53 protein-coding genes and 1 pseudogene (2 of these 54 only partly in view) are annotated in these 56,677 nt (G+C 65.3%); 49 read left to right on the top strand and 5 right to left on the bottom strand.

Features of this window, described 5'->3' with window-relative positions:
* From ABRP17_RS08060 to ABRP17_RS07925, 28 genes and pseudogenes are all read left to right on the top strand, one after another.
* Positions 1-180, top strand: partial view of a FliI/YscN family ATPase gene (locus ABRP17_RS08060; RefSeq protein ID WP_349985381.1) — the final stretch only. Its footprint begins 1,113 nt before the window's first position; the window shows 180 of its 1,293 coding nt (coding positions 1,114-1,293); its start codon lies off the left edge, out of view; its stop codon occupies positions 178-180.
* The gene (locus ABRP17_RS08055) at positions 164-631 is read left to right on the top strand and encodes a hypothetical protein (protein ID WP_349985380.1); all 468 of its coding nucleotides are present in this window, start codon (positions 164-166) and stop codon (positions 629-631) included. Before ABRP17_RS08060 ends, ABRP17_RS08055 begins: the two co-directional genes overlap by 17 nt.
* Complete coding sequence (locus ABRP17_RS08050) at positions 607-1,746, top strand: hypothetical protein (protein WP_349985379.1); 1,140 nt, start codon at positions 607-609, stop codon at positions 1,744-1,746. The genes ABRP17_RS08055 and ABRP17_RS08050 overlap by 25 nt, the downstream gene beginning before the upstream one ends.
* Entirely contained in the window at positions 1,743-2,675 is a 933-nt protein-coding gene (locus ABRP17_RS08045) for a FliM/FliN family flagellar motor switch protein (protein ID WP_349985378.1), read from the top strand. Before ABRP17_RS08050 ends, ABRP17_RS08045 begins: the two co-directional genes overlap by 4 nt.
* Positions 2,672-3,346 carry an EscR/YscR/HrcR family type III secretion system export apparatus protein gene (locus tag ABRP17_RS08040; protein ID WP_349985377.1) on the top strand — a complete coding sequence of 225 codons (675 nt, stop codon included), beginning with the start codon at positions 2,672-2,674 and terminating at the stop codon, positions 3,344-3,346. Before ABRP17_RS08045 ends, ABRP17_RS08040 begins: the two co-directional genes overlap by 4 nt.
* Positions 3,347-3,389: 43 nt before the next feature.
* Complete coding sequence (gene sctS, locus ABRP17_RS08035) at positions 3,390-3,647, top strand: type III secretion system export apparatus subunit SctS (protein WP_349985376.1); 258 nt, start codon at positions 3,390-3,392, stop codon at positions 3,645-3,647.
* Positions 3,648-3,652: 5 nt separating this feature from the next.
* Complete coding sequence (sctT, locus tag ABRP17_RS08030) at positions 3,653-4,447, top strand: type III secretion system export apparatus subunit SctT (RefSeq protein ID WP_349985375.1); 795 nt, start codon at positions 3,653-3,655, stop codon at positions 4,445-4,447.
* Complete coding sequence (locus tag ABRP17_RS08025; RefSeq protein ID WP_349985374.1) at positions 4,444-5,526, top strand: EscU/YscU/HrcU family type III secretion system export apparatus switch protein; 1,083 nt, start codon at positions 4,444-4,446, stop codon at positions 5,524-5,526. Before sctT ends, ABRP17_RS08025 begins: the two co-directional genes overlap by 4 nt.
* A gap of 30 nt (positions 5,527-5,556) precedes the next feature.
* Positions 5,557-6,090 (top strand): SycD/LcrH family type III secretion system chaperone, encoded by a 534-nt coding sequence (locus ABRP17_RS08020; RefSeq protein ID WP_249405713.1) that lies wholly within the window; start codon positions 5,557-5,559, stop codon positions 6,088-6,090.
* A 190-nt stretch (positions 6,091-6,280) separates the two neighbouring features.
* A complete protein-coding gene (gene sctE / locus ABRP17_RS08015) occupies positions 6,281-7,936 on the top strand; it encodes a type III secretion system translocon subunit SctE (RefSeq protein WP_349985373.1) in 1,656 nt (551 codons plus the stop codon).
* A gap of 39 nt (positions 7,937-7,975) precedes the next feature.
* Entirely contained in the window at positions 7,976-9,226 is a 1,251-nt protein-coding gene (locus ABRP17_RS08010) for a hypothetical protein (protein ID WP_349985372.1), read from the top strand.
* Between the two features lie 67 nt (positions 9,227-9,293).
* A complete protein-coding gene (locus ABRP17_RS08005; protein ID WP_349985371.1) occupies positions 9,294-10,301 on the top strand; it encodes an IpaD/SipD/SspD family type III secretion system needle tip protein in 1,008 nt (335 codons plus the stop codon).
* A 13-nt stretch (positions 10,302-10,314) separates the two neighbouring features.
* A complete protein-coding gene (locus ABRP17_RS08000) occupies positions 10,315-12,060 on the top strand; it encodes a hypothetical protein (RefSeq protein ID WP_349985370.1) in 1,746 nt (581 codons plus the stop codon).
* A complete protein-coding gene (locus ABRP17_RS07995) occupies positions 12,047-12,304 on the top strand; it encodes an acyl carrier protein (protein ID WP_349985369.1) in 258 nt (85 codons plus the stop codon). The genes ABRP17_RS08000 and ABRP17_RS07995 overlap by 14 nt, the downstream gene beginning before the upstream one ends.
* 227 nt (positions 12,305-12,531) lie before the next feature.
* Positions 12,532-12,879: pseudogene (locus ABRP17_RS07990) on the top strand (lytic transglycosylase domain-containing protein); the annotation flags it as partial.
* 112 nt (positions 12,880-12,991) lie between these two features.
* Positions 12,992-14,179, top strand: a complete 1,188-nt coding sequence (locus ABRP17_RS07985; protein WP_349985368.1) for a PrgH/EprH family type III secretion apparatus protein — start codon at positions 12,992-12,994, stop codon at positions 14,177-14,179.
* A 28-nt stretch (positions 14,180-14,207) separates the two neighbouring features.
* Positions 14,208-14,522, top strand: a complete 315-nt coding sequence (locus tag ABRP17_RS07980; RefSeq protein ID WP_349985367.1) for an EscF/YscF/HrpA family type III secretion system needle major subunit — start codon at positions 14,208-14,210, stop codon at positions 14,520-14,522.
* A gap of 52 nt (positions 14,523-14,574) precedes the next feature.
* Complete coding sequence (locus ABRP17_RS07975) at positions 14,575-14,853, top strand: type III secretion system protein PrgJ (RefSeq protein ID WP_188325471.1); 279 nt, start codon at positions 14,575-14,577, stop codon at positions 14,851-14,853.
* 3 nt (positions 14,854-14,856) lie between these two features.
* Positions 14,857-15,645: a type III secretion system inner membrane ring lipoprotein SctJ gene (gene sctJ / locus ABRP17_RS07970; RefSeq protein WP_188325470.1), complete on the top strand. Its 789-nt coding sequence runs from the start codon at positions 14,857-14,859 to the stop codon at positions 15,643-15,645.
* On the top strand, positions 15,629-16,183 hold the full coding sequence (locus ABRP17_RS07965; RefSeq protein ID WP_349985366.1) for a hypothetical protein: 555 nt from the start codon (positions 15,629-15,631) through the stop codon (positions 16,181-16,183). The genes sctJ and ABRP17_RS07965 overlap by 17 nt, the downstream gene beginning before the upstream one ends.
* Complete coding sequence (locus tag ABRP17_RS07960) at positions 16,164-16,862, top strand: hypothetical protein (RefSeq protein ID WP_188325468.1); 699 nt, start codon at positions 16,164-16,166, stop codon at positions 16,860-16,862. Before ABRP17_RS07965 ends, ABRP17_RS07960 begins: the two co-directional genes overlap by 20 nt.
* A complete protein-coding gene (locus ABRP17_RS07955) occupies positions 16,859-17,149 on the top strand; it encodes a hypothetical protein (protein ID WP_349985365.1) in 291 nt (96 codons plus the stop codon). The genes ABRP17_RS07960 and ABRP17_RS07955 overlap by 4 nt, the downstream gene beginning before the upstream one ends.
* Positions 17,150-17,230: 81 nt before the next feature.
* Positions 17,231-19,015, top strand: a complete 1,785-nt coding sequence (locus tag ABRP17_RS07950; protein ID WP_188325466.1) for an autotransporter assembly complex family protein — start codon at positions 17,231-17,233, stop codon at positions 19,013-19,015.
* A complete protein-coding gene (locus tag ABRP17_RS07945) occupies positions 19,012-22,854 on the top strand; it encodes a translocation/assembly module TamB domain-containing protein (protein WP_349985364.1) in 3,843 nt (1,280 codons plus the stop codon). The genes ABRP17_RS07950 and ABRP17_RS07945 overlap by 4 nt, the downstream gene beginning before the upstream one ends.
* 585 nt (positions 22,855-23,439) lie before the next feature.
* Positions 23,440-23,862 carry a hypothetical protein gene (locus ABRP17_RS07940; protein ID WP_349985363.1) on the top strand — a complete coding sequence of 141 codons (423 nt, stop codon included), beginning with the start codon at positions 23,440-23,442 and terminating at the stop codon, positions 23,860-23,862.
* A 71-nt stretch (positions 23,863-23,933) separates the two neighbouring features.
* A complete protein-coding gene (locus ABRP17_RS07935; RefSeq protein WP_349985362.1) occupies positions 23,934-26,084 on the top strand; it encodes a S46 family peptidase in 2,151 nt (716 codons plus the stop codon).
* A 118-nt stretch (positions 26,085-26,202) separates the two neighbouring features.
* Positions 26,203-29,649: a PAS domain-containing hybrid sensor histidine kinase/response regulator gene (locus ABRP17_RS07930; protein WP_188327388.1), complete on the top strand. Its 3,447-nt coding sequence runs from the start codon at positions 26,203-26,205 to the stop codon at positions 29,647-29,649.
* A 94-nt stretch (positions 29,650-29,743) separates the two neighbouring features.
* Positions 29,744-30,607 carry a hypothetical protein gene (locus ABRP17_RS07925; RefSeq protein ID WP_349985361.1) on the top strand — a complete coding sequence of 288 codons (864 nt, stop codon included), beginning with the start codon at positions 29,744-29,746 and terminating at the stop codon, positions 30,605-30,607.
* A 24-nt stretch (positions 30,608-30,631) separates the two neighbouring features.
* On the opposite strand, the gene ABRP17_RS07920 is transcribed toward ABRP17_RS07925, so the two are convergent.
* The 3 genes from ABRP17_RS07920 to acs form a co-directional block, all read right to left on the bottom strand.
* Positions 30,632-31,207, bottom strand: a complete 576-nt coding sequence (locus ABRP17_RS07920) for a manganese efflux pump MntP family protein (protein WP_349985360.1) — start codon at positions 31,205-31,207, stop codon at positions 30,632-30,634.
* A gap of 354 nt (positions 31,208-31,561) precedes the next feature.
* Positions 31,562-32,227 (bottom strand): response regulator transcription factor, encoded by a 666-nt coding sequence (locus ABRP17_RS07915; protein ID WP_349985359.1) that lies wholly within the window; start codon positions 32,225-32,227, stop codon positions 31,562-31,564.
* An 82-nt stretch (positions 32,228-32,309) separates the two neighbouring features.
* Positions 32,310-34,253, bottom strand: a complete 1,944-nt coding sequence (gene acs / locus ABRP17_RS07910; RefSeq protein ID WP_349985358.1) for an acetate--CoA ligase — start codon at positions 34,251-34,253, stop codon at positions 32,310-32,312.
* A 282-nt stretch (positions 34,254-34,535) separates the two neighbouring features.
* Between acs and ABRP17_RS07905 the strand changes: the two genes are divergently transcribed.
* The 6 genes from ABRP17_RS07905 (at position 34,536) to ABRP17_RS07880 (ending at position 41,698) form a co-directional block, all read left to right on the top strand.
* Positions 34,536-35,957, top strand: coding sequence for a DcaP family trimeric outer membrane transporter (locus ABRP17_RS07905; protein WP_188325459.1), 1,422 nt, complete (start codon positions 34,536-34,538; stop codon positions 35,955-35,957).
* A gap of 58 nt (positions 35,958-36,015) precedes the next feature.
* The gene (locus ABRP17_RS07900) at positions 36,016-37,671 is read left to right on the top strand and encodes an MFS transporter (protein ID WP_188325458.1); all 1,656 of its coding nucleotides are present in this window, start codon (positions 36,016-36,018) and stop codon (positions 37,669-37,671) included.
* Positions 37,672-37,714: 43 nt separating this feature from the next.
* Positions 37,715-39,226, top strand: coding sequence for a hypothetical protein (locus tag ABRP17_RS07895; RefSeq protein ID WP_349985357.1), 1,512 nt, complete (start codon positions 37,715-37,717; stop codon positions 39,224-39,226).
* An 83-nt stretch (positions 39,227-39,309) separates the two neighbouring features.
* Positions 39,310-39,627, top strand: a complete 318-nt coding sequence (locus tag ABRP17_RS07890; RefSeq protein ID WP_188325456.1) for a DUF4156 domain-containing protein — start codon at positions 39,310-39,312, stop codon at positions 39,625-39,627.
* Positions 39,628-39,725: 98 nt separating this feature from the next.
* Positions 39,726-40,742, top strand: a complete 1,017-nt coding sequence (locus ABRP17_RS07885) for a 3-oxoacyl-ACP synthase III (RefSeq protein WP_188325455.1) — start codon at positions 39,726-39,728, stop codon at positions 40,740-40,742.
* Between the two features lie 62 nt (positions 40,743-40,804).
* Entirely contained in the window at positions 40,805-41,698 is an 894-nt protein-coding gene (locus ABRP17_RS07880; RefSeq protein ID WP_188325454.1) for an alpha/beta fold hydrolase, read from the top strand.
* Between the two features lie 63 nt (positions 41,699-41,761).
* Here the strand turns inward: ABRP17_RS07880 and ABRP17_RS07875 are convergent, their stop codons facing one another.
* On the bottom strand, positions 41,762-42,178 hold the full coding sequence (locus tag ABRP17_RS07875) for a YkgJ family cysteine cluster protein (RefSeq protein WP_188325453.1): 417 nt from the start codon (positions 42,176-42,178) through the stop codon (positions 41,762-41,764).
* A 104-nt stretch (positions 42,179-42,282) separates the two neighbouring features.
* Here ABRP17_RS07875 and oleC point away from each other — a divergent pair, with 104 nt between their 5' ends.
* The 8 genes from oleC to xth all read left to right on the top strand — a co-directional run bounded on the left by oleC (position 42,283) and on the right by xth (position 50,778).
* Positions 42,283-43,941 carry an olefin beta-lactone synthetase gene (gene oleC, locus ABRP17_RS07870; RefSeq protein ID WP_349985356.1) on the top strand — a complete coding sequence of 553 codons (1,659 nt, stop codon included), beginning with the start codon at positions 42,283-42,285 and terminating at the stop codon, positions 43,939-43,941.
* The gene (oleD, locus tag ABRP17_RS07865; protein WP_349985355.1) at positions 43,938-44,945 is read left to right on the top strand and encodes a 2-alkyl-3-oxoalkanoate reductase; all 1,008 of its coding nucleotides are present in this window, start codon (positions 43,938-43,940) and stop codon (positions 44,943-44,945) included. Before oleC ends, oleD begins: the two co-directional genes overlap by 4 nt.
* Before the next feature lie 66 nt (positions 44,946-45,011).
* Positions 45,012-45,167 (top strand): DUF1328 domain-containing protein, encoded by a 156-nt coding sequence (locus tag ABRP17_RS07860; protein ID WP_083491872.1) that lies wholly within the window; start codon positions 45,012-45,014, stop codon positions 45,165-45,167.
* Between the two features lie 196 nt (positions 45,168-45,363).
* Positions 45,364-45,999 (top strand): SCP2 domain-containing protein, encoded by a 636-nt coding sequence (locus ABRP17_RS07855; RefSeq protein ID WP_192082268.1) that lies wholly within the window; start codon positions 45,364-45,366, stop codon positions 45,997-45,999.
* Positions 45,996-47,651: a ubiquinone biosynthesis regulatory protein kinase UbiB gene (gene ubiB, locus ABRP17_RS07850; protein ID WP_349985354.1), complete on the top strand. Its 1,656-nt coding sequence runs from the start codon at positions 45,996-45,998 to the stop codon at positions 47,649-47,651. Before ABRP17_RS07855 ends, ubiB begins: the two co-directional genes overlap by 4 nt.
* Complete coding sequence (locus ABRP17_RS07845; protein WP_349985395.1) at positions 47,648-48,397, top strand: pseudouridine synthase; 750 nt, start codon at positions 47,648-47,650, stop codon at positions 48,395-48,397. The genes ubiB and ABRP17_RS07845 overlap by 4 nt, the downstream gene beginning before the upstream one ends.
* 157 nt (positions 48,398-48,554) lie before the next feature.
* Positions 48,555-49,967 (top strand): coniferyl aldehyde dehydrogenase, encoded by a 1,413-nt coding sequence (locus tag ABRP17_RS07840; protein ID WP_349985353.1) that lies wholly within the window; start codon positions 48,555-48,557, stop codon positions 49,965-49,967.
* A 43-nt stretch (positions 49,968-50,010) separates the two neighbouring features.
* A complete protein-coding gene (gene xth, locus ABRP17_RS07835; RefSeq protein WP_349985352.1) occupies positions 50,011-50,778 on the top strand; it encodes an exodeoxyribonuclease III in 768 nt (255 codons plus the stop codon).
* 73 nt (positions 50,779-50,851) lie between these two features.
* On the opposite strand, the gene ABRP17_RS07830 is transcribed toward xth, so the two are convergent.
* The gene (locus ABRP17_RS07830) at positions 50,852-51,103 is read right to left on the bottom strand and encodes a GlsB/YeaQ/YmgE family stress response membrane protein (RefSeq protein WP_188325447.1); all 252 of its coding nucleotides are present in this window, start codon (positions 51,101-51,103) and stop codon (positions 50,852-50,854) included.
* Between the two features lie 96 nt (positions 51,104-51,199).
* Between ABRP17_RS07830 and ABRP17_RS07825 the strand changes: the two genes are divergently transcribed.
* The 7 genes from ABRP17_RS07825 to ABRP17_RS07795 all read left to right on the top strand — a co-directional run.
* Complete coding sequence (locus tag ABRP17_RS07825; protein WP_223202935.1) at positions 51,200-51,787, top strand: 4'-phosphopantetheinyl transferase superfamily protein; 588 nt, start codon at positions 51,200-51,202, stop codon at positions 51,785-51,787.
* Positions 51,788-51,825: 38 nt separating this feature from the next.
* Positions 51,826-52,464, top strand: a complete 639-nt coding sequence (rsmG, locus tag ABRP17_RS07820; protein WP_349985351.1) for a 16S rRNA (guanine(527)-N(7))-methyltransferase RsmG — start codon at positions 51,826-51,828, stop codon at positions 52,462-52,464.
* Positions 52,465-52,575: 111 nt separating this feature from the next.
* Positions 52,576-53,373, top strand: coding sequence for a ParA family protein (locus ABRP17_RS07815; RefSeq protein WP_349985350.1), 798 nt, complete (start codon positions 52,576-52,578; stop codon positions 53,371-53,373).
* Entirely contained in the window at positions 53,373-54,296 is a 924-nt protein-coding gene (locus ABRP17_RS07810) for a ParB/RepB/Spo0J family partition protein (protein ID WP_188325443.1), read from the top strand. The genes ABRP17_RS07815 and ABRP17_RS07810 overlap by 1 nt, the downstream gene beginning before the upstream one ends.
* 35 nt (positions 54,297-54,331) lie before the next feature.
* Positions 54,332-55,060, top strand: a complete 729-nt coding sequence (locus ABRP17_RS07805; protein WP_349985349.1) for a suppressor of fused domain protein — start codon at positions 54,332-54,334, stop codon at positions 55,058-55,060.
* Positions 55,057-56,022, top strand: a complete 966-nt coding sequence (locus ABRP17_RS07800; RefSeq protein WP_349985348.1) for an NAD-dependent epimerase/dehydratase family protein — start codon at positions 55,057-55,059, stop codon at positions 56,020-56,022. Before ABRP17_RS07805 ends, ABRP17_RS07800 begins: the two co-directional genes overlap by 4 nt.
* 90 nt (positions 56,023-56,112) lie before the next feature.
* Positions 56,113-56,677, top strand: partial view of a glycosyltransferase family 2 protein gene (locus ABRP17_RS07795; RefSeq protein WP_349985347.1) — the 5' portion only. It continues 158 nt past the right edge of the window; 565 of the gene's 723 nt are visible here — the first part of the coding sequence; its start codon is at positions 56,113-56,115; its stop codon lies beyond the right edge, outside the window.

Genomic DNA, 56,677 nt, shown 5'->3' with positions numbered 1-56,677 from the left:
GGGACGCTGGACGACCTGCAGCTGATGCGCGACCTGGGCGAGTACACGCCGGGTGTCAGCGCTGTGTATGACAGGGCGGTCGCCAGCGAAGCCGCACTGCATGTTTTCCTGCGTCAGGGTCAGCATGAACGAAGCGCATTGCCACACACGCTGGGAGCCCTGCATGAACTCGCCCGTTGACGCGCGTGGCCTGCGGTTGACCAAGCTCAAGCAGGCCCAGCGCCAGCTCGCATTGTTGTCGGCGCAGGCGCAGCAGCGGGCGGCGGTACAACGTCGCGAAGAAGCCGCCGCGCTCCGTGCATCCGCCGAGCAGACCCTGCACCTGGCCACCCTGCAACCGGAAGACGGCCTGACCCGCAGCCTGTTGTTTGATCGCCTGCGGGTGCTCGCGGTGGCGAGGGCCCATGCACTGGAAACGGGCCACGCCGCCGGCGACATGGAGGCCGACGCCATGCGCTGCGACGCCGCAGAGCGCGTGCAGCGTGAACGGGCTGCGCTGCAGCACCGGAAGCAGAAAAAGCTGGAGTACTGGCATGCCCGGCAGCGCCGAGCGACCAACCGGCTCCGCGAGAGCCGTCTTCACACTCAGACACTGGATGAAATCGCATGTCGACGCCGCTCCCCGCGCTGAACGCTCCGCGCGCTCCTGATCACCTTGACCGCTCCGCACCGGATACCTCCGTCGTGCCGCTGCTGCGTCGTATCCGCGAGCAAGCCGTCGTCTCCGGGCCTGACGATGAGGAACGCACGGGTCGTGACGACGACGGCATGGAGCCGGTAGCCGAAGATACGCCCGCCGATTCCATCACAGCAGACGGCAATCTCTTCCTGGCCAGCGCGCAGGCAAGACGACTGTCCGATGGCTTGATTCCCCGACCCGCCCCCGGCGCTGTCGGAACGGTGGTGTCCACCATGCTCGAATCGATGCTCTCTTCCACGCCTCCTCAGCGGATGGAAAAACAGCGCGGTGAGCTTGCACTGCGCATGCCCAAGGGCACAGCGGCCGACCCGGTGCGCGACGACATGACGCGGGGCAGGCGTGCTGACACAGCCTTGCCGGTGGGTGTCGTTACCTCCGGCCTCCCTGATGCGCCGTCTCCATCCGCATCTCCCTCTCCGTCTCTGGTTGCCGACGCCCCGACGCAGCCGTCCGACGGATCGGCACGCACACCGCGCTTGCCAGATGCCAGGCCTGTCAGCGGGGAACCGTCCACGCAACGCATCGCCGCAGCACCCTTGCCGGCACCTGCAGCACTATCATCGGACGTGGCTGCAACGGGTGCGCCCCCAACGGTGGACCACCGCCTGCGCGAGCCGGCCGATGCACGCAGCCCGGCATTGCCGCTCGCGTCGTTGGTGGACACGTTGTCCACCGCGCGGGGATTCACCGCAGCAGCGCACGCAGAACCCCGCACGCGGACCCCCGGCACGGCGTTCAGATCGATAGCTGAGCTGAAGGAGCTGCCCACCCTGCACCGTCCGGTCAGCGTCACCGTGCCTTTCAGCAGCTGGGGGCCAGGTCACCAGGTCACCGCGACGTGGATGCAGGCCGTGTTGCCGGGCACCGCACCGGCCGCCATCACGCTGCGCAGCAGCAGTGACGCCGCCCAGCGCGCAGTAGACGGCGCACTGACTGCCCGCGATGGCGGCGTGCCAGGCACGGTAGAGATCCAACGCGCGGATGACGCCCACGATGATCGGGAAAAGCGTGGCAACGTGCCTCGCCTGCCGGAGGATGAGGAATGAGCCAGCGGTTTCCTTCGCTGGCCGTGGTCGATCCACAGGCGCTGCACGTCCAGACCCTGCTGCAGTCACTGCATCGCAGTGGCGTACGTAGCGTCGCCAGCCTGCCGCCGGCGACGGCCTGCCTGCGTTTCCAGCTGACCTCCGGTGCGCTGCGCATGACGTGCCGTGTCGAAGCGAACGCGTGGGCGGCCGTGCACTTTCCCGAACTCGGAGGGTTCGACTGGTCTGCCATGGCGCCGAAGGTTCTGGCCGGACTGACCGCGGTGGCCCGCCCGTTGGAGTTCGTCGATGCCGTTCTCGACTACGCCACCGCGCGTCCGCTGCCTCCGGACAACCCAGGGCCGGCACCGCGACCGTTGCCCGACGTGCTGGCTGCCGAAGGGGACGTCTGGATTGAATCACTGACCGGCCCGCTTCCTGCTGCCCGTCAGCCGTTACCCCTCCCGGTCGGTCTGAAGGTACCCATCCGCCTGCAGCTCGGCGAAGTCAGCATCACCCCGCACCGGCTGCGTCGATTGCGCTCCGGCGACATCGTGCTGATTCCCGCGCCGGTCCTTCGCGCATGGCGCGGCACCTGCCCACTGTTCGACTTCACCCTTGATACGGATGCTTTCACCGTGACCATCGTCCACTCTCCCTTCGACCCTGACCTCGACGTGCCCGATCCGGGCCTGCACGCTGACGATCCGCTGCTGGATACGAAGGGTCTGAATGACCTGCCGTTGGAGCTGCATGTCCAGCTATGCCGCCTGACCCTGCCCCTGGGTGAGCTGGCCGGCCTCTGCGAAGGGAGCGTGGTACCCCTGCCTGAGCAGGCAAGCCAGCAGGTCGCGCTGGTGCACAACGGGCACCGCATCGCCACCGGTACGCTGGTGCAGGTGGGTGATCAGCTGGGCGTACAGCTTGCGCAGGTTCCGAGACTGACATGAGCGTCATGCACATCAACAACGATGTGTCGTTGATCGCGATACTGGCCGCCGCCGCGGTACTGCCCTTCGTGGTCGCGGTGGGAACCTGCTACATCAAGTTCAGCGTGGTGTTCACCCTGATCCGCAACGCGCTGGGCCTGCAGCAGGTGCCTTCCAACATGGTGATCAACGCGTTGTCGTTGATCCTGGCGTTCTATGTCATGCACCCGATCGTCAGTTCGGTGCAGTCCGCGTATCAGGAGCTCGAGCAGCCCTTGAATACGGTGCAGGAGACCGCCGATTTCCTCGACAGCAGCCTGGGGGAGTACCGCGCCTACCTGGCACGCCACGCCGATCCTGAACTGCTGCGCTTCTTCGAGCGCGCCCAGGTCTCCGAAGGTGCAGACGTACCTGCCGCGGACACGGCAGCCGAGGACCGCTCGCTGTTCGCGCTGCTGCCTGCCTACGCACTGAGTGAGCTGAAGGATGCCTTCCTGATGGGCTTCTACCTGTATCTGCCCTTCATCGTGGTGGACCTGATCGTCTCCAGCATCCTGCTCGCATTGGGCATGATGATGATGAGCCCGGTGACCATCTCCACGCCGATCAAGCTCATCCTGTTCGTGGTGCTGGATGGCTGGAGCCTGCTGTCGCAGGGACTGGTACTGCAATATCTGGATGTGCCGGCATGACGTGCGCACTGTCGGTGAGCGCCCGCAGCAACGGAGCGCTGCGATGAACGAGCTGATCAACATCGGTAACAGAACGCTGATGCTGGTGCTGTTGCTGTCAGCCGGCCCGGTCATCGTGGCAACGCTGGTGGGCCTGCTCATCGGCTTGTTCCAGACGGTCACCCAGTTGCAGGAGCAGACGCTGCCATTCGGCGCGAAGATGCTGGCGGTGGTGCTGACCGTGCTGGTATTGATGGGCTGGATGTCGCGCACGCTGATCGATTTCGGCAGCCTGGTGTTCGGCCGCGCGCTGGGGGTGTAGCACTGATGGGCCTGACCCCGCTGGACACTGCGTTCATGCAGGCGATCGGCGACCACGCCGTGCCAGCCACGCTCGGTCTGGCACGGCTGTTGGCCTGCTTCGCCTGGCTGCCCTATCTATCCAGCGGGGCCATGCCCTCGCGCATGCTGCGTGTCGTCCTGGCACTGGCGGTACTGATCGGCCTGTGGCCGGTGACAGAGACCGTACAGCGGCCGCTGGACATGCCCTCCCTTGGACTGGCGGCGATGCGCGAAGCCCTGATCGGCACGGTGCTGGGGGTGATGCTGGCGCTGCCGTATCACGTCTTCCATGCCATCGGCTCGGTGATCGACACCCAGCGCGGTGCCGGCGTCGGCGCGATGCTCGACCCGCTTACCGGCGTGGAAGCGACGGAGATGGCGAACCTGCTGCAGATGATGAGTGCGGTCGTTTTCCTGGTGGCCGGTGGGCTGGTGCCCCTGCTTGAAGCGGTCCAAGGCAGCTATGTACTGGTGCCCATGGGCGGCGGCTTCCTGCCGGACCTGCCGAGCATCCATGGCTTCATGGATATCGTGCTGTCCGCAGCGATCCGCATGGCGGCCCCGGTGCTGCTGCTGTTGTTGCTGGTGGAGATACTGCTGGGCGTCATCTCGCGTTTCGCACAGCAGCTCAACGCGTTCTCGGTCTCGCTGACAGTGAAGTCGGTCATCGCGTTCGCCGCGATGCTGTTGTACCTGATGCTGACGATGACCGAGCAGGTGCCGGCCCTGTGGCGGCAGTATCCGGTACTGCGTGCTCTCGCTCCGGGCGATGTGCCGTGAGCTCCGGTGCCAGCGAGAAAACCGAGAAGCCGACGCTTCAGCGACTCAAGAAGGAATCGAAGAAGGGAAAGTCCTTCAACAGCCGTGACCTGGTGGCCGCCAGTGTGTTGTGGGCAGGGCTGCCGGCGATCGGACTGCTGAGCTCGTTGCTGCCATTGGCCACGCTGTACGTGGACATCGTGCGCGGTGGTTTCGCGATCACACCGACGTCTGCGGTCCTGGCGGCATTGCGGGCATTCCTGTTGGCGCTGGCGCCCACGCTGCTGGCCGCCGCGGTGGCGGTGGTGCTGTGCTCGCTGTGGATGAGCAAGGGGAGGATCGCCTCCGAGGCCATTCGTTTCGACCTCAACAAGCTCAATCCGGTCAACGGCTTCAAAAATCTGTTTTCCTTCCGCGTACTGAAGGATCTGCTGCGCAGCGTCCTCTACCTGGTGTGCTGCGGGTTGTTCGCCTGGCTGGCCTTGGCGCTGTGGGGTCCCGATGTCCTCAGCCAGATCCATGCCAGCGACACCCAGCTGTCCGCGCTGTGGCGACATGTCGCGATGATGTTCGGGCTGGGCCTGCTGCTCGCCCTGGCCCCCGTGTATCTGCTTGCCGGCTGGCTGGACCATTTCCTGTTCATCCGGGAAATGAAGATGGAGAAGCACGAGGTCAAGCGGGAGAACAAGGAAAACGACATCAAACCCGAGCTCAAACAGCGGCGGCAGGAAGTCAACGACGAACTGTCCGCACAGGTGCAGGCCGATACCCGCGGCTCCACGGTCGTGCTGGCCAACCCGACCCACATCGCCATCGGCATCTTCCTGATGGATGACGACATGCCGATGCCCTTTGTGGCCGTGCGCGAGCGAGGCGCCCGCGCGCGCAAGGTGATCGCGCTGGCCGAAGCCAACGGTGTACCGGTCGTGCGTGATGTGAGGCTGGCGCGCGCCATCTACTTCAGCACGCGACGCTACCGCTTCGTGCATGACCGCAGCATCGAGCCGGTGATGCAGATCGTGCGCTGGCTGCGCGACGTGGAGCGTGCCGGGCAACCCGACGCGGACGACGACCCGCCGCCGCCGCCTCTGTCCCACTGAGTATCCACCGCCCACCAACTGGAGCACTACATGACCATTGACCACGATCCCACCCGCGCCCCGACAGCGGCTGCCGACGAAAGCGAGATGACCCGGATGATCATGGAGGGCCTGCGCGAGGGAGCAACCGTGGCAGACCTCAAAGGAGTAACCCGTGACACCCTCGAAGGCGTGTATGCCATTGCCCACCGCTTCTACCAGAACGGACAGCTGGACGAGGCGGAAGCGTTCTTCCGGTTCCTGTGCCTGTATGACTTCTACAACGCCGACTACGCGCTGGGCATGGGTGCCGTGTTGCATCTCAAGCGCGAATACGAGAAAGCCATCGGCATGTACGCGGTCGCGCAGGCCCTGGATCTGACCGACGATCGCCCGATGTTCCATGTGGGCCAGTGCCACTTGGCGCTCGGTCGGCTGCGCAAGGCCCGCGAGTGCTTCGAGGCCGTCGCCGGACGGGCGGCGGGGAGCGAGTTGGGCACCCGCGCCGAGGCCTATCTGCAGGCGGTCAAGGGCGACCGTACACCTGGTTCAGAAGATTCCACCGGCTCCAGTGGCGAGGGGTGAACTCCACGCCATGTCATCCGTACGCCACCGCCTGAAGAGCCGGCATTCAAGGATGGAAACTGAAAGCCGTGTCGGTCTGCCATCGGGATACTGGGCCATCTGAACCAACCGTCGCCCTGACAGCCCCGCGATGCAGCGGGCCGGCTTGCCGGTCCTGCGCCAGCCGAGCGCCACAGCAAGAGGATTTCCCATGAGCATGCCCCTTTCACCCGCGCCAGCGCCACTCCCCCTGGTGTTCCGCCGTAGCGGCCACGAGTCCGCCATCCAGGCAGCGAAGGGCTTTGGCGCCGGAGTTTCCCCCGCGCAGGTTGATCGGGTGAGTGCCGAACTGTTCGCTACCTTCGCAGCCAGTGCGCCCCGTGCCGAAGGTGCGACCCAGGCGCAAAAGGACGCCGCTACCCTGCGCGCGCCAGACCTCGCCCGACTATACCGTGCGGCGGGAGACGAGGGCAGGCGTATGTCTCCTGAGAGCCTGCTCACTCTGTTGCTGGGCAATCTGCAGGAACTTCTCTCCGACCAGCGATCCAGCCGGATGGAGCAGAGGCTGCAGGCGTATCGCGCTCAGCTGCAGGCGCGTGCACAGCACGCTGGCGACCTGTCAGCGGCGATGCAGGCTGCCCTGGATGCTGCCACGGCGGCGCAGGAGGCAGCGGGCGCGGCGGCAACCGAAGCAGGCGCCCAGGAAGGCGCCCTGGAAGCGGCGCGTGAACACGTCCAGCGGTTGCAGGGCGAGCTGGATGCACTGGACCCTGCCGATCCGGCACATGCAGAGAAGCAGGCCGAGCTCGCTTCAGCGCGCCAGGTACTGCAAGAGGCGCAGGGTCGCTTCGACGCCGCGTCGAGCGCACTGGACGAAGCGGTCGCGTTGCTCGATGTCCGACTTGGGTACCTTGATGCGCAGGAAGAAAGGCTGCGCGGCTTCAATAAGGGCCAGCCAACGGTTACGGGTGATGCAGAGCGGAAACTGAACTCCAGCGATACGCTCACGATGCTGATGGCAGTCATCAGTCAGCTGATGGGCAAGCACGCCGACAGCACCCTGAAAAGCATGAGCGAGTTCACGATCCAGACCATCAAGGCGCGGCAGGCGAAAGAACAGGAACGCATTCGCCAGCACGAAGAAGAGCTGCAGCGCGCGCGCGATGCAGAGAAGAAAACCGGGTGTGCCGGCAAGATATTCGGTTGGATTGGCGCGGCGGTCGGCGCCATCGCGAGCATCGGGGCCATCGTCGTGGGCGCGTTGCACGGCAATATCGCACTGATCGCCGGCGGGGTGATGGGCATGATGCTCACCATTGACAGCATTGTCGGCATGACCACGGGTGTGAGCGCTGTCGGCATGGCAGTCGAGCAGGTGAGCAAGGGCATCTCTGCAGCGCTGGTCGCATTCGGCGTTCCTGAGGCACTGGCCAAGCAGATCGGATCCATCGCCGCCACGGTAGTGGTCATGGTGGCGATCATTGCAGCGATGGTGGTTACCGGCAATGTGGCGGCCGCAGGCAGGACGGCCGCCAGCACAGTGGCGTCAACGGCTCGGATGATCGAACAGGCGACCAAAGTCATGCAGTTTCTGGCCCAGCTGGCGGGTGCTGTCGGCCAGACCGTGCACAGCGTCGGCCAGGTGGTCGTGGCCGGCATCATGATCGAGGTCAAGAAGCTGTTGAAGTTGATCCAGGAAAGCCTGTTCGGCGATCAGGTGCTGCAGGACATGATGCGGATGATTGCGGAAGCAGGCAGCCGTACGCATCGTCTGGCGTTTGAACTGGTGGCGCAGATGAGCGAGGTCCAGAAGGACCGCGCAGAGACAGCAGCCCACGTCATCGGCCATGTGCGCCACCGCGCCTGAGCGCGGTCACTTCATTCAATTCCCCAAGGAACACTTTCAATGGCACAGATAACTTCCATCCTGCAGCCCGCGCTGCAGCGCTTCGCCCTCGCACCGAATACCGCTACGAAACCGTCAGCGCAGGACGAGGCGCAGGCCGAACGTGCCGCCGATATGGCGACCCGGCAGATCGAAGGGCCGCGGCAGGATCCTCCGCGCCGTTCCGCGCCGGAGCTTGCCGAGCCGATCGCGTCCGTGGCCGGTTTCGCTGGGCTGGGCGCGTTGCTGCCGCTGATCGCCGGCCAGCATCCGGCGATGGTGCCGGGTGCGACCGCCGAGGCGTTTGCCGTGCTGCACCGGACTGCGGCAGTCTCGGCGGCCGACACTGCCGCAGATGGTATGCACCCCGTGCAGGTGGTCGATCAGTCCCGGCGGTTGATCGGATTGGCGACATCCGATGGCCAGCTTGCTCTGCCTACCCGTGAGGACCTGACTGTGCTGCGCCGCGATTTGCCGGAGGCAAGTGCGCTGCTGGACGAACTGGGTCAACTGCCGGATGAGAAGCTGACGTCGGGTCTGGGCAGCAGCACCCGCACCGATTACATCCTGCTGCTGGTGGCGTTGTTGATGCAGATGGGGGCCAGTCAGCGCGAGCAGGCGGTGGCCATGGTGAAGTTGGCCGAGCAGTCGGTGAGCGCGATGACCGGCAGCATGGTGGCATCGGCGAAAGCAACGCAGTCCACCAAGATAGTTGCCGCTGTGGTTGGCGGGTTGATGGCCAGCGGCGGCGTCGCCCTGGGTGGGGCTGCCGCCTACAAGGGCGTGCAGAACCTGCGCACCAACAAGGCGACGGCTGATGCTGCCACGGCCAGCGCCAACCGCGCCAACAGCCAGACGGCTGTGGGCATGAACAACGCACCGGCCGGTCCCAGCGCGCGCCCGCCCCACGTGGAGGCGTTGCGGCAGCGTCCGCAGACTTTGCAGGAAACCGCCGCAGTGCACGAGACCGAATTTGCCGTCAACAACACCCAGATCGGCGTGGTGGCCAACGCCGGCCAGGCGGTCACCCAGACCAGCATGAGCGTGGGCGCCGTCGCCGGATCGCCGTTTGATCTGCAGGCCACCGCACATACGGTGGATTCCGAACGTGACCGCATCAACAAGGACATTGAGGTCGAGCTCGGCAGCAAGATCAACCAGGACGCCAACAAGAGCAGTGAAAGCCAGCAGGCGATGTTCAACACCTTGGTCAACCTGGAGCAGGAAAACCAAGACGGAGTGAAGCACGTCATCAGCAACATGGGTCGATGATCACGCGTGTCTTCATCCGGGCCAAGCCGCGCTGCCGCGCTACACCTTTCACCTTATTGAGCTTCCCATGAAAATCGAATCAAGTCCTCCCCGTGCCGCTGTTGCGATGCCGATTACGTTCCGCCAAGGACGCGACGCGTCCATGGACGCTACCAGCACGTGCATTCCCTCTTCCAAGCAGATTCGCCCGTGCCCCCTGCAGACCTATTTCGGTACGCTCACCCACAGCAGCCTGCTTTCTGACGACGTGGCGTCGATGCTTCAGCTGTCGATCCATCAGGCAGTACTGTCCTTGGACAAGGAACGCGAAGCGACCTTCGACGCCCTGCGCCATTCGCCGTGGCTCTCAATAGCTGACGCAGATTCCGGCGATGCGCAGGCGCAGAACGTCATGCAGCAGGCTCGGGAAATCCTGGCCGGGCTGCTGTCGGTCGATGAAATCGAAAGTGCCGAGCAGCGAGCAGGGGGCTCACACAGTGATTTCTTCAAGGAAATCGCTGACCTGATAGGCCGGCTTGATAGTGAGTGGATCAGTAAATACAGCAGTCTACTTGCAGGATACGTCGGGTTCTACAAAGAGCTGACCGATATCCTGGCCGATCTCAAGGCCAATCTTGGGACACCGGACAAGGACGGTAACGTCAACGTCAACTTCACCGCTTTGCGCCTGAAGTTGACCAATCTGAAGGCCGCATGGGCGAACAAGGGGTTCGGCGAAGTATTCGGCACGGAGGCGGCAGCGAAGCAGTTCCTCGCTGAGCTGGGTATCGACGGCCTGACCGTCGTTGAGGTAAAGCCTGGCGGTGGCTGGCAGATCAGTATCGATACGGGGCTTATCGATTCACTCACACATGTGTTTCCCTCGGATGTGGGCCCCATCAGCGCGAGTGCGCTGAATGAAATGATGGCGCAGAAAGAAGTGATGATGGAACGTTTCAATTTCATCAACCGCGCGCTTCCGGAAAAGTACCAGCGGCAGCTGCAGATGTGGGATTCGTTGGTGAAGATCCTCAGCAGCACCATTACTGCGGTCACCGATGCGGATCAAGCGTTCATTCGGGCAATGGCCGGCTGACAGGAGAATAGAAATGACTGTTACTACAGCAAATCAACTTGCGTTCAATGCGAAATTTCACCAGGCTTGGCCGGAGCAGCAGGGCAAGGGCAGTTTCCGCAAGGTCACTGTGGGGAACGCGTCGCCTTTGCAACGCAGTGCGTCCATGAGCGATCTGCGTGCCCCTGATAAAAGCGTGCCGAGGTCGCCCCAGGGAAACATGTCTGGCACCTTCCAGGGTGGCGGGTCGACCGAGAGCGTGGACAGCGGGTTTGATCTTGATGTGAACGCGCCTGATGGTTTCAGCCATGGCATGGGTAAGCACCCGGGCACAGACAACAGTGGCGTGGGTCGCGCCGATTATCTGGAACAGCTGAAGCGCGCGCATCCGCTTGATCGAGGGGCGCAGTCAGGCCTGTACCAGCTGCAGCACGGGGAGGACATCGAGAAAGTACTCGCTCCGGTGCTGCAGCGCTGGGACACCGAACAGCCCGCAATGAATGAGCCGTTGGATAAGACGGCCGCGCTGACGCCCGTTACGCTGCCCGGCCAGGCGCAGACGGCACCCTCGCTGCTGACGCGCGAGCAGTGTGCGCGGGAAATCCTCGGAGATCTGGGTGTGCCACCTACACGCATCAACGATCTGCTGCATCGGCAGGCGTCCAGCCTGGGCGGCACCGCTGTCATCGATGCCTGTCGTCTGCTCTCTACGCCGGAATTGAAGGCCGATCGATTGGCCCGCAAAACTCTGGAAAAGAAGCTGGACGGCTACCTGGCCGACGCCAAAGGTGATTACTCCGGTGTCAGTCGATCGTTCGCCCGTGATGCCTGCAGCGCGCTCAGGAAGCTGCAGTCCAGCATTCAGAAGACCGTCGATATGATAGGGCATGCGACCCTCCAGTCTCGCCTGCTGGCTGATGAGACTCCCGCGCTGGAGGCGGCGCTGGTTAAGAAGAATCCCGGGATGTCCCCAGATGCGCTGCGCACAAACCTGGCGGATTTGATCAATGCTCAGGGATTCTCGGCATTGACCAACCGGCTTCAAGGCGCGGATGCAAGCGGACTGTTGCAGGACACCGCGCTGCTGCCGCAGCTGGCGCAGGCCGCTGACAACCACAAGCGGCCGCCGGCAGACAAGCCAGCCGAGCCGGTCAAAGACTTTGTCAAGCAGCTGGTGGATGTACTGAGTGCAACGAGGGTGCCTGACATTTACATCGACAGCAGCCAGAGAAATATCATCAATCAGGATGGCTGGAATTTCCAGGGAAACAAAGACCCGCGACCTGAAAAGGCATTAAAGCCGGAGTCTCCGCCAACCCCGACGTTGCCGGAGATTCGTGCGCTGGAGCCGCAACTGCAGGAACAGACCGTCCAGGTGGCCGAAGACAGCGTCGCCAGCAGCCATGCCCCGGCTGAGGCGGCGGAGATCGAGGATGAGGTTGAGGTCCACGATGACAACCGGCCAACGCCACCGCCGCGGAGTGGTTCCGGGCTGCATAACGCTCCTGTTCATGCCCTGCACGCCAACTTGATGGCAGGCCTGAATAAGCATCCACTGTTTTTGGCTGCGAAGCAGTTGCTCACTGTCCAGTCGCCGTCACCGCAAGTGATCTCGGAAGTTCAGAACGCAACCGATGAGGAGGAAAATAGAAGCACCAAACTCGTCGGCAGCACCCGCCAGCGTGACCGCACGTCAGAGCTGAAGCTGCTGGATTCGCCGATCCCGCTCGGCCTGCATGCCTCCGATGTGCGTGGCAATAGAGAAAATGCAAGAGCCTGACGTAGCGTTCACGGGACTGCGGCCGTTGATCGCCGTAGTCACCGGGTCAGTCGCCGCGGCGGACATCCGTCCCGGCGACCGGCTGGTCGAAGACCTTGGCCTGGATTCGCTGGAAATCGCGGATCTTCTTGTAGCGATCGAAGAGCGCACCGGTATGGTCATCACCGGCGAGGCATTGGCGGGGGCACGCACGGTAGCCGAACTGGAGTCCGCCGTGGGCCGGTTGCAATGCACTGCAGTGTGATCCAAGCAGCACTGGCATCAAGCATTGTGCTCGGTGCCAGTGCTTCATCAGTGCAGGCCGCGTCCATCTACGCAGGCCTATCGGCCGACGGTCGGCTGGTGGTGGCCGAGCAGCCCGCACGGGGTCTGCGCTTCTTCGATCCCTCCGCCCTGCGCGGCGGCGCAGCGGACCTGCCTCACGTACCGGCGTCAGCCGCCGCACGCTGGCGTCCGCTGATGCAGCAGGTCGCGGAAGAGGTGGGTATCGAGGTCGCGCTGTTGCAGGCGGTGGTCAGCCAGGAATCGGCTTTCAATCCCAGGGCGGTCTCGCGTGCAGGCGCGGTCGGGTTGATGCAGCTCATGCCCGGTACGGCCCGTCGATTTGGCGTGCGTGACCGGTTTGATCCGGCACAGAATCTGCGCGGTGGTGCGCGTTATCTTGTCTGGCTTCTGGATCATTTCAACCAGGATATCGACTTGGCATTGGCTGGCTACAATGCGGGCGAAGGCAGCGTGCGCCGCCATGGAAACAGGGTCCCGCCGTTTGCCGAGACACGGGCTTACGTACACGCTGTCCGACAGCGTTACGCTTACTGAATCGATGCGCCGAGGATCAATGCTTTACAACTCTGCTGATATCGAGACCGCACACTGGCCTACAGAATGATCCGCGCCAACCACGGCACATCATTGGTCTGTTGTATATCCCATGTCGTATGTTCTGAGAATTCTTGCGGGCGCATTGAGCGGCGTCGAATATAATGTGTCCGACGGCGAAACCCTGTTCCACGTAGGGCGCCAGGAGGACCTCGCCAACGGTCGAGCCGCACAGTTGCTGGGGGCGGACGAAAGGGCCTATTTCATTCCCGCCGACCTGCCGACGGCCGCGTTCGTAGTAATGGCGCCATCCACCGAAGAGGCGTTGCAGCTGGGCGAGCGGGTTGATGCGTCGGCTGCATGGACATGGCGCACGTTGCCGCTGCAGCAACCGCTGCAGGCGGCTGGCATCCATTTCGCCGTACGCGCGCAGCATGCCGCTTGGTCCGAAGCGGTGCTCGCCTTCGTGCCTCCGGCATTTCTGATTGAGTGCGCGGCTGCTGCGATGCCGCCTGCGTCGTCAGCCAGGCGGCGGCTCGGGCCTGTCGTCCTGTTCGGTATCGGCGTTCTGCTGGTCGCCGGCATGTTGGCGGCATGGTTCCATTGGCTGCACCAGCCTGAGATACGTGTGCGTGGGCTGGCCAGTGTTCTGTCCAACGCGCCGGCTGATTATGTGGTCGCGGCCGGAAATGACGGTCACCTTTACGCCTTCAGCGAAACTGCCTCGGCACGTACCTGGGGTGAACGTGCGAGCCGCCGGGCGCAGCGACGCAACGATGTACACCTGCTGCGACGCGTAGAGGCAATACGCCTGGAGGATGCGCTGATCAGCGCTGGCATGGATCTGGTGGTGGTCCGCCTGGACGATCCGGTCCGGCCGGAGGTTGTACTGAGCGGGCCATTGACCGCTGCGCGTACCGCGCAGGTCAATTCGTTGCTGGCAGCGCAGGCGCCCTACGTCAAACTGGCACGGGTATCTGCAATCAGTGACCAGCAACTGGTCGCGTTGGCGCAACAGCAACTGCGGGTGCTGGGGATCAGTAGCCGCGCCGAACCGCGCGGGCAGCGCGTCAGCATCGTCAATGACGTGTTTCTCGACGACGCCGGCCTGAACGCGATGGGCGGCGCGGCGCGGAGATTTCACCAGCGCTGGGGCAAGCGTCGCATCAGCCTGTCACCCAGATTATGGGACGACCTGCTTCAGGGGCGTTCCTACCGTTATTCCCGGGATCAGCTGTTGTCCGTTGGCAGCGGTCGCTGGGATTACAGCCGTGCCGCCGGATCGCAGGCTGCACCTTGACTGCCCCACACCCAGATTGGAGAACACCATGACCGATGCCACCCTTACGCCCATCAGACCGAGCTCCGGTTGGGAAGACCCTGGCGATGGCGGCAACGCAGCAGACTGGAAAGGCTGGATGTCGAATCATTCCGCGATGTACGACGACGGCGTGAAAGATCTGAAAGCCAAGATGTCAAAAATATTGGAAGACTTGGGGAAGGAGGGCAATGCCAGCAACCCGGCAATGCTGGCCAGTTACCAGGCTGCGCTGTCGGAATACAACATGTACCGGATGCTGCAGTCGAATTCGACCAAGAGCCTGAGTGACCAGAGCAAATCGGTCATCCGCAACCTGGCCTGAGTGTCATGGCCCGCGCGTGGCGCGGGCCGTTCTCTCTCACAAGGAATCCACCATGTTCAACATTTCCCCCCTATCCGCCGCTGTGTCCGGGGGCGCTGCAGTGGACGGCTCGGCCGTTCCGCTTTCCAGTCGCTTCAGTCAGGCTTATGTGTGGGCCGGCCAGGAACGCGACGCCCTTCTTGCTGCAGCCAATAACCCGGCAGTGGCAAGTGACCCGGCTCTACTCTATGCACATCAGGTGCGCCAAGAGGCTTACACCAAGCAGCTGGCGCTCAGCTCGGCGCTTGTGAGCCATGCGACCAAGGGCATCGAAACGTTGGTGAAGAGCTGATTCATGACCCGTTTCCCGACGCGCAGGCTAGTGATCGTGCTGCTATGCCTGCTGCTTGCTGGCTGCGCACGTTCCGAACTGCTGCAGGCCCTGGACGAACGTCAGGCCAACGAGGTGGTGGCCGCACTGCTTCACCACAACATCCCGGCGGAGAAACGCCTGCAGGGCAAGGCCGGCTTCACCGTGCGGGTAGGGGCGGCGGACCTTGCCGAAGCCATCGATCTGGTGCAGCTGAAAGGCCTGCCTTCTGCACCGCGCATGCAGATCGCTTCGCTGTTTCCTGCCGATGCGATGGTCAGCACGCCGCTGGCCGAGCGGGCGCGGCTGTTGTCGGCCATCGAGCAGCGGCTGGAGGAATCACTGACCACTCTGCTTGGGGTGAAAAGTGCGCGCGTGCATGTGAGCTATGACGCCGGGCCGACCGAGGGCAGCCTGCAGCAGCGCCGCCCGCCGGCCATGCATGTGGCGGCGGTGCTGGCGCACTCGCGCGACATGGATCAGCAGGTCCTGCTGGCCACCGCCAAACGATTTCTGCGCAATGCCTTCGTCGATGTGGCGTACGACAACGTATCGGTGGTGCTGACGCCAGCCGCCGAGCCACGCAGCCTGGCGGTGACGCCGGCGGATGAATCCACGTCGGTCTGGACGCTGCTGCTGGTGCCGTTGGCCTTGCTTGCGGTGCTGGCAGGTGGAGGTTGGTGGCTGCTGAGGCGGGGCGATCCGCGTGCCACCCGCATGCGCGACCACCTCCGCCGCCGACGGGGGGCGCAGGTCAATGCAGACCCTGCCTGAGCGGTTGCAGATCCTGCACGATCCAGTGTCCTACTTCCGACCCTGGGTCACGCGACAGGGCACGTTGAACCCGGTGCAACGCAGCGCAGCGAACGCGTGGATCTGCCAGACCCGGCAATTGCCCGGCGCACCGCCGGATGCGGACGCGACGTCAGCCCTGGCGTCGCGGTTGATCCGGGGCTGGCAACGGCTGCCCGCGACGGCGTGGCTGCTGGCCTGTGCCCGGCATCGCCGGCACGTGCTGGGAGCGCGTTGGCTGCCCAGCCAGCCACCGCCGCTGCATGCGTTTCTGCGCCTCGGATTCGCCGACGCCGCCACGCCTTGGCCGCAGCCGCCGACACCAGAGCAGTTGCTCGCCTGGGGCGGCAGACAGCTGCAGGAGGGACTGCACGATCCGCTGCCCGCGTGGCTGCACGCGCGGATGGCGTTGTGGTTCGCCGGGCTGCCGGCGCTTCCGGCGGCGGTCACCGCGCACCCCGCTCCCTTCGACATGACCTGCTTCCTGAGTGCCTGGACCCATGCTGCCGACCTATCCTGAAACCTTGCTGGACCGCGCCGTGGACGGCGTCATCCAGGCCTCCAGCCTGCAGCAGGCGAGCGAACTTGCCCGGGTGCAGGCCTTCGCGCGCAGGCAGATCACCCGTGAGCGCGAACAGGCACGGCTGGAGGTGGCCGAACTGCGTGCGGCGGCGGCCTTTGAAGGCTACCGCGACGGTGTGCTGCATGCGCTGGGCGCGGTGCAGGGTGTGATCGAGGGCATGCAACTGGCCCACGTTACGCTGGCGAACGCCGTCCGTGACCATGTCCACACCAGTCTGCAGGCCATGAATGCGGCGCCGGATGCGGTGATGGAGCCGATATGCAGCGCCTTCCTGCACCGGATGACCCAAGTGGGCGCCGGCCTGCGACCGGTGCTGCATGTTCCGCAGCACCACGATGCCCTGATGGCGGCGCTGCGTGCAGACCCGCGGCTGCACGCGCTCGATATCCGCCCGGCAGATCGCCAATTGCCCCTGCTGGAACTGGGCGCGCTGGCATGGGAACTGGACCTGCAGGGCAGCCTGCTGGAGGACGTCGAGCTTGCGCTCAGCCGTGCCCTGCCCGGCGTGCAGGACCGGCTGAACGCGTCGGCGGCCCACTACAGCGCCCGCCTGCTGGACACGCTGGACATCGCCGCACAGACACAGGGCCTGGCCCGCATCAAGGAGACGCAATGAACCCCATCCGCACCGACCTGGCCGCCGCATCGCCACGGCAGGATGAATTGGACATCCCGATGTCCTTGTCCGAACGCCTACGACTCCAGACAGAGGCGCGGACCCCCGCGACATCCGAACCGGAGCTGGATACGGCCGCAGAGGACGCCCTCATTCCACTGCCCGAGCCCATAGCAGACCCCATGCCGGAGCTGGTGCGCGCCTGGGCCAGGCGGATGTTCGTCGAAACGATGATGTATGGCGACGAGGAGGAAACCGGTATCCCACCGCTCAGCATCGATATCTGACCGCCCTCACGGCGACACCGGCGCGGCGGGCATCGCGCAGCCTTCATTCCCGATGTCATCGACCCCCGCTATGCTGTGGCGATGCAGCCATCGAAAATCGCCCTTCCTCTGTTCTGCCTCGCCATGTTGGCCAGCCCGTTGGCGCATGCGCGGGGCACCATCGAAAAGGTAGACATCCGCGGCCTGGACAAGGGTGACGACGCCGAGATCATCGAGAACATCCAGGTCTCGCTGTCGCTTTACGACACGATCGGCAAAGTCCAGGGCGAGTCACGCCTGGAGTACCTGCTGTCCCAGGCGGAACGGCAGACCCGCGAAGCCCTCGAGCCGTTCGGGTTCTACAACCCGACGATCACGGTGGAAGCACCACGTGAGGGCGAAACCCTGCGCGTGGTGATCAACGTGACCAAGGGGGAGCCGGTGCGGGTGCGCAAAGAGCACATCGAGATCACCGGTCCGGCGATGTATGACCGTTACCTGCAGGACGACCTTGACGCATTCAAGCCGCGGAAGGGTGACGCGTTCGAACACACGCTGTACGAAGCGAGCAAGATCAAGGTGACCCGTCGACTGGCCGAGCGCGGTTACTTCGACGCCGACTACACCCAGCATCAGGTGCAGGTGACGCGTGCCGAAGATGCGGCCGACATTGATCTGGCCTGGGACAGTGGGCGCCGCTACAACATGGGGCCGATCACCTTCAACCAGAACTACTTCGTCGACAAACTGTTCGATCCGCTGGTGTACTGGGAAGAAGGCAGCTATTTCCACGAAGGCAAGCTGGACCGGCTGCGCGAGTCGCTGACCAAGCTGGATTATTTCAGCACCATCGATATCCAGCCCAAGCCGGAAGAGGCCGACGAGAACGGCAATGTGCCGGTGGACGTCAACCTGACCCGGGCCAAGCGCAGCATCTACACCACCGGTCTGAGCTATGGCAGCGAGAGCGGCGCCGGTGTGCGCGGCGGTCTGGAGCGTCGGTGGCTCAACAGCCGCGGGCACAAGATGAACACTCAGCTCGACTATGCCCAGAAGCGCAAGAGCCTGACCACCAGCTACCGCATCCCTGCGTTCCGCTGGCTGGATGGCTGGTATACCTTCGCCGCCAGCGCGTATGACGAGCAGACCGATTACATCGACCTGCGCAACCTCAAGCTGATCGCCAGCCGCAGTGGCCAGATCAACGAGTTCTGGACGGCGACCGCGTCGATCAATGCACTGCGAGAACGCTGGGGCTATGCCTCGGGCACCGAGTTCACCAATGCGGTGTACCAGTATTCGACGCTGGTGTATCCGCAGATCGCCGCCGACTATGTGAACGTCGATGACCGCCTGTTCCCGCGCAGCGGCATCAGCGGCAGTGCCACTGTGCGTGGCGGCGTGGAAGGTGCCGGATCGGATACCAGCTTCGTGCAGGCGAACATGGTGCTGCGCTGGTACGTGCCGTTGGGTGAGACCAACCGGCTGATCCTGCGCGGCGAAGGCGGCACGACGTGGACCAGCGATCTGGTCGCGATGCCGCCCAGCCTGCGCTATTTCGCCGGTGGCGACCGCAGCATCCGCGGTTATGCCTACCGGGAAGTCGGTCCGCGCACACCGCGCCCGGACCGCTTCGCGCTGGGTGCGAAGAACCTGGTGGTCGGTTCGGCCGAGTACGAGCATTATTTCAACGATGGCCCGTGGGGCGGCGCGGTGTTCGTCGACACCGGCAGCGCGTTCGACAACACCATCGATCTGCATACCGGCGTGGGCTTCGGCGTGCGCTGGAAGTCGCCGGTCGGACCGGTACGGGTGGACATCGCCCATGGCCTGAATGATCCGGATTCGAACTTCCAGATCTACCTGAACATCGGAGCGGATCTGTGAGCACGCCAAACCCAAGTCCTGCCAGCCCAGGGCGCCCCGTACATCGGCGTTTCTATCGCCGCCGCCGCTTCTGGGCATGGTCCGGCGTGGGCGTGCTGGGACTGGTGCTGGTCGCCCTGCTGGCCGTGTATTGGCTGCTGCAGACCGTGGCCGGTCGCGATGTGTTGCTGGCGCAGGTGATCGCGCGTCTGCCTGCCGGGTCCAGTTTCACCTGGGACAAGGCCGAGGGCCCGCTGGCCGGGCCGCTGACCCTGCACAACGTTGATTTTCGCTACAACGATATCCACTTCCATGCCGATCGCGCGCGCCTGGAGCCGGACCTGCGTCCGCTGCTGGGACGCAAGCTGCTGCTGGACCGGTTGGAGCTGGACAACGCGACGTTGAATCTGGCCAAGAGCGACGAACCGTTCGAGCTGCCGTCCTGGCCGGGGTCGCTGCCGCAGATCGAGATGCCACTGGCCATCCAGGCCGATGTCATCCAGGTGAACGGACTGCGCGTCACGACCGGCGGTGAGCCGACCATCGACATCAGCCGCATCGGTGGCGGCATCGAGATCGCCAATGGCGAGTTCAAGGCAAACCAGTTGCTGGTCGACAGCGACATGGGCAATTTCCGCATCAACGGTTACTACCATCCAGCCAAGGACTACGACACTGATCTGAGTGCCACGGCGATCCTGCCCGCCCCACGCGGTCGCACGCCGGCCAGCCTCGGGCTGGTGGCGCGCGGCGATCTGGGGCACATGGAAGTCGCCATCGCAGGACGCGCTCCCAAGCCCTTGCGGGCGATGCTGGTCTTCGACGGTCGCACCGACCCCACGTGGAGCGCCACGGCCCGCACCGACGAACTGGACCTGCGTCTGCTGGGTCCGGCATTAGCGGCTTCTACCGTTGAACCGCTGACCCTGGACGTGAAAGCCACGGGCAAGGGCGGCAACGCCGACCTGCAGGGTACGGCGCGGATGGGGGATCAGGTGGTCGAGCTGGCGCCGTCGAAGGTGCAGCTGGAAGACCAGGTATTGAACGTCGCCCCGTTGGTGGTGAAGGCGTTCGGTGGCGAAGCGCGCCTGACTGGCAGCGCAGACTTCCGCGAGCAGGGCAACGAGAAAATCAACTTCTCCGTGGTGGCGCAGGACCTCACCTATACGCCCACGGCAGATCCCAACACGGCCGACAGCCCTGCGGTGCCGGTGACCCTGAAAGAAGCGCGGCTGGGTCTGGCCGGCACGTTGCAGGCGTGGGCGGCGATCGGTCGTGCCGATGTCGAGCGTGACGGTCAGAAGGCCGCGCTGCAGTTCGATGTACGAGGCAATGAAGATGCGGCGCGCATCGAGCAGCTGCAGGCGCGCACGCCGGGCGGCACGCTGGACGTAGGAGGCAACGTCGCCTGGGCACCGCAGTTGCAATGGGATGCCAAGGCAACACTGAAGGACTTCGATCCGGGCTACTTCGCACCGGGCTGGGATGGCCGCCTGTCAGGCAACCTGGCCAGCACCGGCCGCCAGCAGGCAGTGCCGGCCAATGCGCCGCCGGACACGGCCGGGGTGATAGAGGCGACGGTGGACCTGCCGTCGTTGAAGGGCACGCTGCGCAAACGCGCGCTGGATGCCCAAGGCAAGTTCGCCATGCAGGGCGCACAGGGCGAGGGCCAGCTGAAACTGGCGCTCGGGGCAAGCCGGGTCACCGCGTCGGGGAAGGTCGGCGACCGACTGGACATCGACGCGCGCTTCGAACCATTGCAGTTGAGCGACCTGCTGCCGGGCGCCGATGGGGGCCTGCGCGGACAGGTGCAGGTGAGCGGGCGCCGCGATGCGCCGGATATCACGGCCGATCTGGTGGGAAGCAACCTGCACTGGGACGGCTACGCCGCCGAATCGATCAGCCTGAAGGGCCGCCTGCCGTGGAGTGGCGATAACGGAACACTTGCGTTGCAAGGCCGCAACGTCAACGTCGGGATGCTGCTGGACAGCCTGAACGTGGATGCGCAGGGCAGCGTCAGCAACCTGCGCTTGGCGGCCCAGGCGCGCAACGACATGGGCGCGATGGACCTGCAGGGCAGCGTGCGCCAGCAGGGTGAGCAATGGCGTGGCCAGCTGGCCACCCTGCGCATTGCGCCGGTCAAGGGCGACCCGTGGGCGCTGCGGGGTCCGGCGGACTTCAGCGTGAAGGGGGCGGATTTCACCCTGAGCGAGGCCTGCCTGAGCGCCGCTGCAGGCGGTGGCCTGTGCGCCCGCGCCAACTGGCCCCGCGAAGGGCTGGTGCTGCGCGGCGACGCATTGCCGCTGACGCTGGTGCAACCATGGTTGCCGCCGACGTCGGGCCGCCGCATCTATCTGCGTGGCGAAGTGACGATGGATGCGCAGATCCGCCCGCGTGGCAACGCGTGGGAAGGCAAGGTAGACGTGCGCTCGCCCGAAGGTGGCGTGCGCTTGGGCGACAACGCGCGCGGCGAGCTGGTGAAGTACGACCAGTTTTCGGTGAGGCTGGACATGACCCCGGCCGGCATCGACGGTTTCCTGGGCATGGGCTTCCAGGGCAACGGCTTCGTCAACGCCAAAGTGCAGACCGGCTGGGATGCGGCCGCACCCTTGAATGGCGAGCTGTACCTCAACATGGCACGGTTGTACTGGTTGGAGCTGTTCTCGCCGGACATCGTTCGGCCGACCGGTCTGATCGAAGGCCACGTCAGCCTGCGCGGCACGCGCAGCCAGCCCGCACTTGGTGGCGAAGCCACGCTCAGCGATTTCAAGGGCGAGTTCCCGGCACTGGGCCTGACGTTCGAGCAGGGCAAGGGCAGCTTCAGCGCACAGCCGGATGGCTCGGCGAAGATCACCGCGCAGGCGAACTCAGGGAAGGGCACGCTGTATGTCGACGGCGGTCTGTCGTGGTTCGGCGACGCGCAGCCGCTGCAGTTGCATATCCACGGTGAGAACGTGTTGCTGTCCAACACCAGCGAACTGCGCGTGGTGGCCAACCCGAACCTTGATTTCACCTTGGCCGGCACGACGATGCAGCTCAAGGGTGAAGTGCTGGTGCCGGAAGCGGACATCGACCTGGAGCGCCTTGATCGCGGCACGTCGGTATCCAGTGACGTGGTGGTGCTGGACCCGGTGGATCCGGAAGAAACGGCGACCTCGCCGCTGGACATGGACCTCACCGTGAGCCTTGGCGACAACGTCAAGATGGCGGGCTTCGGCCTGAAGGGCGCGCTGGCCGGCAAGATGCAGGTATGGGCCAAGCCGGGTCGTGAAATGACCGCCAATGGCGGCCTTGAAGTGAGTGGGCGTTACAAGGCCTACGGGCAGGACCTGACCATCACCCGCGGTCAGTTGGCCTGGAACTACAACCCGGTTTCGGACCCGCGCATCAACCTGCGGGCCGAACGCCGGATCGGTGACGTCACGGCCGGTATCGATGTCACCGGACGGGCGATGCAGCCGCGCGCCGACGTGTGGTCCAGCCCGGCCATGTCGCAGTCCGAAGCGCTGGGTTACCTGGTGCTGGGCCGCAGCCTGACCGGTGCGACCAGTGACCAGACCCAGCAGGTCAACGCGGCCTCGGCTGCGCTGTCGGCCGGCAGTGGCCTGCTGGCGTCGCAGCTGGGTGCCAAGTTGGGACTGGACGACGCCGGTGTCAGCCAGTCGCGTGCACTGGGCGGATCGGTGATTGGCGTGGGCAAGTTCATCTCGCCCAAACTGTATGTCGGCTACGGCGTGTCGCTGGTTGGCAGCGGTTCGGTACTGACGCTGAAATACCTGCTCAGCCGCGGTTTCGATGTGGAAGTCGAGTCGAGCACGGTGGAGAACCGCGGGTCGCTGAACTGGCGCAAGGAAAAGTGACGCCCTGACATCACGGGCGTCACCGAACCCGCCAGCGCACCCCGTGTGGGCTGGCGGAACAGTGTGAACTGCAGCTTTCCGGCGGCCGTATGCGAGTCGGAAATGCATCATTCGTGAAACAGCCAGAGCAACGGTCCGGGTGAAGATCGGCGGCGCGGACTATCCGCCCCTTTACCTCCCCTGGTCCACCCGATGTCCCTTGATTGTTCCTTGCCTGCACGCGTGTCGCCTGCAGGCGCAGCGGTTCCTGCGCGTCCCTTTCAGAGGTCTGCTGCCGATGCCGCGCTGCCCTGCGCGAGCGCCTGCGCGCTGCGTGGCGCAGCTGATCAACGCCGTGAGCAACGGCGCACTTGATACCACCGTGCGCGGCAGCATCGTGCCTTCAGCGACATGCCGCCGTGTGACCGCAACTGCCAGCGGCTGCTGCGCGAGGCCGCGCGCATGCGTCCCAACGTCGATATCAAAGTCGCTTCAGGTGATCGCACCAATAACGGCGAAATACCTGAACACAAATACCCGCCGTCCTGGTTCCACGCAGCATGACCCTCTCCAATCAAAGGACCTTCCATGAAAATAGAACCAATCGTGAATACCACGCGACCGCGTGGCTCTTCTGATCAGACCGTTGCCGTGACGCCACATTCCCTTCATGAGATCGACGTGCCAGCCGACCTCGATGCGGATGCCGCATTGGTGTGGGAGGACAACCGCGGCAGGCTTACCAAAGCGATGTTCGATGTGATCGAGTTGCGGCCGGACGGCATTGAGCAGCTACCAGGCGCCACCGATGGGTCGTCGCTGCTGGTCGAGCAGGGGGGAAGTCGCTGGGCGCTTGCACCGGCAGTGCAGGTTGTCCGCCTGCGTGAGTATCAGGATGCCACCCTCGACTACGACCTGGCGAGCGTGGTGCACTGGCACGGCCAGTACTTCTGCATCCGGGTGGAAGAGATAGAGCAGACACGTACCGTGATAATCAGTCGTGTGCAGAGCGGGGACTCATCCACATGACCGGTGAGACGTTGCCCGGGTAAGCCGCGCACGCTAAGGTCGTGCGCTGACCCGCATCACCGGACGTTGCCATGCCCATTCGGAAATCCCTCCCCGCCTCCTTGGCGCTTGGCCTGAGCCTGGCCGCGGCAGCCCACGCCGACGAAGGAATGTGGATGCCGACGCAGTTGCCGACGCTGGCCAAGCCACTGAAAGCGGCCGGGTTCAAGGGTGACCCGCAGGATCTGGCCAACGTCACCGCACCACCGCTCAGCGCGGTAGTGCGTGCAGGTGGCGGCACCGGTTCCTTCGTATCACCCGATGGCCTGCTGCTGACCAACCACCACGTGGCGATGGGCGTGATCCAGTACAACACCACACCGGACCACGACCTGATCGGCGAAGGGTTCATTGCCAAGGGACGAACGGACGAACGGCCGTCGAACCCGGATTTCCGGGTGCTGGTCACCGTGGGCTTCGACAAGGTCACCGACCAGGTGCTGGCCCAGGCGAAGGGCAAGACCGGCCGTGCCTACTTCGATGCGGTGGATGCAGCGAGCAAGCAGATCGTGGCCGACTGCGAGCGCGCGGGCAGCGTGCGCTGCTCGGTAGCGGACATGTACTACGGCACGGATTTCTACCGGATCTCTCAGCTGGAACTCAGCGACGTGCGCCTGGTCTACGCGCCGCCGCGCGCCATCGGCAACTATGGCGATGAAATCGACAACTTCATGTGGCCGCGGCACACGGGTGATTTCACGCTGCTGCGTGCCTATGTCGGCAAGGACGGCAAGCCGGCGCCTTACAGCCCCGACAACGTGCCCTATCAGCCCCCGGCTCATCTGACGATGTCGGTCGATGGCCCCAAGGCCGGCGATTTCGCCATGCTGGCCGGCTATCCGGGCATCACCTACCGGCACCGCACGGCAGCGGAGTTCGCCAGCCAGATCGACAGCGTGCTGCCGCGCCGCGTCGCGCTGTTCCAGCAGATGATCGACACCATCGAGGCAGCCACCGCGGACGATGCTCAGGCGCGTACGCGCTATGCGGCGCAGTTGCAGTCGCTGAAGAACAACCGCAAGCGGGCAGCGGGTGAGCTGGAAGGCCTGCTGCGCAGCGATGCCAAGGCGCAGCGTGCTGCCGATGAGCAGGCGATGCTGGCCAATACCGATACGAAGTACAACACCGACATCCGCACCCTGCTGACCACGCTGTCGCAGGGCGCGGCGGTCGGTGAGCGCAACCTGCTGCTCGATCAACTGACCGCGCAGAGTCAACTGTTGCGCTCGGCGCTGCTGCTGGAACGCCTGCGGATCGAATCGGCCAAGCCCGACGCACTGCGCGAGACCGGCTACCAGCAGCGCGATCAGGCGCTGATCGAAGGGGTGCTCAAGCAGGTCCAGCGTCGCTACGTGCCGGGCGTGGAAAAGGCGCTGCTGGCGCATCTGCTGGGCCGCTACCAGCAGTTGCCCGATGCACAGCGCGTACCGGAATTCGACGCTGCCTTCGGGCGCACGCCGGAGGCATTGGCCAAGGCGCTTGAAGCGGTATACGCGCGCACGGCACTGGGTGAGGAGGGCGAGCGCCTGTCGCGCTTTGCCGCCGCGCGCGAGGGCAAGCCACTGGCGGCCGACCCGATGCTCGCGCTGGCCGTACCCCTGGTGACCGCGCAGCTGCGCCTGGAAGACCAGACCAAGGCGCGCGAAGGTGAGCAGTTGCGCCTGCGCCCGGCCTACATGCAGGCCTTGTTCGCATGGCGGGCGAAACAGGGCAGGGCGGTGTATCCCGATGCCAACCGTACACTGCGCATCAGCTATGGCAAGGTGGAATCGCTGAGCCCCCGCGACGGTGTGCATTTCGATCCGGTGACCACCGTGGCCGGGATCGTGGAAAAGAACACCAATGCGTATCCGTTCGATGCACCCAAGCCACTGCTGGCCGCCATTGCCAAGGGAGATTTCGCTGGCACTGCCGATCCGGCGCTGGGCACGCAGACGGTCAACTTCCTGACCAACCTGGATACCACCGGCGGCAATTCCGGCTCACCGGTGCTCAATGCCAAGGGCGAGCTGATCGGGCTCAACTTCGACAGCAACTGGGAGTCGGTCAGCGCCAGCTGGTGGTTCGATCCGCGCTACAAGCGCGCCGTGCACGTAGACATGCGTTACCTGCGCTGGCTGTTGGCCAAGGTCTACCCGGCACCTGCGCTGCTGCAGGAGATGGGCGTGCCGGCCGAGGGGTGAGCGGGTGATGGCCGTGATGCCCTGCACCACGGCGATCCTCGGGCGAGCCGCTGTCCATCGGACGATGGCCGCGTAACGCTCTACACTGGGCGGCACTTCTCCGCTGGACGACGAGCCCCTGGTGTCGAGCTGGATCCTGCTGCTGGTCTCGGTTGCCTATGCCGCGCTGCTGTTCGGCGTGGCGTGGTGGGGTGACCGACGCCCGCTGTACCCGGACCGCCCGTGGCTGCGGCCGGTGGTCTACAGCCTGGCGCTGGCGGTGTACTGCTCGTCGTGGACCTTCTATGGCGCGGTGGGGACAGCGGTCCGAAGTGGCGTTGGCTATCTGTCGATCTACATCGGTCCGTTGCTGATGATGCTGTTCGGCTGGCGCATCATCGAGCGCCTGGCGCTGGTGGCACGCAGCCAGAACGTCGTCTCCATCGCCGACTTCATCTCGTCTCGGTTCGGTCGCTCGCGCCGTCTGGCCGCGCTGGTCGCGATCATCGCGCTGATCGGCGTGGTCCCTTACCTGGCGCTGCAGTACAAAGCCGTGGCGATGAGTCTGCAGGTGCTTACCGGCGACAGCGGGCCGACGGGCTACTTCAGTGACCCCGCGCTTTACGTGGCCCTGTTGATGGCTCTGTTCGCCACCCTGTTCGGCACGCGCCAGGTGGACGCCACCGAACATCACCACGGCATGATGCTGGCCATCGCGCTGGAATCGGTGATCAAGCTGCTGGCGATGGTGGCGCTCGGCATCTTCGCCTATGTATGGCTGAGCGAACGCACCAATGCGGTGGTCGAGTCGGCGCACACCCTGTTCACCTCGCTGCCGCCGGTTGGCTTCATCTCGCAGACCCTGCTCAGTTTCCTGGCCATCGTTTGCCTGCCACGCCAGTTCCACGTGGCCGTGGTGGAGTGCGGCGATGTACGCGACGTGCGTCGCGCGCGCTGGATGTTCGGTGGCTACCTGGTGGTGATCTCGGCCATGGTGATTCCCATCGCTACTGCGGGCGTGACCCTGTTCGGCACCGGCGGCTCGGTAGCCGACGATGCGATGGTGCTGGCACTACCGCTGCACGAAGGGCGCAACGTCCTGGCGTTGATCGCGTACATCGGCGGCTTTTCGGCGGCCACCGGCATGGTCATCGTGTCCTCGATCGCGCTGGCGACGATGATCAGCAACGATCTGGTGATGCCGGTACTACTGCGGCGCAGTGGCGATACCGGTGAAGCGGCCGACGTCGCCTCGCGCGTCCTGTGGATACGCCGCCTCGCCATCCTGCTGCTGGCACTGATCGCGTACAGCTACTACCGCAGCAGCGGTAACGACAATTCCCTGGCCTCCTACGGTCTGATGGCGTTCGCCGCTGTCGCCCAGTTCGCGCCGGGGCTGATCGGTGGCTTGTACTGGCGCGGCGCCAGCCGCCGCGGCGTCGAGACCGGCATCGTGCTTGGCTTCGCCACATGGGTCTACACCCTGCTGCTGCCTGCACTGACTCAAGCGGGATGGCTGGATACCGGCTGGCTGGCGGAAGGTCCTTTCGGGGTGGCGTGGCTGCGTCCGCAGCAGTTGTTCGGCATGAACGGGTGGGATCCCCTGACTCACGGCACGTTCTGGTCGCTGCTGGTCAACGCGGGCACGATGATGCTGGTATCGGCGCGTTGGCGGCCGAGCGTGGATGAGCGCCTGCGTGCGGCGCCCTTCCTGGATCCGTACGCGCAGCGCCCCTCGGTGGCCAGTGGATGGCCGGGTCACGTACATGTGGGCGATCTGCTGGCGCTGGCATCGCGCGTGGTGGGCGAGCGCCATGCGCGGCGATCCTTCTTCGAGCAGGCGCAGTCGCTGGGCCGCGAGCTGCAGACCCAGGTGCCTGCTGATCGACCGTGGGTGCAGTTCACCGAACGCCTGCTGGCCGCCTCCATCGGCGCGGCCTCCGCACGCCTGTTGCTGACCAGCCTGCTGCGTGGCTCCGGCATGGACCTGGGCGAAGTCGTGGCGGTGTTGGATGAAGCCGGCCAGGAGCTCCGCTTCAATCGGGAGATCCTGTCCACCACGCTGGAGAACATCAGCGCCGGGGTCAGCGTGGTCGACCCGGACATGCGCCTGACCGCGTGGAACCGGCGTTACCAGGATATGTTCGGCTACCCCGATGGCATGCTGTATGTGGGTCGCCCGGTCGCTGACCTGATCCGGTACAACGCCGAACGTGGAGAGCTGGGCGAGGGGGACATCGAGCAGCAGATCAGTCGCCGCATCCGCTACATGCGGGCCGGTTCACCGCACGTGTTCGAACGCACCCGCAGCGACGGCAAGGTGATCGAGATGCGGGGCCAGGCGTTGCCCGGCGGCGGCTATGTCACCAGCTACAACGACATCACCGATTACAAGCACGCGGAAAAAGCGCTGTTGGAGGCCAACGAGACGCTGGAGCAGCGTGTCGCGGAGCGATCAAACGCCGCAGAAGCAGCGCAGCAGTCGAAGACGCGCTTCCTGGCAGCGATCAGCCACGACGTGTTGCAGCCGCTGAATGCTGCCCGGCTGTTCGCCTCGGCGCTGCGCGAGAGCCACCACAACAACGAAGAACAGCGTCACCTGGCCGAGCGCGTGGATGCATCGCTGCGCGCGGCGGAGGAACTGCTGGACGGGCTGCTGGATGTGTCGCGGCTGGATGCCGGTGGACTGCATCCCGTGATCAGCCACTTCGACGCCAGTGCCTTGATGCGTGAGTTGGCTGCCCAGTATTCTCCGGTCGCTGCAGGGAGGGGCCTGCGCCTGGACCTGTTCGCGCGGCCGGCCTGGGTGCGCAGTGATCGTCGCCTGCTGCGCCGGGTCATGCAGAATTTCCTCGCCAACGCGCTGCGCTACACCCGCAAGGGCAGGATCGTGTTGGCGGTGCGCCACCGCGGCGACGAGATCGAGCTGCAGGTGTGGGATACAGGCCCGGGCATCCCTGAACATCACATGCAGCAGATCTTCGATGAGTTCCATCGCTATCAGCAGCCATTCGATTGGGGTGAACAGGGGCTTGGGCTGGGGCTGTCGATCTGCCAGCGCATCTCCCGCCTGCTGGACCATCGCTTGAATGCGCGCAGCCGCGTGGGCAGCGGCTCGATGTTCTCCATCACCCTGCCCCGTGTGGCCGCAACGCACGGGATGGGCGAGCTGGACGCCGCAGCCGCAGCGATCCCGGCCGTGCGCGCCGACTCGCTGGCGGGCATGCGCGTGCTGTGCGTGGACAACGACGAAGAGATCCTCGACGGCATGCGCGCGCTGCTGGGACGATGGCAGGTGCAGGTGATCACGGCGAGCACGGTGGACCAGGCACTGCAGAAGGTGGCCGAGCGTCCGGACGTGATGCTGGTGGATTACCACCTGCACGATCGCCTGGACGGGCTGGATACGCTGGTGGCACTGCGCGAGGCCGCCGGCAGTGACCTGCCTGGTGCGCTGCTGACGGCCGATGGACGCGATGAGCTGAAGCGGATGGCGCGTGATCGGGGTTATCGCCTGCTGACCAAGCCGATCAAACCTGCGTCGCTGCGCGCCTTCCTGGCCGCCTACGCGACGCCGCGCGACTGACGTCCCCTGCCGTTCGCCGCGATGCGCGCTGGCTGGTGGCGGCCGCTGCGCCGGCACGGTATCCAGAGCATCCCTTCCCCGCAGGCGATGCTTCATGCTGACTGTTCCTCCTGTTTCCCACGCTGTCCCGTCTGGCGCGCTGGTGCGCGTTCGCGACGCCGGTTGCGCGCTGGGGAGCGCACTGCACGTGGTGCTCAACCTGCCGGTCCAATCGCCTGCAGCGCCGGTGCTGGCGGCCACCGTCGGGGGTGCGCTGGGTGCTGGCATGTCATGGATGTGCCACGGCAGCGCCCGGTTGGTGGGCGATGCCGTGGTGGGGGCGGCGATGGGCGCGATATCCCATCAGTTCTCACTGGACCAGGCGACCATCGAGGCCAGCCAGCAGCATCAGTGGCAAACGCTGAACCGCTACCCGAAGATGCGCGCATGGTTGCAGCGCGAACGCATCACCGCCTCCGACGACAAGCGGTTGCGGCATGTCTATACGTGCATTGAGGTCCTGGCAGCGCAGATGACGGCTCACTTCCGCGCCTACTGCGCCGAGCGCGCTCTGCACTGTGATGACGAGGCGGTTGAACGCATCGCCGACTTCTGCCGTGCCGAGTGCATCGGACACGGACCGCTGCTGGTGCTGCAGCCGGAGCACGGCCGGTACTACATTGCGGCGGTCGACCGTATCTCTTATGACACGATGAAGGCCTTCCTGGAGCGTCACGTATCGCCGGTTCCGTTGTTCAGAGACGACCGCTGTGTGTACCTCAGTGGCACGTTGCGTGGAGCAGGCGCGGCCGTGCCGGCCGACATGGATCCGCACGCTGCCGGATCGGGCGGCGTTGAGGCAACTGACACCCCGCACCACCGGACCTTGGCCGACTGTTACCAGCCCTCCGCCGAGCCGACGGTCACTGTCCGCCGGCGCTGCACCAACCGCGACCGACCCCGGGGATGGTGGGAGTGAGGCGACGCCGTACCGAGTGCTGCGTCATGCCGCCCCGCTCAGGTGCTCGTACAGAATCGTGCTGCCGATGATCATCAGGATCACGCCGCCGATGATTTCCGCACGCTTGCCGATCAGGCTGCCCAGCACCCGTCCGAGCATGATGCCTGCGGTGACCATGGTCAGCGTGCACAGGCCGATGACCAGCGCCATGACACCGATATGCACATCCATGAAGGCAAGCCCGATGCCGACCGCCATCGCGTCGATGCTGGTGGCAAAACCAGTCACGGCCAGATGCCAGAACCCTCGGTGGCGCGAAGGATCTTCGTCTTCGGACTCGTCTTCGGGCCGCAGGCCGGCGACGACCATGTGCAGACCGAGCGCAGACAACAGGCCGAACGCGATCCAGTGGTCATAGGCCTCCACGTAGTCCAGCGCGACGCGGCCGATCAGCCAGCCGATCACCGGGGTGATGGCTTCGATGACGCCAAAGATCAGGCCCGCACGCACTGCATCGCGGAACACCGGTTTGCGCATGGCGGCGCCCTTGCCGATGGCGGCGGCGAAGGCATCGGTGGACATGGCGAAGCCGATCAGGAGGATCGAAAGAGGGGACATGAGGTTCACGACAGGTCGGGCGAAGACGGACGCACGGCCCGCGCTCGCGCCCAACCTGTCGTTGCGCACGCGGACCGCTGGTCTCGCCAACCATGATGGTTGCCCGCACCACGGCGCACTGGCCGAGCATGTTGATACGGGCGTTTCCTGCAGCAGGAAACCGGCTACTCCCCAAGGGGACGCGAAGCTTAGCACTGGCGCTGCAGCAGGAGGCGTCAGTGGGTGATTGCGCAGGTAAAGCTGAGTTTCATAGCTGCGGCTATATTGCGCGCCACGTGCCACACCACCGAGCAAGGCTCGATCACGGTAGCGCCGAGCCACGCTCGGCGAGCGCAGGGGCCGCTCCTCAACCGCTCAATCTTCTTCCGGCGGCAACACGATCTGCTGGTCATCGATGGCCAGCTTGCCTGCCATCAACACCGCCTGGGTCCGGTTGGTGACGCCCAGCTTGCGAAGGATGGCGGTGACGTGCGCCTTGATCGTCGCTTCAGAGACCGTGAGGTCATAGGCGATCTGCTTGTTCAGCCGTCCGGCTCCCAACATCTGCAGCACGCGGAACTGCTGCGGGGTCAGCTCGCGCAGGCGCTGGCCGACTTCGCGCTCTTCGCGTCCGGTGGGCGGCACGTTATGCGCTTCCGGCGGCGCCCAGGTTTCGCCGTCCAGGATCATCCCCAGCGCATGGCCAATGGTGTCCGAATCTGCGGATTTGGGAATGAAACCGAATGCGCCGTGGTCCAGTGCGCGCCGCATCACGGTGGGTTCCTCGCGTGCCGACACCACCACCACGGGCAGGTGCGGGTGCAGTGACCGCATATGCACCAGCGCGTTGAAACCCTGCGCGCCGGGCATGTTGAGGTCCATCAGGACCAGGTCGGCATCGTTGTGCTGGTCGGCCAAGGCATACAGGGCTTCCACGCTGTCGGCCTCGAACAGTTGTACGCCGGGAATGACACGCTGCACGGCGCCGCGCAGTGCTTCGCGGAACAGCGGATGGTCATCGGCAATCAAAAGGGTGGTCATGGCGTCAGCTTAGGGAAAACAGGAGGGCGGAAGGAGGCAGATCCGTGTCGTGCAGCGAAACCGAGCTGCCCCCCGCTGGCCGTTACTTCACTTTGCGTTCGTCGACCAGCGAGGCCACCACGGATGGATCGGCCAAGGTAGACGTGTCGCCGAGCTGGTCCGGCGCATTCTCCGCGATCTTGCGCAGGATGCGGCGCATGATCTTGCCCGAGCGTGTCTTCGGCAGTCCCGGCGCCCACTGCAGGTGGTCAGGCGTGGCGATTGGACCAATCTCCTTGCGTACCCATGCCACCAGCTCCTTATGCAGTTCGTCGCTGGGGGCCTCGTCGGCGATCAGGGTGACATAGGCATAGATGCCTTGGCCCTTGACGTCATGCGGGAAGCCGACAACTGCGGCTTCGGCCACCTTCGGATGGGATACCAGTGCACTTTCCACCTCGGCCGTGCCGATGCGATGGCCGGAGACGTTGATGACATCGTCTACCCGCCCGGTGATCCAGTAATACCCATCCTCATCGCGGCGACAGCCGTCACCGGTGAAGTAGGCGCCCGGATAGGTGCGGAAGTAGGTGTCGATGAAGCGCTGGTCGTCGCCGTAGACCGTACGCATCTGGCCCGGCCACGAATCACGGATGATCAGGTTGCCCTCGGTGGCGCCGTCCTTGATCTCGCCATCGGCATTGACCAGCGCCGGCTGGATGCCGAAGAACGGCACCGTGGCCGAACCAGGCTTGAGGTCCACTGCGCCCGGCAGCGGGGAAATCAGGATGCCGCCGGTTTCGGTCTGCCACCACGTATCGACGATCGGGCAGCGGCTGTCGCCCACCACCTCGTAGTACCAGCGCCAGGCTTCCGGGTTGATCGGCTCGCCGACGCTGCCAAGCAGCCGCAGCGAGCTGCGCGAGGTCTTCTTGACCGGCTCTTCGCCCTCACGCATCAATGCGCGGATGGCGGTGGGCGCGGTGTAGAAGATGCTCACCTTGTGCTTGTCGATCACTTCCCAGAACCGCGAGGTGCTGGGGAAGTTCGGCACGCCTTCGAACATCAGCGACGTCGCGCCGTTGGCCAGTGGCCCGTAGACGATGTAGCTGTGGCCGGTGACCCAGCCGACATCGGCGGTGCACCAGTAGATGTCGTCCTCGCGCAGATCGAACACCGCCTCGTGCGTGTAAGCCGCATACAGCAGGTAGCCGCCGGTGGTATGCAGCACGCCCTTCGGCTTGCCGGTAGAGCCGGACGTGTAAAGGATGAACAACGGATCCTCGGCGTTCATGCGTTCCGGCTCGCACTCGGCTGGCTGGCTGTCCACCACATCATGGAACCAGCGGTCGCGCGGCGCCTGCATGTCCACCACGCCGCCGGTGTGGCGTACCACCAGCACGGTTTCCACGGTGTTGGTGCCGGGCAGCTTCAGGGCTGCGTCGACGTTCGCCTTCAGCGGAATCTTCTTGCCACCGCGCAGGCCCTCGTCAGCGGTGATGATCAACTTGCTGGCGCAGTCGCTCACGCGATCGGCAATGGAATTGGGCGCGAACCCACCAAATACCACCGAGTGGATGGCACCGATGCGCGCGCAGGCCAGCATCGCGACGGCCGCGTCGACGATCATCGGCAGGTAGATGGTGACGCGGTCGCCTTTCTTGACGCCGAGGTTGCGCAGCGCATTGCCAAGGCGGCAGGTGCGCTCGTACAGCTCGCGGTAGGTGACATGCTGCGCCGGCGCATCCGGGCTGTCGGGCTCGAACAGCAACGCGGTCTTGTCACCGCGCGTGGCGAGCTGGCGGTCCAGGCAGTTCACGCTGGCGTTGAGCTCGCCATCCTCGAACCACTTGATGTGGAAGTCGGCCAGGTCGTAGCTGACGTTCTTGATGATCGTGGGCTGCTTGAACCAGTCCAGGCGCCGCGCGGCCGCGCCCCAGAACGCGTCGGGGTCATCGACCGACGTCTGGTACTGCTGCTGGTAAGTGGTCTTGTTGATCCGCGACTTTTCGGCGAACTGCGGATCGACGGGATAGAGATCAACCATGGCACCCTCACTTGCACGTGGACTTTTATGTGCAGTTGCAGCATGCGCGGCAACCGTTGACACCCAGTTTGCCCCATCCATCCCCAGCCGCGACACCGTACCCCTTAGACCATGGTCGAAACCTGCAGGCCGGCAAGGGTGCACTGGGCTGCTCCGGGGACGGCCGTCATCGGGCAGGTACGACTAATGGCCAATAGCGGCGGTGCGTCAAGCGGACGCACCCTCGGCTTCGACCGTGCCCCACGCGCGTCTTTCGATTTGCCACTTGGGAGAGAGGGCAACATGAATCACCGTACGTTGAAGACGCTGCGCAAGCCGTTGGCTGCCTGCATGCTGGTTGCGCTGGCGGCACCGGGCATGGCGTTCGCGGAAACCGCGAGAGAGAAAGCACTGGAAGCACGCGTGGGCGAGCTCGAGCGCCAGGTGCAGTTGCTGCTGTCATCGCAGCAACAGCAGCAGACCCAGCTCAGCCAGACCCAGCAGGCCGTCACCGAGGTAAGGACGGTGCAGGCCGAGCAGAAGCCGGTCGTGCCGGCAGGCAAACAGCCGATCCAGGTCACTACCATCACCCCTGGCGCGGCACCGGGCACCACGGTCAAGATCGGTGGCTTCATCAAGGCTGATTTCATGGCCACCCAGACCGGTGATGGCCAACTGGCCGACGATGCCACCGGCCGTGCGCTGTACCTGCCGGGCCAGACCCCGGTAGCCGGTGCGGGCGGCAGCGGCGAGCGTTCGGACGTGGACTTCAATGCCCATGCCAAGTTCTCGCGCTTCAACCTGGGCATCGACAACGTCAGCGCGTCCGGTGACAAGGCCGGCGCGTTCTTCGAGATGGATTTCTTCGGCAATTCGCTGGGCAACCAGACGGCCACCAATACCTACGGTGTCACCCTGCGCCACGCGTACATGTATTGGAACAAGTGGACCGCAGGCCAGACCTGGACCAACTTCATGGATGCCGCCTCGATTCCCGAGGCCGCCGACTTCGTCGGTCCGACCGACGGTGTGGTGTTCGTCCGCCAGGCACAGATCCGCTATACCACCGGCGGCTTGAGCGTGGCACTGGAAAATCCGGAGACGACCACGCTCACCGGCGTGCGCAATCCGGTCACCGGGGCGTGGACCAACGCCAGTGCCAACTCTGATCGCGGCAGCCTGCCCGACCTGACCGTGCGCTACGGCTGGAAGGGTGACTGGGGTACCTTCGGCGTGGCCGGCCTGGTGCGCCAGTTGAAGGTGGACAACCAGACCACCGGTGCGGACGCGGACAAGATCGCCGGCGGCCTGACCCTGGGTGGCAAGTGGGTGATGGCCGACACCGACACGCTGCACTACCAGCTGACCGGGGGCGAGGGCATTTCGCGTTACATCGGCCTGGGCATCACCGCCGATACCGCTTACGACGTCGCCCGCGACGAGTTGGCGACGACGGGCGTATTGGCTGGCTATGTCGGCTGGCGCCATGCCTTCACCCCGAAGCTGCGCACCAACCTGATCTATGCGCGCAGCGACTATGACAACGACGGCACGCTCGGCCCACTGGTCACCAAGAGCGTGCAGAGCATCCGCGGCAACGTGTTCTACACGCCGATGCCCAAGGTCGATATCGGTGCGGAGTACATGTACGGCGTGCGCGAGATCGAAGATGGTCGCAAGGGCGACATCAACCGCGTGCAGTTCACCACCAAATACAGTTTCTAACGCGGGTGCCGGCTGACGCCGGCACCACAGTCATCCTGCTTCGGAGGGGAAGCGTCTCATGTCGACAACACCTGGTACCGCGCCTGTGTCACTGACGCACGGCCACAAGAAAGTCATCTTTGCATCGAGCCTCGGCACGGTGTTCGAGTGGTACGACTTTTTCCTGTACGGCTCACTCGCCGCCATCATCGCCAAGCAGTTCTTCAGCGGTGTCAATGAAACCACGGGCATGATCTTCGCCCTGCTTGCCTTCGCGGCGGGCTTCTTCGTGCGTCCGTTCGGTGCGGCCTTCTTCGGCAGCCTCGGTGACCGCATCGGCCGCAAGTACACCTTCCTGGTCACGATCCTGATCATGGGCATCTCGACCTTCCTGGTCGGCGTGCTGCCCAACTACGCCTCCATCGGCTTTGCCGCACCGGTGATCCTGATCATCCTGCGTCTGGCGCAGGGCCTGGCAATGGGCGGCGAGTACGGTGGCGCGGCGACCTACGTGGCCGAGCATGCACCGGCGGACAAACGCGGCCTGTACACCAGCTTCATCCAGTGCACCGCGACGCTGGGCCTGTTCATGTCGCTGCTGATCATCCTTGCCTGCCGCTATTTCCTGGGCAACGAGGCGTTCGAAGACTGGGGCTGGCGCATCCCGTTCCTGGTGTCGATCGTCCTGCTGGGCATTTCGGTGTGGATCCGCCTGCAACTGAGTGAGTCGCCGCTGTTCCAGCAGATGAAGGCCGAAGGCAAGGGCTCCAAGACGCCATTCCGCGACAGCCTGAAAGACGGCAACCTGAAGCTGATGCTGCTGGTGCTGCTGGGTGCTGCCGCCGGCCAGGCCGTGGTGTGGTACGGCGGGCAGTTCTACGCGCTGTTCTTCCTCAGCAGCATGCTGAAGGTCGATCCGACCACCTCGTACCTGTTGATCGCTGCCGCGCTGGCGCTGGGCGTGCCGTTCTTCATCTTCTTCGGCTGGCTGTCCGATCGCATCGGCCGCAAGTGGATCATCCTGACCGGCTGCCTGCTGGCCGCCATCACCTATATCCCGGTGTTCAAGGGCCTGACCCACTTCGCCAATCCGGCCATTGAAGAAGCACGCACCAACTCGCCGGCGCTGGTCGTGGCCGATCCGAACACCTGCTCGTTCCAGTTCGATCCGGTGGGCCTGCGCAAGTTCACCAGCTCGTGCGACGTGGCAACGGCCGCGCTGACCAAGGCCGGTGTGCCGTATGACGTGCAGCCGGCACCGGCGGGCTCGCTGGCGGTGGTCAACGTCGGCACGGCGAAGGTAAGTTCCTACGAGTCCGCCGGCCTGGCCAAGGACGAGGGCAAGGCCAAGGGCGATGCGTTCGGTACCGAGCTGAAGGCCGCGCTGGTCGAAGCCGGTTACCCGGCCAAGGCGGACAATGCGCGCATCAACATCCCCGGCACGATCTTCATGCTGTGGATATTGGTGCTGTACGTGACCATGGTGTACGGCCCGATCGCCGCCTACCTGGTGGAACTGTTCCCCACCCGCATACGCTACACCTCGATGTCGCTGCCGTACCACATCGGCAATGGCTGGTTCGGTGGCTTCCTGCCGGCGATCTCCTTCGCGCTGGTGGCCGGCACGGGCAACCTCTACTACGGCTTGTGGTATCCGATCGCCATCGCGTTGATGACGGTCGTCATCGGTGGCCTGTTCCTGCGCGATACGAAGAACGTGGATATCACCAAATAACGGTGATCGACATAGCGTGAGCAGAAGGGCCGCGGCGAAATCCGTGGCCCTTCTGCTTTCCGCCGTTGGGAATGCCGCCTTCTCGTGTCGGACTTCTGGACGACCGATTGCTTCTCTGACCGATCGCTCAGTCATCCAACGGAACGGATGCTGGAATGCTGAGCCTGCGCCCAGGCGTGAGCAAGAGAGGATGCCCACCATGAAGTGTGCCGCACGCTATTCATCTCGCTGCCGGACCGCTGCGGGTTTCCTGCTGGCGGTCCATGCATCGATGTCGACCTGCATCGCGCTGGCTGCAGCGCCTACGCTGCCATCGTCCGCCCGCGACAGCACTGCAGTGGAGGATCTGCAACGCTGGTACGGCGATACGGTGGATGACTGCGGCGGTGCTGGGATGCCTGCCTATCAATGCAGCGGCATCCTGATGCGCGCTACCCGGACCGCAGCAGGCTTCCAGCCGTGGGAGCCCAGTGACCAGCAGACCGCCAAGGGCAGCATCGCGTTTTCCTGGCTGCGCCGGGATGATGGGTTTGGCCGTCCGTATGGCAGGCAGAACGGATTCATTCTCTATCCGAACCATGAAGTCCCGCGCGGCCAGCTTGGCACGCTGCAGATACTGTGCAGTTTCCCCATCACCGCCAGCACGAACAGTCGCCCAACCCTTCAGGGGTGTGGCCCCATGGCGGCACATGTGTACTCCACCGACACGTGCCAGAGGCTGGGCGTCACCACCGCCACGCAGTGGCTGGACCGATATGCCGGCGCCAAGGAATACCAGGTGTGTGGCTGGGATCTGCGTCATGGCCGTGCCGAGGAATCGGCGCGATGGTTCAAGCTGGCGGCCGAGGCACATCAGGGGCTGCCAGATGCGCGCTGGTCCATCAACAATGAAGTCCTCGTATCGGCCTGGCCGAAAGGCAGTGGCGGCCGGCTCCCGCTGCACTCGTTTTTCCGCGTGCAGGGAGTGCGCGAGGCGCTGGTCAAAGCCCAGCATGATCAGATCCAGTATTTCCAGCGACACGGCCGGGTGATACCCATCGTTCAGCTCGCTTTTCCAGCCAGCAAGCAGGAGCGGATGTCATTTTCCTACGATGTCCATGACCAGGCCGTCGGACAGCCGGCGCAGCGGGGTTCAGCCGATTTCGAAGAGGTACCGGTGGGGCAACACACGCGGGTTACGGCGGGGGGCTTCCAGTTCGAGCTCAGCGGTGATCACGCCGCCGTCAGCGACCGCCCGCATCCTGCCAGCGGCGGGCTGATCTCGGGCAGGCATCTCAGCGTGGATTCGAGCGTCAGCATTGCCCTTGAAGGCGCCGGGCACCGTCGGGTGGCGTTCTCGTGGGGCTGTAACCGCCCCTGCTTCCTGCAGAAACTGATCTCCGACGAGCAGGTCATGCTGTTTGAGCAGGAAACGGGAGAGATGGGCTACGGGACCATGGAGTTCACCCTTGAAGGGCCTGAAGCGCTTGTGCTGGTCATCGGCAAGAAGAAAGACGACACCCCGTTGGTGCTGGACAACCTGCAGGTGCGGGAGCTGGCTCATCGCGCACGTTGACGCTGGACGGACACGGTCGGTCTCTGCCATCCCACGTTCAGCAGGTTCAGGCACAATCAGGGAAACCTTCTCTGGTAGACCCCATGCGCATCCTGCTGATCTCCGCCCTGCTGCTCGCCACCACTGCCTGCACCTGGGTGCCGATCGAGCCCGCCGGAACCAGCGTCCGGGTGCTGCCTGCAGGCGCGGTCCCTGCGGGCTGCGTGAACAAGGGAGAGGTGGCGGTCACCGTGAAGAACAAGGTCGGCTTCTACAACCGCAACCCCTTGCGGGTGCAGGAAGAGCTGGAGACGCTGGCGCGCAACGAAGCGCCGAGTGCCGGAGCCAATGCGCTGCAGGCCTCGGCCCCCCCTGCGGACGGCAGCCAGCGCTTCGCGGCCTACCAGTGTCCGCCGCGCTGAAAATCCCCTCGCGGACCAAGCTGAACCCGTAAAGGTGCGGACAGGCCAAGAGGGTTATAGAATGACGCCCCCTTTGCCTGAGCCTTGGCGCTAACTCGATGCTCTTCAAGAATGTCTCGATCGCCGGCCTGGCGCATGTCGACGCGCCCCACACGCTAACGACCAAGGAAATAAACGAACGCCTGCAGCCCACCCTGGACCGCCTCGGTATCCGTACCGACGTGCTGGGGGATGTGGCGGGCATCCATGCGCGCCGCCTGTGGGACGACGGCACGCTGGCCTCTGATGCGGCCACCATGGCGGCCCGCAAGGCGCTGGAGGACGCCAACATCGGCCCGGCCGATGTCGGCCTGGTGATCAACACCTCGGTCAGCCGCGACTACCTGGAACCGTCCACGGCCAGCATCGTGTCCGGCAACCTGGGCGTGGGCGAGGAGTGCGTGACCTTCGACGTCGCCAACGCCTGCCTGGCCTTCATCAACGGCATGGACATCGCCGCCCGCATGATCGAGCGCGGCGAGCTGAAATACGCGCTGGTCGTCGATGGCGAAACCGCGAACCTGGTGTATGAAAAGACGTTGGAGCGCATGACGGCGCCGGATGTCACTGCCGAAGATTTCCGCAACGAGCTGGCGGCGCTGACCACCGGCTCGGGTGCCGCGGCGATGGTGATGGCGCGCTCGGACCTGGTACCCGATGCCCCGCGCTACAAGGGCGGCGTCACCCGTTCGGCCACCGAGTGGAACCAGCTGTGCCTGGGTAACCTGGACCGCATGGTCACCGACACCCGCGTGCTGTTGATCGAGGGCATCAAGCTGGCGCAGAAGACGTTCGCCGCGGCGAAGATCGCGCTGGGCTGGGCGGTGGAGGAGCTGGACCAGTTCGTGATCCATCAGGTCAGCCAGCCGCACACCGCTGCGTTCATCAAGAACTTCGGCATTGACCCGAAGAAGGTGATGACCATCTTCGGTGAGCACGGCAACATCGGCCCGGCCTCGGTGCCGATCGTGCTGAGCAAGCTGAAGCAGTTGGGCAAGCTCAAGAAGGGCGACCGCATCGCGCTGCTCGGCATCGGCTCGGGGCTGAACTGCTCGATGGCTGAAGTGGTCTGGTGATCCGGTCCGTTCGATGAAACTCCAAGGGCCGGTCTATCCGGCCCTTTTCACAGGTGCACCCCATGCGCGATCTTCCGGGATATCCCGTTACGACCCACCGTTTCGACGTCCGCCCCGGCCTGTCGATGAACTACATCGACGAGGGCCCGCGCGATGGCGAGGTGGTCGTGATGGTCCATGGCAATCCGTCCTGGAGCTATTACTGGCGCACGCTGGTGGCCGGCCTGTCGGACCGGTACCGCTGCATCGTGCCGGATCACATCGGCATGGGCCTGTCCGACAAGCCGGCCGATGACCGCTACGACTACACCCTGCAGAGCCGCGTGGACGACCTCGATGCGCTGTTGGCGCACCTGGGCATCACCGGCCCGGTCACCCTGGCCGTGCATGATTGGGGCGGCATGATCGGCTTTGGCTGGGCGCTGTCCCACCATGCGCAGGTCAAGCGGCTGGTGGTGTTGAATACCGCCGCCTTCCCGATGCCGGCGGCGAAGAAGATGCCGTGGCAGATCGGCCTGGGCCGGCACTGGAAGGTGGGGGAATGGATCATCCGCACCTTCAATGCATTCTCGGCCGGCGCCTCGCGACTGGGGGTGGAGCGGAAGATGCCCGCCGATGTCCGCCGCGCCTACGTTGCCCCGTATGACAGTTGGGCGAACCGGATCAGCACCATCCGCTTCATGCAGGACATCCCGCTGTCACCGGCCGACAAGGCCTGGCCGTTGCTGGAGCGCTCCGGCAAGGCGCTGCCATCCTTCGCGGACCGCCCAGCGTTCATCGGATGGGGACTGCGCGATTTCGTGTTCGATCATCATTTCCTGGAAACCTTTCAGGCGGCGCTGCCGCAGGCCGAGGTGCATGCGTTCAACGACGCTGGCCACTACGTGCTGGAAGACAAGCATGAAGTACTGGTACCGGCGATCCGCGCCTTCCTGGATGCCCATCCGCTGAGCTGAGCGGGGACGCGGAAAACGGCCGCCGAGCAGGGCTCGGCGCGACCGGGCCGGTGAATCGTCGGCTCACGCCGCGATCGGGGCCTGTGGCGAGCCGTTGTCGTCCGGATGGTCGTCATTGCTGCCGGGCGCATCGCGCCAGCGCCAATCGGCGGGCGTCAGCGGGTCCAGGCCATAGGCGATGCGCGCCTTTTCGCACTGCGCACTGGGCTTGCCGTATTCCCACGACGCATCCACCTCGCGGCACACGCTGGGCCGGTTGGGATGGATCGTGCAACGGGAATACACGCCGATCTGCGCATCCAGGGCGACGCAGCGCACCGGCGCGCTGTGGGTGCCGCGCATGCACAGGCGATGCGGGTCCAGCACTTCGGTCAGTGCGTTCGGCACGCCACCGGGCGTGACTTCGTCCGATTCCATCCAATGAAAGGCAACGCGGTATTGGGTGCAGCAGGCACCACAGGTCATGCAGGGGTGTTGCATGGGCAAGCCGCCCCAGGCGGCAGTCGCGTCGTTGAAAGAGAGTGCGGATTTTCCACGAAGCGGAGCGCCGTGCAAGAAATTCCGGACGCGGCGACAATGAACGGATGAACCGATCCTGCAATATTGCCGCCCGATTGCCCGAGTTGGCCCGTGAGCGGCCTGACCAGATCGCCATTCGTTGCCCCGGCCGACGCGGCCCGGGCAATGGCATGGCGTCTTACGACGTCACCCTCGATTACCGCCAACTGGACGCGCGCAGTGATGCGATGGCCGCCGGACTGGCCGCCTACGGCATCGGCCGCGGCGTGCGTGCGGTGGTGATGGTCCGGCCGTCGCCGGAGTTCTTCCTGTTGATGTTCGCGTTGTTCAAGATCGGCGCGGTGCCGGTGCTGGTGGATCCCGGCATCGACAAGCGCGCGCTGAAGCAGTGCCTGGACGAGGCGCAGCCGGACGCCTTCATCGGGATTCCGCTGGCCCATGTGGCACGGCTTGCGCTGCGCTGGTCACCGTCGGCCAAGCGGCTGGTCACCGTGGGGCGCAAGCTGGGGTGGGGCGGCACCACGCTGGCTGCGCTGGAGCGGGCAGGAGCAGGCACGCCGCCCATGCTGGCCGATACCGATGGCGAGGACACGGCCGCGATCCTGTTCACCAGCGGCTCCACCGGGGTGCCCAAGGGCGTGGTCTACCGCCACCGCCACTTCGTCGGCCAGGTCGAGCTGCTGCGTTCGGCCTTCGGCATGGAGCCGGGTGGCGTGGACCTGCCCACGTTCCCGCCGTTCGCCCTGTTCGACCCCGCACTGGGCCTGACCTCGGTGATCCCGGACATGGATCCGACCCGACCGGCGTCGGCAGATCCCCGCCGCCTGCACGATGCGATCAAGCGCCACGGCGTGACCCAGCTGTTTGGCTCGCCCGCCTTGATGCGGGTGCTGGCCGATCATGGACAGCCCCTGCCGGGCGTCAAGCGGGTGACGTCGGCCGGTGCGCCGGTGCCGCCGGACGTGGTGGCGACGATCCGCCGCCTGTTGCCGCCGGATGCCCAGTTCTGGACGCCCTACGGGGCCACCGAGTGCCTGCCGGTGGCGGTGATCGAAGGCCGCGCGCTGGAAGACACCCGTGCCGCTACCGAGTCCGGGGCCGGCACCTGCGTGGGTAGTGTGGTGGCGCCCAACGAGGTGCGCATCATCGCCATCGACGATGCCGCGCTGCCGGACTGGAGCCGGGTACGGGTGATGCCGGTCGGCGAGATCGGCGAAATCACCGTGGCCGGACCCACCGCCACGGACAGTTATTTCAACCGCCCGCAGGCGACGGCGGCCGCCAAGATCAGCGAAACGCTGGCCGACGGTCATCTGCGCGTGGTGCATCGCATGGGCGATGTCGGCTATTTCGATGCACAGGGCCAGTTGTGGTTCTGCGGCCGCAAGACCCAGCGCGTGGAGACGGCACGCGGACCGCTCTACACCGAGCAGATCGAGCCGGTGTTCAACACCGTCCCGGGCGTTGCCCGCAGCGCGCTGGTCGGCGTCGGTACACCGGGTCAGCAGGTGCCGGTGCTGTGCATCGAGCTTGCACGTGGGCAGTCGAGCTCGCCCGCACTGGTCGACGCGCTGCGGGCCAAGGCTGCGGTCTGCGTGCCTGACGCTGGCCTGCGGCACTATCTCGTCCATCCCGGTTTCCCGGTGGACATCCGCCACAATGCCAAGATCGGCCGCGAGAAGCTGGCGATCTGGGCTGCCGCCGAGCTGGAGAAAAAAGCATGAGGGTCCTTGTCACCGGCGGCGGCGGCTTCCTCGGTCAGGCACTCTGTGCCGGGTTGGCCGAGCGAGGCCATCAGGTGCTCAGTTTCAACCGGGGCCACTACCCGGCGCTGCAGGCGATGGGTGTGGGCCAGATCCAGGGCGACCTGGCCGATGCGCAGGCGGTGCTGCATGCCGTGGCCGGCATGGACGCGGTGCTGCACAACGCGGCCAAAGCGGGCGCCTGGGGCAGCTACGAGAGCTATCACCAGGCCAACGTGGTCGGCACCGACAACGTCCTCGCGGCCTGCCGCGCGCAGGGCGTGCACAAGCTCGTCTATACCTCCACGCCGAGTGTGACCCACCGCGCCACGCATCCGGTGGAGGGTCTGGGTGCGGACGAAGTGCCCTATGGCGAGGACTTCCAGGCCCCGTACGCCGCGACCAAGGCGATTGCCGAGCAGCGCGTGCTGGCGGCCAACGATGCAACGCTCGCCACCGTCGCGCTGCGTCCGCGCCTGATCTGGGGTCCGGGCGATCTGCAACTGGTACCGCGGCTGGCCCAGCGCGCCCGTGCCGGCCGCCTGCGGCTGGTGGGGGATGGCAGCAACAAGGTCGACACGACCTACATCGACAATGCAGCGCTTGCCCATTTCCTTGCGCTGGATGCGCTGGCGCCGGGAGCGGCCTGTGCGGGCAAGGCGTACTTCATCTCCAACGGCGAACCGCTGCCGATGCGTGAGCTGCTCAACAAGCTGCTGGGTGCAGTGGGGGCCCCGCCCGTGCACCGGACGATCAGCTTCAAGACGGCGTATCGCATCGGCGCGATCTGCGAGCGGGTGTGGCCGCTGTTGCGCTTGCCCGGCGAGCCGCCGCTCACCCGTTTCCTTGCCGAACAGCTGTGTACGCCGCACTGGTACAGCATGGAACCGGCACGCCGCGACTTCGGCTACATACCGATCGTGAGCATTGACGAAGGACTCACGCGACTGAAGGCTTCATCAAAAGGCGATTTTTCCATCACTTGATGAACACCGGCGACGCGGGAGGATGGACCCCAACGCCACCCCCGGCACGTAACCGCGAGGATCGCCATGCTGCACTACGCCGTCATCTTTTTCGTCATCGCCCTTATCGCCGCCGTCCTCGGCTTCTCCGGTATTGCCGGTGCCGCCAGCAACATCGCCTGGATCCTGTTCGTGGTCTTCCTGGTGCTGGCTGTGATCTCCATGTTCCGCAAGCGAACCTGACGCTGCACCACCGGGTAACCTCGGTGAGCGCTTGAAACGAAGCCGGGCATTGCCCGGCTTCGTCGTTCCTGTGGATGGGTGAGTTACGCCGGAGCGGGGCATGTAGCGCCGAGCCACGCTCGGCGAGCTGTGTCGGCCGTCGCGACACCGGCAGGATTCCGCAGCGATCTGCCACCAGGCAGGTAGAATGCGCACCATGCCTCTTTCCCTGCTCAAGTCGCTCAAGCCGGTCGCCGGCCGCGCCCTGCAAGCCGCGCTGAATCGTGCGCTGGCGCTGGATCCCGATACCCGTCAGGCGTTGACCGCGCTGGATGGCCGACATATCGACCTGACTCTGGACGCCCCTGCGCTGGCCATGAGGATCAGTGTGCATGGCGAGCAGCTTGAGGTCGGCCCGGTCGACCACCGCGAAGCCGATCTGGCGGTGCGCAGCAGCCTGGCCGGTGTGCTGGCCCAGTTGCCGTTGCTGGCCAGGTCGCGCAGCGAACAGGGCGACCCGGCGGGCCGCGTACGAGTGGCCGGGGATGCCGAACTGGCCCGCCGTCTGCAGCAACTGGCCAAAGGCTTTGATCCGGACTGGCAGCTGCCGTTCGTGCGCGTCTTCGGCGAGGTGCTGGGCGTGCAGGTGGCCAACGCACTGCGCAGCGCGCTGCAGCACGCACGCCGCGGCGTCTCCGATCTGGCCCATACGGCGGCGGAGTACGTGACCGAGGAGTCCCGCGACGTGGTGCCGCGTGGCGAGCTGGACGCGTTCCATGACGACGTGGACGTGCTGCGCGACGACGTCGAGCGTCTGTCGGCGCGCGTGCAGCGCCTGCGGGGTGCCGCATGAAGGCCCTGCTGCGGGCCAGCCGCATTGGCCGCATCATCCTGCGCTATCGCCTGGATGACCTGCTGCAGGACACGCCGGCCGAACGCTGGCTGCGCCTGGCCAAGCCTTTCGTGCCGCGTGCGTCGGCCGACATCGCCGCACAGTCGCGTGGTGCCCGGCTCCGCCTGGCGCTGCAGGATCTGGGTCCGATCTTCGTCAAGTTCGGCCAGATCCTGTCCACCCGCCGTGACCTGGTGCCGCCGGACGTCGCGGTCGAGCTGACCCTGTTGCAGGACCGGGTCAAGCCGTTCGACGGTGAAACCGCGCGCCGCATCGTCGAAGACACACTGGGCATGCCGGTCACCGAAGCCTTCGCCAGCTTCGATACCGAGCCGCTGGCCTCGGCGTCGATCGCGCAGGTCCACGCGGCGACGTTGGGCGACGGACGCCAGGTCGTGGTCAAGGTGCTGCGGCCGAACATCGAAAAGCAGATCGTCGCCGACATCGCGTTGCTCAATTCGCTCGCCACACTGGTCGAGCGCACCCACCCGCGTGCCGATAAGATCCGTCCACGCGAAGTGGTGGCCGAGATCGAGAACACGTTGTCGGCCGAACTGGACCTGCAGCGCGAAGGCGCCAATGCCAGCGTGCTGCGCCGGTTCTGGGAGCACTCTGACGATCTGTACGTGCCGGAAGTGATCTGGAGCCACACCGCCGAACGCGCGCTGACGCTGGAGCGCGTCTGGGGCATTCCCTCCGATGACATCGAGGCGCTGGACCGCGCCGGCATCGACCGCGTGGCGCTGGCGGCCAAGGGCGTAAGGGTGTTCTACACCCAGGTGTTCCGGGACAATTTCTTCCATGCCGACGCCCACGCCGGCAACATCTGGGTCGACGTCGATCCGGCAAGGCGGGCGAATCCGCGCTTCATCGCGCTGGACTTCGGCATCATGGGCCAGCTCTCGCAGGAGGATCAGTACTACCTCGCCGAGAACTTCATGGCCATCTTCAACCGCGATTACCGGCGCATCGCCGAGCTGCACGTACAGGCACGCTGGATGCCCGATCACGTGCGCATCGACGATCTGGAAGCGGCGGTACGCTCGGTGTGCGAGCCCTATTTCACCCGTCCGTTGTCGCAGATTTCGCTGGCCGAAGTGCTGATGAAGCTGTTCCGCGTGGCGCAGCGCTACCAGTTGACCCTGCAGCCGCAGTTGATCCTGCTGCAGAAGACCCTGCTGAACATCGAAGGCGTCGGCCGACAGCTCGATCCGCAGATCGATATCTGGGCAGTGGCCAAGCCGGTGCTGTCGAAGATCCTGCGCGAGCGCTACAGCCCGCGCCGGGTGCTGCGCGAGATCGGCAAGCGGGTGCCGGAGATCATGACCCACGCCCCGGACATGCCGCGCCTGGTGCATGCCTGGCTGAGCCAGCAGGTCGAAGGCCGGCATGAACTGTCGATGCGCTCACGCGACCTGGCCGCGCTGGATGTCAGTTTGCAGCGCCTGCAGAAGCACGCCGTGGGCGCGATCACCGGTGTCGGCCTGTTGGCGATCGCCGCGCTGATGTATGTCCTGCAGCCATCGGGCTGGTACATCGGCGACATGCCGGTGTGGAGCTGGGTCTCCGGCGCACTGGGTGCGTTCGCGTTGGCGCGGGCATGGTGGCGATGATGGTGGGCGAATCGGTGGCCGATGAGGCCGTGGCGGCTGTCGCATCGCCGCCGCTGCAGCTGCTGCATCAGGACGAGCGCCTGGCCGTGGTTAACAAGCCCGCCGGGTTGATGGTCCATGACAGCAAGCTGGCGCGCGGCGAGGATGATTTCCTCGCGGATCGACTGCGTGAGCAGCTGGGCCGTCAGATCTTCCTGGTCCACCGGTTGGATCGCGCGACCAGTGGGTGCCTGCTGCTGGCCTTTGATCGCGATACCGCGAGCGCGCTGGGCAAGTCGCTGATGGGCGGCGAGGTGATGAAGGATTACCTGACGGTCTGCCGTGGCTGGCCGGCCGAAGCGGCCTGGCGCGTGGACCACGATCTGGATGGCGGCCCGGGCAAGCCGGTGAAAAAGCAGGCCATCACCGATTTCCAGCGGTTGCAGACCGGCGAGCTGGGCGTGCCGAGCGGGGAGTTCACCACCTCACGCTATGCGATGCTGCGCTGCCAGCCGCAGACCGGGCGCTTCCGGCAGATCCGTCGGCATCTCAAGCACCTGTCTCACCACATGATCGGTGACACCAGCCACGGCGACGGGCGGCACAACCGGATATTCCGCATGCAGGGCGTGCACCGCATGCTGCTGCACGCCGAGCGGCTGCGTTTTCCGCATCCGGAAGGCGGCGTGGTCGACGCGCGCGCCCCGCTGGACCGTGAGTTCCAGAAGGCGCTGGACCTGTTCGGCTGGGACGTGCCGTCCGCCTGAGCGTCGGTACCCCGAGCCGGTAGCGCCGAGCCATGCTCGGCGGGGTGTATCCGTCGTCTTCGACAAACCGCCGCCGAGCATGGCTCGGCGCTACCGGGCGTTCCCATGTGCTCCCGGTAGTGACGGCCGCTGTCCGTCAGGCCCTTTATAGTGGGGCATGACAGCAGATACCGACCCCGCCGACCTTCCTGCCCTGCTGCAGACACTGCGGATCGCGTGGCAGGCGCAGCGTCCCTCGATCGACCAGCGCGAGGACGACCTGCGTCGCCTGCGTACGGCATTGAAGGCGCGGATGGATGACATGGCCACGGCCATCGCCGCGGATTTCGGCCACCGTTCGCACGCCGAATCGCGCATCGCCGACGGCATGAGCGTGCTGTCGGCCATCGATCATCTGCTCAAGCACCTGCGTCGGTGGTCGCGGCCACGGCGTGCCAATGCGGGCTGGAAGCTGTGGCCAGCGCGTGCGCAGCTGCGCCCGACCCCGCTGGGCGTGGTCGGCGTCATCTCGCCTTGGAACTATCCGATCACCTTGGCGTTGGTGCCGCTGGCCACGGCCATCGCGGCCGGCAACCACGTGCTGCTCAAGCCCTCAGAGCACACGCCGCGAAGCAGCGCTTTCCTGGCGGAGCTGCTTGCCAGCGTGTTCCCCGCCGCACGCGTAACGGTGGTGCAGGGCGGTGCGGACGTGGCCTCGGCCGTGGCCGGTCTGGCGCTGGACCACCTGGTGTTTACCGGGTCCACAGCCATTGGCCGGAAGGTCATGGCGGCGGCGGCGGAACACCTGGTGCCGTTGACCCTGGAACTGGGCGGAAAGTCGCCGGCCATCGTGTGCAGCGACTTTCCCCTGCAGAAAGCGGCGGCGCGGTTGGCCACCGGTAAATGGTTCAATGCCGGACAGACCTGCATCGCACCGGACTACGTGCTGGTTGATGGCCCGCGCCAACGCGCGTTCGTGCAGGCACTGCAGGAGCAGGTCGTCCAGCGCTACGGGGATTTCAGCGACGCCACCGATTACACCCGGATCATCAATGAAGGGCAGTACCAGCGGCTGCTCGGTTATCTGCAGCAGGCGCGCGACCGCAACGTGGAGGTCATTCCGTTGGCCACCATCGATCCGCTGCGTGCAGCCCGCGAACGGTTGCTGGCACCTACCGTGGTACTGGATCCGCCGGACGACCTGGACCTGATGCAGCAGGAAATCTTCGGCCCGATCCTGCCGGTGCGCGCCTATGCGGACCTGGATGCCGCCTTGGCCGATGTGGTGGCACGGGATCGGCCGCTGGCGCTGTATCCCTTCAGCCATGACCACGCCAAGGTGGATCGCATCCTCGCTACGGTGGTGGCTGGCGGAGTGACGGTGAACGACACGCTGCTGCATTTCGCTGCCGATGGTCTGCCGTTCGGGGGTGTGGGTGCCAGCGGCATGGGCGCGTACCACGCACGCGCCGGCTTTGATGCCATGAGTCGGTCGATGCCGGTGCTGTGGCAATCCCGCTGGGCCGCGACCGATTTCCTGCGGCCGCCGTACGCGCGGATACAGGGGCTGCTCAAGCGGCTGGTCGGGTAGCACGAACGGGAGGGTGGCGGGCAGGGCAGGTACAATTCCCGCCATGAAAATCGCCTCGTGGAACGTCAACTCCCTCAACGTCCGCCTGCCGCACCTGGAGCAGTGGCTCAAGGATGCCGGTCCGGACATCGTGGGCATCCAGGAAACCAAGCTGGAAGACCACAAATTCCCGGATGCCGCGCTGGCCAGCGCCGGCTACCGCAGCGCGTTCGCCGGGCAGAAAACCTATAACGGCGTGGCGCTGTTGTCGCGTGAACCGGCCGAGGACGTGCAGATCGGCATCCCCGGCTTCGAGGACGAACAGAAGCGGGTGATCGCGGGCACCTTCGGCGACCTGCGGGTAATCAATCTCTACGTGGTCAACGGCCAGGACGTCGGCACGGACAAATACGCCTACAAGCTGCGCTGGCTGGAGGCGGTGCATGCGTGGATCGAAACCGAACTGCAGAAGTATCCGAAACTGATCGTGATGGGGGACTTCAACATCGCCCCGGACGAGCGTGACGTGAACGATCCGCTGGTGTGGAACGAAAACCACATCCTGACTTCGACCGCCGAGCGCGGGGCGTTGAACAAGCTCCTGCAACTGGGGTTGCACGACGCGTTCCGCCTGCACAGCGACGAGGCCGGGATCTTCAGCTGGTGGGACTATCGCGCCGCGGGATTCCGCCGCAATCTTGGCCTGCGGATCGACCTGACCCTGGTGTCTGATGCCCTCAAGGCATCCGCCGTTGCGTCGGGCATCGACCGCGAGCCGCGGACCTGGGAGCGTCCCAGCGACCATGCACCGGCATGGGTGCAGCTGGATTGAATCGACGAGGCCCGACCTTGGCCGGGCCCCGTCCTGATGCGTCTGCCGGCCAGCGGCCGACCCTACCGCAGCGTCAGCGGATGCTCTTGCGGGTAAACAGGTTGACGATGGCCAGCAGGATCACCGCACCGATCAGCGAGAACAGGAACGTGCGTACCGTGATCGCTTCGTTGATGCCGCCGCCGAACAGGAACCCGGCGATCAGCGCACCGACGATGCCGACCACCACGTTGAGGATGATGCCCTGCTGGGCATTGCGTCCCATGATGATGCTGGCAAGCCAGCCTACGATGCCGCCGACGATCAACCAGATAATGATGCCCATTGCCCCATCTCCTATCTCAAAGAGATTCCAGTTGACGCGTATGGCCGTGAAACCGCTGTGCAGTGGCGTTGACGGGGCGCTGGCATGAGCGCGGGGATGTCAGGGCAGGAAAGGTGGCGGTTCGGTCCCGTCACGGTGTGGCGTCGCCCGCACGTGCCCGGCCAGCGCGGTGAGCCGCAGGCACGACAGGTGCTGGCGCAGGCCTTGGGGGGCGATCCGCTGGCCTTGCCGCTGGTTCGCGACCCCCGTGGCCGCCCGGAACTGTCGGCTGCGTTGTCGCGCTTCGGCACGGGCTGGAGCCACAGCGGCGATGTCCTGCTGGTCGCACTGGGCGAAGGGGTCCGGCTCGGCGTTGACCTGGAGCTCCTGCGCCCGCGCCCGCGCATGTTGGAGATCATCCGCCGGTTCTTCCATCCTGCAGAGATCGCGTGGCTGGAGGGCCTTGCCGAGGAAGCCCGCGTGCAATGGTTCTTCCGTGTGTGGTGTGCGAAGGAGGCGATGCTGAAAGCGGACGGGCAGGGCATTTCCTTCGGCCTGCACCGCCTGCAGTTCGGCCCGGCTGACGACGGCACGCTGCAGCTGCAATGGTGCGATCCGGCGTTGGGCCACGCCGCGCGCTGGCACCTGCACGAGTGGCAGGCCAGCGCCAACTTCCGCGCCGCGCTGGCGTGGCATGTCGCCTGACCTGCTTACCGCAGCAGGAAACCGGCGATAATGCCCACATGAGCGAACTTACCCTTCCACCTGCCGTCGCCGACACGCTGCAGCGTGGCCTGGCCGACATGGGCCTGCCGGCCGATCTGGCGCCGCCCCTGCTGCGTTACCTGGCCCTGCTGCACCGCTGGAACCAGACCTACAACCTCACCGCGATCCGCGATCCGCAGGAGATGGTGACCCGCCACCTGCTCGACTCGCTGGCCATGCGACCGCATGTGGTGGACGGGTCGCTGGCCGATCTCGGTACCGGTCCCGGCCTGCCCGGCATTCCGTTGGCCATCGCCTGCCCCGGCCTGCAGGTCACCCTGGTGGAGAGCAACGGCAAGAAAGCGCGCTTCATGCGTGAAGTCGTGCGCCAGCTGGGACTGACCAACGCGCGCGTCGCCGAGTCGCGGGCAGAGGCGCTGGATGAGCCCGGCCAGTACGATCAGTTGACCGCGCGTGCGATGGATACGCTGGAAGGCATCGTGCGCGTCGGCGGCCATCTGTTGCGCCCCGGCGGCGTGCTGCTGGCGATGAAAGGGGTCCACCCGCACGATGAGATCGCCGCGCTGCCCGCGGGTTGGCAGGTGCGCGAGGTCGTGGCGCTGAAAGTGCCCGGCCTGGCGGGAGAGCGCCATCTGGTCAGCGTTGGCGGCCCCTGAAGGGCACCGCGCTTGCCTGCTGGACAAGGCCGGGATGAAGCCCGATTTCCGCCCGGGGCCGGTTGTACGCATAATGACCAGCCCCAGCAACCGTCGACGAGGCTCACCCGCATGGCCCGCATCATCGCCATCGCCAACCAGAAGGGTGGCGTCGGCAAGACCACGACCGCCGTCAACCTGGCCGCCGCCCTGGCCAACGCGCCCAAGCGGGTGTTGTTGGTCGACCTCGATTCGCAGGGCAACGCGACGATGGGCAGCGGCGTCGACAAGCGCGAGCTGGAAGCGTCCACCTGCGATCTGCTGCTGGGCGAAAGCACGGCCGTGGAAGTACGGCTGAAAGCGGCCGAGGGCTACGACCTGCTGCCTGGCAACATCGACCTGACCGCCGCCGAAATCCAGTTGATGGGCCAGGGCGAGCGCGAGCAACGCCTCAAGCGCGCGTTGGCACCGATCCGCGATGAGTACGACTACATCCTGATCGACTGCCCGCCGGCGCTTTCGCTGCTGACGTTGAACGCACTGGCCGCCGCCGATTCGATCCTGGTGCCGATGCAGTGCGAGTACTACGCCCTTGAAGGCCTGAGTGCGCTGGTGGAAACCATCGAAGCGCTGCGTGGCAACCTCAATCCGACGCTGGAAATCGAAGGCGTGCTGCGCACCATGTTCGATGTGCGCAACAACCTGGCCAATGCCGTGTCCGGCGAGCTCACCGAACACTTCGGCGACCTCGTGTTCCGGACCATCGTGCCGCGCAACGTGCGCCTGGCCGAGGCGCCCAGCCATGGGCAGAGCATCGTCGGCTACGACCGCGCTTCGCGCGGCGGCGTGGCCTACCTCGGCCTGGCCGGCGAGATCATTCGACGCAACAACGAACGCAACAAGGCCTTCGCGGCCGTGGAGACCGTCTGATGAGCACCAAGCCCGCAGCAGGGAAGAAGCGTGGCCTCGGCCGCGGCCTGGATGCCCTGCTGGGACCGAAGGCATCGGTCAGCCAGGTGCAGGCCACCGCGGTGATCGAGCCGTTGCCGGGCGAAGTGCTGCGCAGGTTGCCCATCGGCCAGCTGCAGCCGGGCAAGTACCAGCCGCGGCGCGAGATGGACGAGACCAAGCTTGCCGAGCTGGCCGATTCGATCCGCTCGCAGGGCGTGATCCAGCCGATCCTGGCGCGTCAGCTGCCGGGCGGCAACTACGAAATCGTCGCCGGCGAACGCCGCTGGCGTGCATCGAAGCTGGCGGGGCTGGATGAAGTGCCGGTGGTGGTGCGCGAGCTGGAAGACCGCACCGTCATCGCGATGGCGCTGATCGAAAACATCCAGCGCGAAGACCTCAACCCGCTGGAGGAAGCCGAAGCCCTGCAGCGCCTGATCAGCGAGTTCACCCTGACCCATGCCGAAGCGGCCGAGGCGGTTGGCCGCTCGCGTGCGGCGGTGTCCAACCTGCTGCGCCTGCTGGAACTGCCGATCGCCATCCGCGTGCTGCTGGAGTCGCGCCGCCTGGAGATGGGGCATGCGCGTGCATTGCTGACGCTGGCGCCGGAACTGGCCAGCAAGCTTGCGCAGGAGGCGGCAGACGAAGGCTGGTCGGTGCGCGAGGTGGAGCGCCGTGCGCAGGCCTTCGCGGCCGGCAAGGTGCCCAGCAACCGGCCACAGGCGGCAGCGAAGACCGCGCCGCAGGCCGACATCGCATCGCTGGAAACCGAACTGAGCGAGTCGTTGGGCGCCAAGGTGGCGATCACCCACGGCCGTGGTGGCAAGGGCAAGCTCATCATCCATTACTCTGACCTGGATACGCTGGACGGCGTGCTCGAACGGCTGCGCGCCCAGCGCGCGTGAGCGTTCGACAGCGCACCCCTGGCCAGGAGCCGTCCATGAGCAACGACTACGACGAGGTCAGTCCGGGCGGCAGTCCGATCCATCGGCACCGTGACGAGAACGCCTTCACCGCTGCATCCGAAGGCCCCAACGTTGCCGCGATCGCGGCACACATCGCGCAGCATCTGGGGCCGGTTGCGGGTGTGTACCACGAGATCATCTCCGACACGGTGCGCATCGACCTGCATGTCGTGGCGGCCACGGGTGCATTCCCTTTCCTGCGCATCGTCACCTCGGGCATGAGCGATCTGCCGATGGATGTGCCGGAAGGCGCCGAATCGCCTGACCGTCTTGAGTTGATGGTGACCCTTCCCGGCACCTGGCCGCTCAGTGAGACGGCGCTTGCCGACGAACGCAGCTATTGGCCGTTGCGGCTGTTGAAGACCTTGGCGCGGCTGCCGCACAAGTACGATACCTGGCTGGGCTTTGGCCACAGCATTCCCAACGGCATGCCCGCCGAACCCTATGCGACGACGGTAGGGTTCCAGGGGGCGTTGATCCTGCCGCCCGCCAGTGCACCCGATGCCTTCGCCCACCTGACCACTGACGATGGCACGCTGATCGGCTTCATGGCGGTGGTGCCGGTCTATCCCGAAGAGATGGCATTGAAGCTGGAAGACGATGCGGAAGCCTTGCTGGCCCGCTTCAGCGCCAAAGGCATCAGCGACATCATCGATCCCTTCCGGCTCAACGTCGGCGCAACGCATTACGGCCTGCATTCATGACGATCCTGCTTACCGGCGCGGCCGGCTTCATCGGTGCGTATGCCGCGCAGGCCCTGCTGCAGGCCGGTCGCCCGGTGGTCGGGCTGGACAACTTCAACGACTATTACGATCCACAGCTCAAACGTGATCGGGTCGCCGCGCTGTGTCCGCAGCTCGACCTGCGCACGCTGGATCTCACCGATCGCGATGGCCTGGGCGCGCTGTTCGACGAGGTGCGGCCCACCGCGGTCATCCACCTGGCAGCGCAGGCGGGCGTGCGCTATTCGCTTGAGAATCCGCACGCCTACGTCGACAGCAACATCAGCGGGTTCGTCAACATCCTGGAACTGTGCCGCCACCGCAGCGTGCAGCATCTGGTCTACGCCAGCAGCAGTTCGGTGTACGGCGACTCGGCAACGCCGCCCTTCTCCGAAGACCAGCGCGTGGACCAGCCGCGTTCGTTGTATGCGGCCACCAAGGCAGCCAACGAGCTGATGGCCTATACCTACGCACAGCTGTTCGGGCTGAAGGCCACCGGCCTGCGGTTCTTCACCGTGTATGGGCCATGGGGGCGACCGGACATGGCGCCGCTGTTGTTCTCGCGTGCGGTGCTGGCGGGCCGATCAATCGACGTGTTCAACGAAGGGCGCATGCAGCGTGACTTCACACATGTTTCCGACATCGTCGCCGGTATTCTCGGCGCGCTCGCACATCCCGGCGACGGTCCTGTGCCGCACCGCGTGTTCAACCTCGGCAACCACACCCCTGTGGAGCTGGAGCGGTTCATCAGTGTGATCGAGCAGGCCGCAGGCCGCCCCGCCACCAAGGTCTACAAGCCCATGCAACCGGGCGACATGGTCCGCACCATGGCCGATACGCGTCGCGCTCATGACGCATTCGGCTATGAGCCGGCCCTGCCGATCGAGCAGGGTCTGCCCCCGGTGGTGGCATGGTGCCGCGACTATTTCGGCGATCGTGCCTGATCCACCGTTGCTGGGCAGCCGGGTTCATCTTCGGCTAACCTCGGCAGCGGAGAATGCGCGCTCTTTGTTTTCACCCCGGCCGAGTGCCCCATGAGCCATCCCGAGCTGTCCGTTGTGGTCCCGGTGTTCAACGAACGCGATAATGTCGCGCCGCTGGTGGCTGAAATCACCGCCGCCCTGCGGGGACGCATCGCCTTTGAAATCGTCTACGTCGACGACCAGTCACGCGACGACACGCTGGCGGTGCTGCAGGCGCTGAAGGCCCAGACGCCGGAACTGCGCGTGCTGCACCATGTCAGCCAGAGCGGGCAAAGCACGGCCGTGCGCAACGGGGTCAAGCATGCGCGGGGCGCCTGGATCGCGACCCTGGACGGTGACGGCCAGAATGATCCAGCCGATATTCCCGGGCTGCTCGACGCGCGTGCGCGGGCTGATGCCAGCGTCAAGCTCTTCGCCGGTTGGCGGGTGAACCGCAAGGACAGCGGCAGCAAGCGCTGGGCCAGCCGCTGGGCCAATGCGATCCGTGCGCGCATGCTGCGCGATGACACGCCGGACACGGGCTGCGGCATCAAGCTGTTCGAGCGCGAGGCCTTCCTGGACCTGCCGTACTTCGATCACATGCATCGCTATCTGCCGGCCTTGATGCAACGTGCCG

The sequence above is a fragment of the Stenotrophomonas sp. WHRI 8082 genome, assembly GCF_040223995.2.
Classification (GTDB): Bacteria; Pseudomonadota; Gammaproteobacteria; order Xanthomonadales; family Xanthomonadaceae; genus Stenotrophomonas.
The sequence above is the reverse complement of the archived record's forward strand: the minus strand, read 5'-3'. Positions and strand labels throughout refer to the sequence as shown.

What these genes read in the sequence shown, in the direction of transcription:
- ABRP17_RS08055 (WP_349985380.1), top strand. Translation starts at nt 164, where the DNA reads ATGAACTCGCCCGTTGACGCGCGTGGCCTGCGGTTGACCAAGCTCAAG.
- ABRP17_RS08050 (WP_349985379.1), top strand. Translation starts at nt 607, where the DNA reads ATGTCGACGCCGCTCCCCGCGCTGAACGCTCCGCGCGCTCCTGATCAC.
- ABRP17_RS08045 (WP_349985378.1), top strand. Translation starts at nt 1,743, where the DNA reads ATGAGCCAGCGGTTTCCTTCGCTGGCCGTGGTCGATCCACAGGCGCTG.
- ABRP17_RS08040 (WP_349985377.1), top strand. Translation starts at nt 2,672, where the DNA reads ATGAGCGTCATGCACATCAACAACGATGTGTCGTTGATCGCGATACTG.
- sctS (WP_349985376.1), top strand. Translation starts at nt 3,390, where the DNA reads ATGAACGAGCTGATCAACATCGGTAACAGAACGCTGATGCTGGTGCTG.
- sctT (WP_349985375.1), top strand. Translation starts at nt 3,653, where the DNA reads ATGGGCCTGACCCCGCTGGACACTGCGTTCATGCAGGCGATCGGCGAC.
- ABRP17_RS08020 (WP_249405713.1), top strand. Translation starts at nt 5,557, where the DNA reads ATGACCATTGACCACGATCCCACCCGCGCCCCGACAGCGGCTGCCGAC.
- sctE (WP_349985373.1), top strand. Translation starts at nt 6,281, where the DNA reads ATGAGCATGCCCCTTTCACCCGCGCCAGCGCCACTCCCCCTGGTGTTC.
- ABRP17_RS08010 (WP_349985372.1), top strand. Translation starts at nt 7,976, where the DNA reads ATGGCACAGATAACTTCCATCCTGCAGCCCGCGCTGCAGCGCTTCGCC.
- ABRP17_RS08005 (WP_349985371.1), top strand. Translation starts at nt 9,294, where the DNA reads ATGAAAATCGAATCAAGTCCTCCCCGTGCCGCTGTTGCGATGCCGATT.
- ABRP17_RS08000 (WP_349985370.1), top strand. Translation starts at nt 10,315, where the DNA reads ATGACTGTTACTACAGCAAATCAACTTGCGTTCAATGCGAAATTTCAC.
- ABRP17_RS07995 (WP_349985369.1), top strand. Translation starts at nt 12,047, where the DNA reads ATGCAAGAGCCTGACGTAGCGTTCACGGGACTGCGGCCGTTGATCGCC.
- ABRP17_RS07985 (WP_349985368.1), top strand. Translation starts at nt 12,992, where the DNA reads ATGTCGTATGTTCTGAGAATTCTTGCGGGCGCATTGAGCGGCGTCGAA.
- ABRP17_RS07980 (WP_349985367.1), top strand. Translation starts at nt 14,208, where the DNA reads ATGACCGATGCCACCCTTACGCCCATCAGACCGAGCTCCGGTTGGGAA.
- ABRP17_RS07975 (WP_188325471.1), top strand. Translation starts at nt 14,575, where the DNA reads ATGTTCAACATTTCCCCCCTATCCGCCGCTGTGTCCGGGGGCGCTGCA.
- sctJ (WP_188325470.1), top strand. Translation starts at nt 14,857, where the DNA reads ATGACCCGTTTCCCGACGCGCAGGCTAGTGATCGTGCTGCTATGCCTG.
- ABRP17_RS07965 (WP_349985366.1), top strand. Translation starts at nt 15,629, where the DNA reads ATGCAGACCCTGCCTGAGCGGTTGCAGATCCTGCACGATCCAGTGTCC.
- ABRP17_RS07960 (WP_188325468.1), top strand. Translation starts at nt 16,164, where the DNA reads ATGCTGCCGACCTATCCTGAAACCTTGCTGGACCGCGCCGTGGACGGC.
- ABRP17_RS07955 (WP_349985365.1), top strand. Translation starts at nt 16,859, where the DNA reads ATGAACCCCATCCGCACCGACCTGGCCGCCGCATCGCCACGGCAGGAT.
- ABRP17_RS07950 (WP_188325466.1), top strand. Translation starts at nt 17,231, where the DNA reads ATGCAGCCATCGAAAATCGCCCTTCCTCTGTTCTGCCTCGCCATGTTG.
- ABRP17_RS07935 (WP_349985362.1), top strand. Translation starts at nt 23,934, where the DNA reads ATGCCCATTCGGAAATCCCTCCCCGCCTCCTTGGCGCTTGGCCTGAGC.
- ABRP17_RS07925 (WP_349985361.1), top strand. Translation starts at nt 29,744, where the DNA reads ATGCTGACTGTTCCTCCTGTTTCCCACGCTGTCCCGTCTGGCGCGCTG.
- ABRP17_RS07920 (WP_349985360.1), bottom strand. Translation starts at nt 31,207, where the DNA reads ATGTCCCCTCTTTCGATCCTCCTGATCGGCTTCGCCATGTCCACCGAT.
- ABRP17_RS07915 (WP_349985359.1), bottom strand. Translation starts at nt 32,227, where the DNA reads ATGACCACCCTTTTGATTGCCGATGACCATCCGCTGTTCCGCGAAGCA.
- acs (WP_349985358.1), bottom strand. Translation starts at nt 34,253, where the DNA reads ATGGTTGATCTCTATCCCGTCGATCCGCAGTTCGCCGAAAAGTCGCGG.
- ABRP17_RS07905 (WP_188325459.1), top strand. Translation starts at nt 34,536, where the DNA reads ATGAATCACCGTACGTTGAAGACGCTGCGCAAGCCGTTGGCTGCCTGC.
- ABRP17_RS07900 (WP_188325458.1), top strand. Translation starts at nt 36,016, where the DNA reads ATGTCGACAACACCTGGTACCGCGCCTGTGTCACTGACGCACGGCCAC.
- ABRP17_RS07890 (WP_188325456.1), top strand. Translation starts at nt 39,310, where the DNA reads ATGCGCATCCTGCTGATCTCCGCCCTGCTGCTCGCCACCACTGCCTGC.
- ABRP17_RS07885 (WP_188325455.1), top strand. Translation starts at nt 39,726, where the DNA reads ATGCTCTTCAAGAATGTCTCGATCGCCGGCCTGGCGCATGTCGACGCG.
- ABRP17_RS07880 (WP_188325454.1), top strand. Translation starts at nt 40,805, where the DNA reads ATGCGCGATCTTCCGGGATATCCCGTTACGACCCACCGTTTCGACGTC.
- ABRP17_RS07875 (WP_188325453.1), bottom strand. Translation starts at nt 42,178, where the DNA reads ATGCAACACCCCTGCATGACCTGTGGTGCCTGCTGCACCCAATACCGC.
- oleC (WP_349985356.1), top strand. Translation starts at nt 42,283, where the DNA reads ATGAACCGATCCTGCAATATTGCCGCCCGATTGCCCGAGTTGGCCCGT.
- oleD (WP_349985355.1), top strand. Translation starts at nt 43,938, where the DNA reads ATGAGGGTCCTTGTCACCGGCGGCGGCGGCTTCCTCGGTCAGGCACTC.
- ABRP17_RS07860 (WP_083491872.1), top strand. Translation starts at nt 45,012, where the DNA reads ATGCTGCACTACGCCGTCATCTTTTTCGTCATCGCCCTTATCGCCGCC.
- ABRP17_RS07855 (WP_192082268.1), top strand. Translation starts at nt 45,364, where the DNA reads ATGCCTCTTTCCCTGCTCAAGTCGCTCAAGCCGGTCGCCGGCCGCGCC.
- ubiB (WP_349985354.1), top strand. Translation starts at nt 45,996, where the DNA reads ATGAAGGCCCTGCTGCGGGCCAGCCGCATTGGCCGCATCATCCTGCGC.
- ABRP17_RS07845 (WP_349985395.1), top strand. Translation starts at nt 47,648, where the DNA reads ATGATGGTGGGCGAATCGGTGGCCGATGAGGCCGTGGCGGCTGTCGCA.
- ABRP17_RS07840 (WP_349985353.1), top strand. Translation starts at nt 48,555, where the DNA reads ATGACAGCAGATACCGACCCCGCCGACCTTCCTGCCCTGCTGCAGACA.
- xth (WP_349985352.1), top strand. Translation starts at nt 50,011, where the DNA reads ATGAAAATCGCCTCGTGGAACGTCAACTCCCTCAACGTCCGCCTGCCG.
- ABRP17_RS07830 (WP_188325447.1), bottom strand. Translation starts at nt 51,103, where the DNA reads ATGGGCATCATTATCTGGTTGATCGTCGGCGGCATCGTAGGCTGGCTT.
- ABRP17_RS07825 (WP_223202935.1), top strand. Translation starts at nt 51,200, where the DNA reads ATGTCAGGGCAGGAAAGGTGGCGGTTCGGTCCCGTCACGGTGTGGCGT.
- rsmG (WP_349985351.1), top strand. Translation starts at nt 51,826, where the DNA reads ATGAGCGAACTTACCCTTCCACCTGCCGTCGCCGACACGCTGCAGCGT.
- ABRP17_RS07815 (WP_349985350.1), top strand. Translation starts at nt 52,576, where the DNA reads ATGGCCCGCATCATCGCCATCGCCAACCAGAAGGGTGGCGTCGGCAAG.
- ABRP17_RS07810 (WP_188325443.1), top strand. Translation starts at nt 53,373, where the DNA reads ATGAGCACCAAGCCCGCAGCAGGGAAGAAGCGTGGCCTCGGCCGCGGC.
- ABRP17_RS07805 (WP_349985349.1), top strand. Translation starts at nt 54,332, where the DNA reads ATGAGCAACGACTACGACGAGGTCAGTCCGGGCGGCAGTCCGATCCAT.
- ABRP17_RS07800 (WP_349985348.1), top strand. Translation starts at nt 55,057, where the DNA reads ATGACGATCCTGCTTACCGGCGCGGCCGGCTTCATCGGTGCGTATGCC.